This is a genomic window from Bacillus sp. FSL W7-1085 (assembly GCF_038595035.1).
Lineage (GTDB): Bacteria > Bacillota > Bacilli > Bacillales > Bacillaceae > Bacillus > Bacillus altitudinis.
In genome coordinates this window covers 1-57,671 of record NZ_CP152000.1, presented here as the reverse complement: position 1 = coordinate 57,671, position 57,671 = coordinate 1, and the positions used below count along the sequence as shown (strand labels likewise).

Genomic DNA, 57,671 nt, shown 5'->3' with positions numbered 1-57,671 from the left:
CAAATACATGTTTGATCAAAGCTTAAGCTTTCGAATGAAAAAACTCGTGGAAATTACCTTCATTAATCTCAATGATTTTCTGCTTCATATCAATGGTTGAAAGCTTTAAAAGTGATACATATTCATCGACAAGACGTTCATCTACGCCTTCATCTTCTAATAAAACACCGATCCCTGCAACATTTGCATTAAATTCCTCTAGAAGATTCATCATGCCATTAATGGTTCCGCCTGCTTTCATAAAGTCATCAATAATCAACACATTGGATCCTTTATCTAAGCTCCGCTTTGCAAGTGACATGGTTTGAATTCGGTTAGAAGAACCTGATGCATAATTAATACTCACAGTTGATCCTTCAGTTACCTTATTATCTTTTCTAACGATCACAACAGGCACATTTAAATAACCTGCAACAGAATAGGCAATCGGAATACCTTTCGTCGCAACAGTCATGACAACATCAATCGGTCGATCCGAAAAAATGGTCGCAAAAAGCTTACCGATTTTCGCAAGAATCGATGGATTGCCTAAAACATCAGTTAAATATAAATAACCGCCAGGAAGCACACGTTCAGGAGTTGATAATGCCTCTCCGATATCGTTGACGACTTCGTCTGCTTCTTTTAGATGAATCTTTGGAATATATTTCACTCCGCCAGCAGCACCAGGTACAGTAAGTAAAGTCCCTATTCCCTGCTGTTCGAAGGTTTGTTTAATAATCGTTAAGTCTTCACTAATAGAGGACTTCGCAGATTGATATCGCTCTGCAAAAAAAGTTAAAGGTACTAGTACGTGCGGGTGGGTTAACAAATAATTTGTTAAGTCCACCAATCTGCCGCTTCGACGAAACTTCATGAACTTACCCCCAGAACCCGAATAATTTATGAATAATATAACTTAATATACGGATTTAATCAAGGGTATTTTGTTCGCCGATCATGCGGACAGCGTAAACCTGATCACAAAATCCTCTCAGTCCGTTATATATTCTTTGTACCTTCGATTCATATTGAATCAAGCCAAATACAGTTGGCCCGCTGCCGCTCATTAATACAGCATCTGCTCCGAAACGCTTCATCTGTCTCTTAATCATATCGACTTCTGGATACATCTTTAATGTCACAGATTCCAACACGTTACCGAGTGAGCCGCACATCTCTTTATAATCTTTCGCTTCAATTGCTTCAATCATACGCTGTACATTTGGGTGTTCTACTTTGCTTGCGTCATATTGTCTGTAGACCTCAGCTGTAGATACCCCAATCACCGGCTTCGCTAAAATCACCCAGCAATGCGGCGGTGTCGCAATATGCTTTAGTTTCTCTCCACGTCCTGTCGCTAGCGCTGTCCCTCCGTGTACACAAAAAGAGACATCTGAGCCGATCTCCGCTCCAAGCTCAGCTAGTTCATCTAACGTGAGATTTAACTTCCACAAACGGTTTAAGCCGCGAAGCGCTGCTGCGGCATCACTGCTGCCTCCAGCTAAACCTGCTGCGACGGGAATTGCTTTTGTGATGACAATCGATACGCCTTTTTGAATACCGAATCTTGTTTTTAATAATTTAGCTGCCTGATAAGCCAAATTCCGTTGATCATCTGGCACAAAACGGTTATGAGATGATACACGGATTTCGTCTTTGTCCAGCTCCGTCAGCTCTAGTCGATCTGCAAGATCTATTGTTGTCATCACCATCTCCACTTCGTGATATCCATCCGGTCTTTTTCCATGAACATCAAGTGAGAGATTAATTTTTGCCGGTGCTTTTTCTAAAATACGCAAACATTTCACCTACTTCTCCATCTAAACATAAGTATCAATATTGTATCACATTTGATGGATCTGATGAATATTGGCTTTTGCCCCCAGCACACTCACTTTTTCAAGCAAAAAAGACCAGAGACACCCGAGGTATCCCTGATCATTTCTTTATCGTTGATTCTCTTCTTGAGCCATGTGCTGTTGAGCTAATTCAATGGCACGTTTGACCATATTTCCTGCGTCACGCGCACGAATCTCTCCCCAGCCTCCATTTTTGACGGTATCATAAAATCCAAGATCCTTCGCCAGCTCGTATTTGAACTCATCTGACATAATGCCTCGGCGTCTACCCAAACGAAACAGCCCCTTTGGTCGAGAATTCGAATCATCGCCACTCATTTGTGGCTTTCTTATTTTGCATCGATTCCTGCCTTTTACCCCTTTCAAATAATGGACAGCCTCCCATACAGAAAAAAGGCAAAACAAAAAGCAGTAAACAAAAAGTTCACTGCCCATTAATAGGCGACTGAGCTAGCGGTATCATCGAACGTTAATTCGACCGTCTCAGTCAGTATATCTGCATAACTGTAAGAAACTCTTTCAAACGAATTCTCATCTTGATCTAATTGAATCACAAAAACAGAAGGGTACGTTTCAGCTAAAATGCCCGAACGCTCAATTGTTTTTCGGCGGCCTCCGTTAGCCTTTAACGTCAAACGTTTACCTAAGTTACCATCAAGCGATCTTTTGATGTCGGACAAAGTCTTCGCCATTGCATCCACCTCACTGAGATAATTATACAACAACGGCCCATTTTTGTCAAATAAAAATTAAATTATATCAACCAACACGAGCCATTGTCAACAAAATAATTTTGACAAACTTCTACCTTTTCTCCTCCCTATTTTTCTCAAATTCCGGTGAATTATGTATTCATATGAAATTTCTTTTTGAGCATAAAAAAAACCAGACTGAAATCAGTCGGGTTATGTCGATTCATGGTCTCTTTTATATGGCATACCTACCCTTAAAACACCCCTTGTTTCAATCCCTCCGAGACCTTTTTCTCTCGTCAGCGTATTTCGGAGCACATCCCACACGTTGATTCGATCTACAAATGGAGTGAAGCTGATCTTGGCAACAATATAGACGGGGTCAAGTGCATGAATGTTGACACGTGAGGGTGAGCTTGCAAAATTAGCACCTGCTTGAATTAATGATTCAAAATGAGATTGGCAGGCACCTGCAAAGATCACGAGCTGATCTAAATGCGGAACCTTCCTTCTTGCCTTTTGAACCGTTTCAACGAAATGACGAGAATGACGATATGCACCGATATCGTGTACACCGCCCTTTTGTTTAGAATACGCATCATGTCCTGTGATGACCAAAATATCAGGCCGGTATTGATCAATTAATGAATCAATCATGCTTGGCATTTTCTTCTCGTGGCAATGCACACCATACACAGGTACACCGATTCTTTCATATACATCTAAGCATTTCTTTAAGTATGAAGCATCTCCATCTAAATGCAGAACCTTTCCGGGCATATGAAAATACTGCTCCTGATGCTGATATTGTCCAGACGTATAATACTCTTGTTTTTCACGAAGCAGCTGATAATCTTGCCTGAGTAAGTCGAGCGATTCGTTAATTTTCCGTTCATCGTCCTTCTCTCTTGTCAGCTGCTCCTCTTTTTGAATCAAGACCAAATCTGACATCTTCGCATCGGCAATCAGCCTCACTTCATTCCCATGCAAAATGGCGGTGGCTTCGTGCTGGTCTGTCTCATCAATTCGAATGATACGAAACATAATATCCATCTGATAGGATGCCCTCGTCACCATATCTCCTATTTGAAATTGCATGCTTTTCACTCCACAATCAGGCTCTTATCCTGTTGGTATCGTCTTACGCTACACTTGTTCTTCTTTCAGGTGTGTTGTTCTTTCTAGCCTATGCCTGAACAGGTGAAGTGGTGAAAACCAAAAGAAAAAAGCCCTTATGAAAGGGCTTTGTCTTCTTTTCAGCGTGATAGAAAACCTTTGCAGCTCTAGGAAGGACGAGTACTGGCGCGGAGCGAATTTGACATTCGTGAGCACCAGCGCGCAGGACTGACACCGAATGCGAGGGTTTGTCTACACGCTGAAAAGCCCTTATGAAAGGGCTTTGTGTAAAACATTGGACAAACGGGCAAATTCATCGATTGACAATGATTCACCGCGACGTTTCCCATCAACCTCAGCTGTTACAAGGGCTTCTTCAATGATGGCTTTATGTTTCTTGCCATCTGGCAGATTGTTCATCAAGTTATTCATCAATGTCTTCCGGCGCTGGCCAAAACTCGCACGAATCAGTTGAAAGAAAAACGTATCATTGTCTACTGAGACCGCAGGTGTTTCACGAACAGTTAGTTTGATCACCGCTGAATCCACATTTGGTTGTGGGACGAAAACCGTTTTCGGCACAACCATGACCGTCTTCGCTTCTGTATAAAATTGCACTGCAATCGACAAAGAGTTGTATTCTTTTGATGAAGGAACAGCAGCCATGCGATCTGCTACTTCTTTTTGCAGCATGACAACGATTCCTTTCAATGGAAGGTTTTCTTCAAGCAATTTCATAATAATTGGTGTCGTCACATAATAAGGAAGGTTTGCTACGACCATTACTTCTTTACAGTCAGCAAACTGTTCTTCAATCACCTTTCTTACATCTGCCTTCAATACGTCTTGATGAATAATGGTGACATTATCATATGGAGAAAGCGTATCGTTTAAAATCGGCAATAGGCGCTGGTCGATTTCAAAAGCCGTGACTTTCTTTGCCCGTTTGGCGAGCTGTTCAGTCAACGCACCGATACCAGGGCCAATTTCAATCACACCGGTCTCATCCGTAATCTCTGCATGATCGACAATGCGATCTAAAATATTCGTATCAATTAAAAAGTTTTGCCCTAAGCTCTTTTTAAAAGAGAAACCGTACTTCTTCAGTATTTCCTTCGTTCTGATGGGCGTCGCAATATCTTTATTCATCGGCTTCCTCCTGCATGACGGTCTTTAAGGCCGCAATAAAATCCTCTTTCGTTATTTGGAACATGTGAAGACGCTTTTGCAGCTGCTTCGCATTTGTATATCCTATATTTAAAAGCATACCTAATCGTTCGCGACGGCGTTTTGATGCTTCGCCTCCGATAAGGCCTGCGTCAAATAAATCGTCTAACGTAATCTCGCTTTCTGATTCTTCCATTTCCTCATGGACATGTGCAAGGCATTCTCGAATACTATCCAAGGAAGCATGCTCGACACCAATTCCTTTGTCCCGCTTCGCTTTCGCAAGGTGTTTTGGTAAAAAGGCGTGCTTACAGCCAGGGACAGCCTCTGCGATGGTTTTACGGATCTTTTCCCCAGGGAAATCAGGATCAGTTAAAATGATAACCCCCCTCGTCTCCTGAGCAAGACGCACTTGTTGAATGACTGTATCGCCAATGGCAGATCCATTCGTTTCAATCGTATCTGCATCAACTGCCATCTTTACTCTAGCAGTGTCGTCACGACCCTCCACCACAATGATTTCTTTGATTTTCATGTATTCCTCCGCTTGCAAAAACAATCTACATTTTTTTGTCAAAAAATGAAACCTTCCATGCTGTTTTTGCGTCTAATTAATTAGAAAACAGTGCTTCTATTATAACCAAAAAAACAGAGGGTGCGCAAAGCCCTCTGTTCATATAAATGATTTGATGTGTTTATTTGAGCACTCTAATTTTCACTCGTTTATTTCCCCATTGATAAGCTGCCGACTTACTTGGGACGAACACATCAATTTTATTCCCTTTTATAGCAGATCCAGTGTCTGATGCAACGGCATACCCATAGCCTTCCACATACACTTTAGAGCCCAGCGGAATGACACTCGGATCTACTGCTATGACCTTTGCACCCGGATTTGCTTTTAAATTAAAGCCTGTAGACGTTCTACCCGTACATCCAGCACAGCCCGCTGTATAGGCTGTGGACGTCACATAGAACTCTTTTCCTGACGATTCATTACTTCTTGAAACCGCAGGGGACGCTTTAGGTTCTTTCTTGGACACTTGTGTACCAACGGCCACTAAACGATCCTTACTGTCTTTTGCAGTAACCTCTTTAATTAATTCTTTAGACACCACTTTGCCGTTTTCTTTCACAATGGCATAGTGCTTCTTCAATTTACCTTCTTCACCTTTTTCAAGCACCTTCTCTTTTCCTTTTTCAAGAGATCGATCCTTTTTATGTTTGGTATCAAAAGCAATTTTCTCTTCCACTACATCGGTGACTTTTTCCACCCGAGTGATCTTCACATCTGCGCTTTTTTTAGAAAGGTGACTATGTAACGCAGGTTTGATCTTATCGTGCTTCTTGAGCTTCAGCTCTTGTTGCTTTAAAAAGTCAGCGACCGTAGTCGAAGTGGTCCACACTTTCTTATCCTTTCCTCCATCGTTTAAGCTGACCTGAAAGGCCTGCTGAACCACAAGATCCATATTCTTTTCAATCTTGTCATTCTTTCCTGGAGTTACTTGATCGTGCTTCCCAATATCTATCTTCTCATTCTTCAATAATGCTCCAACCGTCTGATCTGTTGTCCATATCGTTTTCTCTTTCCCATCTAGGGTGAGATGAACCGGTATAGCCGCATCATACACAATGTTCATGTTGTCTTGAATCTTTGTATTTAGACTTGGAGAGATATGATCCTCCGCCCTGGTCCTTATTCCAAGGTCTGAAAGCAGCTGTGCTACTGTCTCTTCATGTGTACGAATTGTCTTCTCTTTGCCATTGATTGAAATGGTAATAGACTGCTTAGTGAGCTCATGCGCACCGTAAGCCGTCCCAGTTCCAGCTAAAAGCAAGCAAGCGACTAGAAATAAAACCTTGCCTTTTCCTAGCTTGACAGAAAACAGATTTTTCATTTTTTGTACGATGAAAAACGCCTCCTTCTCCTCGGAGAGATTATATAGAGTATCTCAAAACCTGTCAACCCTTCCACCCACTGTACAAAAATGCTCGATTGTAAACCTATTATGGGAGATTTTTGGAAGGAAGGGAAGAAAGACTTATCGACAACTTATCCTATGAGGAGGCGCAAACGTGTAGAACTTTTTCGTTATGTTTCACAATTGGACAAGCTTAAACAAGGATTGACATCATATACTGTCAGTTTATACGGAAAACTTTTTTCGCATTTTCTGTTGTCAATGCAGCAAGCTCTTCAAAGCTTATTTCTCGCAATTCAGCAATTTGTTCTGCGATATATTTCACATAGCTCGGCTCATTTCGTTTCCCTCTAAATGGCGCTGGAGTTAAATACGGGCAGTCTGTCTCAATCAGAAGACGATCACTTGGAATATCCTTGACAACTTCTTTCGGTTTTTTCGCATTTTTAAATGTCACAGGTCCACCGAATGAGATATAAAAGTTCATTTCCATACACGCTTTTGCAATTTCGAGGCTGCCAGTAAAGCAGTGCATAATTCCTCCGACTTCTGCCGCTCCTTCTTCTTTTAAGATCGTCACTACATCTTCCGTAGCGTCACGGTTATGAATGATAATTGGCAGATTCACTTCTTTTGCAAGAGCAATTTGACGTCTAAAGACTTCTTTTTGCACATCTTTTGGCGACTTGTCCCAATAGTAATCTAGACCCATTTCTCCAATGGCAACAACCTTTTCATGTTGAGATAATTCTTTGATCCAAGCCAAATCTTCATCTGTCATATCAATGGCATCAACAGGATGCCAGCCGATGGCTGCATACATAAAATCATATGCTTCAATTAGCTCCATCGCTCTCGTAATGGTTGGACGATCAAACCCGACCACCACAATCTTCTCTACCTTTTCACTTTTGGCTCTTTCAATCACCTGCTCTAAGTCTTCATTATATTGTTCAGCATTTAAGTGGGCATGTGTGTCAAATAACATGGTTGATTGCTCCTTTCGACAATTCTTCTGAAAAACAAAAGGTGTTCGACGAAATGTTACACGTGGAACACCTTTGTTAAATTATAAAATTTTCGTTCCATTTGCTAGAGATTGATCTACTTCAAGAACCTGCAATTTACCAGTAGTTTCTCCAGTTAAAATCATTCCCTGGGAAATTTCCCCTCTTAGTTTAACTGGTGTGAGATTCGCTACGCAGACGAGCTTCTTCCCTACCAATTCTTCTGGTTGATAATGCTTGGCAATCCCTGAGACAATTTGTCTCTTTTCAAATCCAAAATCAAGCTGAAGCTTTAAGAGACGGTCAGCTTTTTTCACTGGTGCTGCTTCCAATACTTGTGCTACACGAAGGTCAACTTTCGAAAAATCATCGAAGGCAATTTCGGCACCCAGTTCAGGCAATTCAGTTTCTTCTATTTCAACTGACTCTTCTTCTACCTTAGGCGCACTTCCTTGCATCTTCTCTTTAATGTATGCCACTTCTTCTTCAACCTCTAAACGAGGGAACAACGGCTCACCTTTTTGTACCGTCGCTTTTTGAATCGCACCGAAAGAAAGAATGCTTTCCCAGCTTTTGAGTTTCTCTTCTTCAATTCCAAGCTGGAAGAAGATTTTCTCAGGTGTTTTTGTTAAGAATGGTGTTAACAATACAGCTGTGATTCGAAGTGATTCTGCTAAATGGTACATCACAGAATGCAGTTCTTTTCGTTTTGTTTCATCCTTCGCTAATACCCAAGGAGCTGTTTGATCAATATATTTATTCGTTCTGCTGATTAATGTCCAAACATTTGAAAGAGCCACCGAGAATTCGAGGTTCTCCATCGCTTCTTCATAAGCTTTCACCGTTTGTTCAGCTACAGCTTTTAGTTCCTCATCAAACTCATTGACTGGTCCCTTATAGCTGCTTAATGTACCGTCGAAGTATTTTTGCACCATCGCCACTGTACGGTTAAGTAAGTTCCCTAAATCATTGGCAAGGTCATAGTTTACACGTTCCACGAATCCTTCTGGTGTAAACACACCGTCTGCACCAAATGGTACTTCGCGTAGCAGGTAATAACGAAGAGCATCAAGACCATAGCGATCAATTAACGTAACAGGATCTACTACGTTCCCTTTTGATTTAGACATTTTGCCATCTTTCATGAGCAGCCAGCCATGTGCGAAAATTTGTTTTGGCAGCGGCAGATCAAGTGCCATCAGCATAATTGGCCAGTAAATTGTATGGAATCGTACAATTTCTTTCCCGACTAGGTGTACGTTGGCAGGCCAATATTTTTTATATTTTTCATCTTGATCGGTTCCGTAGCCAATCGCTGTTAAGTAGTTGAATAACGCATCAATCCATACATAGATGACGTGCTTCGGATTATTAGGTACTTTAATGCCCCAATCAAAGGTTGTTCTTGATACAGCTAAATCCTCTAACCCCGGTTTAATGAAGTTATTAATCATTTCATTCTTTCTTGATTCAGGCTGAATGAACGACGGGTTCTTTTCGTAATAGTCTAGTAAGCGATCTGCATACTTACTCATACGGAAGAAATATGATTCCTCTTTAATCAATTCAACAGGATGTCCACTGTCTGGGCTTTTCCCTCCAATGACTTCCCCTTTCTCATTTCGCTCAACATCAACAAGCTGTGTTTCCGTATAGAATGTTTCATCAGGAATACTGTACCAGCCCTCATATTGATCTAAATAAATATCTCCTTGATCAAGCAACTTTTGGAAGACTTGCTCAATGATTTTCGTATGTCTTTTTTCCGTTGTACGAATGAAATCATCGTTTGAAATGTCGAGTTTCTTCCATAATGATTTAATGTCAGCAACGACCGGATCTAAATACTCAATCGGTGTAATATTTTGTTCTTCAGCTTTTTGCTGAATTTTTTGTCCGTGCTCATCTGTACCCGTTAAATACATCACATCATAGCCTTGCAGACGTTTATATCGAGCCATGGCATCCCCTGCCACTGTCGTATAAGCATGTCCAATATGTAATTTTCCGCTCGGATAGTAAATTGGTGTAGTCAGATAAAACGTTTTTTTCTTTTCCGGCATGTCGGAACCTCCTGCTTGTGTGTAAATGTCAAAAACTCCCGCCCAATGGACGAGAGCGGTCATCATACTTCATTAAAATGTGTCAGATCATTTCATTATGTTTTGCACTTGTGCTTTCTCTATGATACCATCTTAGCCTTTAAGATCAAGCATATATACATAGAACAGATTGAAATGAACGAAAAAGATGAGTTTTTCGAAAAAAACGACAAACCGCTCGACATTTTGTCGAATATTGTCGTATGAAATCTATTTCCAGATTTACAATTGGCTAAATTAGGGCAAAAGTCTTGTTAATCTGTTATCGTCATTTTTCATATTTTTATAGATAAATTCTGAAAAATCCTTATACACCGGTAGTTTCAAGGTCCTTTGACTTTAAGAGTCATATTTTACAAACAATAGTAAACAAAATGATTGACGATTTATGGAAACCTTGTTATGCTAGGAATGTAAGGAATTTGTCGAATAATGACGAAGATAATATTATATTAAGAATAAGAACTTTTTGGGAGGAGAATGAAGATGAAATCTACAGGTATTGTACGTAAAGTTGACGAATTAGGACGCGTGGTGATTCCAATCGAGCTTCGCCGTACGTTAGGAATCGCAGAAAAAGACGCTTTGGAAATTTATGTTGATGATGAAAAAATTATCCTAAAAAAATATAAACCAAACATGACTTGCCAAGTAACAGGTGAAGTATCAGACGATAACCTTAAACTTGCTAATGGTAAATTAGTTCTTAGCCGTGAAGGTGCAGAGCAAATCATTAACGAAATCCAAAACCAACTTCAATCACAAAAATAAGTTTTATATAAAAAGGTTCTTGCACCGTTTGCAAGAACCTTTCTTTATTGTTCAATATGATACGCATCATAGATCGTTCGCTTTGGCACACCACGTTCGACCGCAGTACGTTTAATAGCCTCTTTTGACGTTAACCCTTCCTCTATGTAATGGATCACGTGCTCTTTTTCAGATAAAGAATTCCACCAAGCTTCTTCATTCAGTTCTTCTTCATCCTGATCATTTCCTTGTACGACGAGACAGAACTCACCACGGATTTGTTGTTCTGTCACCCAAGCCAGCGCGTATTCTAAATCTCCACGAATGAACTCTTCAAATTTCTTTGTCAGTTCTCTCGTAATGGCAATATTCCGGTTCCCCCACACTTCTTTCATCACAGTCAGCGTTTCTTTTAACCGATGGGGCGCTTCATAGAAAACAATTGTTTCTTGGCGTTTCTTCAATGCTTCCAGCTGTTTTTTCTTTTCCTTTTTTTGACGATCAAGAAAACCGTAAAAGAAAAATGGCTGAGGTGCGATTCCTGACGCAATGAGCGCCGTAAGTGCTGCATTTGCACCAGGTAACGGAATGACATAGCCTCCGATGTTCGTAAAGTCGCGAACCACTTCGGCTCCTGGATCAGAGATCGTCGGTAAACCGGCATCGCTCACGAGTGCAATGTTCTTTCCTTCTTTTAACCATTCGATTAACTTGTGACCACTGCTATCTTTGTTATGTTCATGATAACTCGTTAATGGGGTATCAATTTCATAGACATGACAAAGCTTTTTCGTTTGTCTCGTATCTTCTGCGGCAATATAGTCTACATCTTTTAACGTTTGTATCGCTCGAAACGTCATATCTTCTAAGTTTCCAATCGGGGTTGGTACGAGATAAAGAATCCCCATTTCTGATTGACCATCAAAGCTTTTCTGTGTCTTTTTCATGTGCCGCCTCCTTTTTGATTCGCTTTTCTTCTATATACATGTCCTTTTTTCGACGTGTCCACGTTTTGAAACGATATTCCTGTTGCATGGCTTCTCTTTTGGTTAAAAAGCATTCGTGGTAATAGAGTTCCACCGGCCGTCTAGCTCTCGTATACTTTGCACCCTTCCCACTATTATGGGCAGTCAGCCTTTTTTGTAAGTTATTTGTATACCCAGCGTACAAACTGCCATCTGCACATTTCAATACATAGAAATAATGACTATGCTTCTCCATACAGTATCGTCCTGATTTCTTTTGTATACTCTTGGTCTTCTCCATAAACAAAAAGCGGCGGGAGGATTTTCAAATCCGGTTTTCCATCTTTCATCCCTTCCACTAAAATGGTATTCGCTTCTTTTCCCTGTTTCGGATATACAAATTGAATTCGTTTTGGCTCAATTCGATATTTCTTCATCATTTCAACAATCTCAAGCAGCCGTCCAGGGCGATGAACCATTGCCAGTTTGCCTCCTTGCTTTAGCAAAGTGGAAGAAACACGAATGACATCTTCTAATGTACAATGAATCTCATGACGTGCAATCGCCAAATACTCATTTTCATTGATTTCATCCTTAGAAGGAGTCTTAAAATATGGCGGATTACAAGTAATCACGTCTACTTTGTGGTTTCCGTACCGTTTAGGCATATCATTTAAATCACCATGGATCAACTCAATCTGCTGCTCCAGTTGATTATGCACCACACTTCTCTTTGCCATATCAAACAGACGTTCTTGAATTTCAACCCCTGTAATAGAGGCTTTAGATCTCGTCGAAAGCAGCAATGGAACGATGCCATTTCCCGTACAAAGATCAATAATCTCCCCTTTTTGAATCGGCACATACGCAAATTTTGCTAATAACACTGCATCCAATGAAAAGGCGAACACCGTTTTACTTTGAATAATTTTCATATCTTCTGCAAGCAAGTAGTCTAAACGTTCATCTTCTCTTAACGAAACCATGATGTATCCTTTCTTTTCCTGTGAAAAAGGCTCCCGATTCAGCGGAAGCCTTTTCTCATTTTTTATTTAAAAATGACAGACAGAACAAACAGTCTCCCTCTTTCCGAATGCTCCCATAATGTACATTACAAATATGGAAGCCCTCCTGATATAAACGAGCTAGGTTATCATGACCTTCTCCTATATCAGAATGACTTGGCTTCTGGGCAGAATCATGCTCTGCCTCAGACGATTTATCTCGATCGGATTGATCCAGACGTTCACGCAAGTGCTGATTCTCCATCTGCAGCTGATGATTTTCTTCAATCACTTCACCGATATGATTTTTCAAATCACCTAGCTGGCGATAAAGAGAACCGATTTGTTCTTCTAAATTAATCACCGTATCAAATAGTTCCTTTTTATCCAAGGTGGCACACCTCGTTACTCAGTTGTTTGTGCAGATACAACGCCTTCTTGTATTAATTCTTCCCAAGTATATTCTATCACTTTTTCTTGCCCGGTTAATTCAACTTGCAAAATTCGTTCTAAAATATTAAGCCCTACTACCTTTGCAGAGCCATTAGACGTCTGAATCGTTTCACCGATGTCCGGTAATTGTTCTTTTGCTGTTTCGTACTCATCATTCTCATATTTCAAGCAGCACATCAAACGGCCGCAAAGCCCTGAAATTTTGGTAGGGTTTAACGAGAGGTTTTGATCTTTTGCCATTTTAATGGACACAGGTTCAAAATCTCCTAAGAAAGTTGAACAGCAAAGCATACGTCCACACGGACCAATGCCGCCTAGCATTTTCGCCTCGTCTCTTACACCGATTTGACGAAGTTCAATTCTCGTCTTGAAGATAGATGCAAGATCCTTGACCAGCTCACGGAAATCTACTCTGCCATCCGCTGTAAAATAGAAGATGACCTTGTTGCGGTCGAATGTAAATTCGACATCGACCAGTTTCATTTCCAGGCCGTGTTCACTTACTTTCTGAAGACATGTGTCAAAGGCTGCCATCGCTGCTTCTTTGTTCTCCTCAACGATGAGCCGGTCTCGTTCGTCTGCGACGCGAATCACCTTACGCAAAGGGAGAACCACATCGTGTTCATCTACTTTTTTATTGGCGATGACCACTTGCCCGTACTCAACACCTCTAACCGTTTCTACAATGACACAACTATCATTTTCTATATGAAATCCATTAGGATCGAAATAATAGATTTTGCCCGCTTTTTTAAAGCGAACACCAATTACGTTGTACAAGCTTATCCCTCCTGCAACATCAACACCAATTGCTCCATTAGCCCTTGGGCATTCACGTTGGATTGAAGTCTCTTTTTCGCTTCTAATACAGCAAGGATCTGATTCGTCACCATTTGCTGTGTGGAATGCAGCGCGTGCTGCTTCATTGTCTGGAATAAGTCTTGATAAATGACTTTATCTTCATTTCCTATTTGAATCGACAATACATCACGATATATAAATAAAAGCATATCAAGACCAGTTTCTTGAAGGTCTTTCTCTTTGAAAAAAGGCATCCATTGATCTTGTATATAAAAAAATGCATGTTCTTTTCGCTGGTGTAAGACTTCATACAATTTTATCACTTTCGCTCTAGACTCTGCAAACTGATCATTTCGACTTAATTCGAGTGCTTCTGCTAAATTATTGGTTAAATTCGACAAAAGCCTTGCGAGATCCTGAGACACGCCTTCTTGTAAAAGCTGCTGCTCCAAAGATTGCGGCTGCAGCGGCTGAAAGCTAAGCATCTGACATCTTGAAATAATCGTATCCAGCATTTTATGCGATTGTTCAGTGATTAAAACTGCCATCGTTTCCCGGTTGGGCTCCTCTAGGAACTTTAATAAACTGTTCGCAGCATTGACCGTCATTTTGTCCGCATGGAGAATGATATACATTTTCCGATGCGATTCTACGCCTGCTTTTGTAAATTCCTCCTGCAGAGCCTGCACTTGCGCCTTCTTAATTGATTGACCGTCAGGCTGCACTAGATGTAAATCTGGATGGTTGCCAGACTGAATTCTTTTGCAGTTTTGACAGGACTCGCATGGTTTCACTCCTGCTTCCAAACAAAAAAAGCTCTTCGCTAAAAGCATCGCAGCATCTAGCTTTCCTGTCCCTTTTTTTCCTTCAAATAAGTAAGCATGAGCCAGTCGGTCTTTATCAATACTATTAAAAATCAGCCGCATGACGCGCGGCTGTAGATCATTCATGTCATCCCAGCTAATTGCCATGTTATCACTCTCTATGTGTAAAGGTTAATCAATAAACCTTTTATTTCTCCAATACGTTCAAGCAAATCAATCGAGGGTTTCTCTTGATTCATCATATCCTCTGTTAACTCAATCAGCTTTTCATCTAATGCTTTGACTAAAGCGAGTGTTCGTGTGTTGCCATAAATGTCAAAGCTCCTTGATGTCTCTATATTTAATCCATTATCGACTGTTTCTTTTACAAAGCGTTTCACAAGTCCTTTAAACCTAGCCAAATCTTTAAGGTTTCGTGACTTTGTCAGTTTCTTGCCGAAGACTTCGATATCGCTCAGCATGACTGTCAGCTGCTCTAAACGCATTTTACCACTTTGTGTCTCCATCGATGATTTAAACGATGCTGAAGTTTGGCTTCCTTTCATCGCTTGAAGTTCACGCTTTTCTAAAAGCAGCCGCATATCTTGATTAATTTTCACAGCAACCCATCCTTAAAATTGATGAAATTGTTCAACTGGCAGAATAAAGACGGTAGCTCCACCAACTTCAACCTCAACAGGGTATGGTACATATGAATCTGCATTTCCACCCATTGGTGATACAGGCGCGATCATTTGATCTCGTTTACGGCAATTTTCCTTGATTAGCTGTAACGCTTTATCCACTCGGACATCATCGCAACCAATGATAAAAGTCGTGTTCCCAGACTTTAGAAATCCACCAGTCGAAGCTAATTTTGTCACGCCGAATTGATGTTCGGTCAATATTTTCAATAACTTGCTGCTATCTTGATCCTGTACAACGGCAACAATTAATTTCATTTGATTGGCCTCCTTCATTTTAGGCACAGGTGACATGCCGATGTCTTCCTCTATATTATAACAACGATTGGGAATGAGGTCATATTTGATTTTTCTTTAATGTGTCCTGAATCAGCTGAAACACTTCATTAAAGACATCCTGAACAGGCTGAGACGCATCTACTACACGGAATCGTTCTGGTGATTGCGCAATCAGCAGCTCATATCCTTCTCTGACCATTTGATGAAAATTCAGTGTTTCCATGTCTAATCGATTTTTTTCTCTTCCTTGATTGGCATCAATTCGCTTTAGACCTTCCTCTGGTGTAATGGAAAAGTAAATGGTCATTTGCGGCATCGTGCCATCAATGGCAAAATCATTAATGGATTTGACTTCTTCAATCCCAAGCCCTCTCGCATAGCCCTGATAAGCAAGGGAGCTGTCGACAAAACGATCACATAAAACAGTTTCCCCCCGCTTCAATGCCGGTTCTACTTTTTCAGCCAAATGCTGCCTTCTAGCTGCTGCATAAAGCAATGCCTCTGTTTTTGCGTCCATTTTTGTATTTTTTTCATTTAAAATGACTTCACGAATTTGCTCTGCAATGTCGATGCCTCCAGGCTCACGTGTCGCCATCACTGCATATCCTTGACGTTCCATTTCTTCGTACACTTTTCGAATCACTGTCGTTTTTCCAGCACCCTCAGGCCCTTCAAACGTAATAAACATACCGCTCATAGTGTCTCCTCTTCTATATAAACATATAATTTTCTCTGGTGAATCACCTGACTTGCTTGCACATGAACTTGATGCCCAAGCAAACGGCTTAACGTCGCAATTTGATCTGATTCAATCGGTTCTCCTTTAATCATCAAAGGAATGCCAGGCGGATAGGGAATGACCGATTCTGCACTAATCCGGCCAACTGCTTTTTCGAATGGAACAGCTTCTACATCTCGCTTTTGCTGATCGTCCTCTAAGAAGAGCGATCCCGTTTGAGGCTCTTTTTTTACAAGCAATGAATCACTTTGCTGAAGAGCCTGCTCTATAGCTGTAAAAGGAATGTCCTTTGTCTGCCTTAGACCAAAAACGAGTAAGACTTGATGTTCATCCGCAAGTTCTGGGTGAACCTCCACCGACTCAAGCACCTTTTTGAGTTCATAGCCTGTCAGCCCTTTTGTTGAACGAATGACACATTTTAATGGATCCATAGGTAAAGAGTCAGACTCAACCACTTCGAGATTGGAGATCATATTGAACTGTGCTTTCAGCTTTGCCAAGTCTCTCATGATTTCGTCCATTAACCCTTTTCCCTTCAACTCCTCCACATAAGCTCTCGCCACATCTAACGAAGCCATAATTGGATAGGAAGGTGAACTGCTTTGAAGCATCGTTAATAACGTCTTTATCCGCTTCACATCAATTCGGTCTCCTTGAAGATGGAGATAAGACCCCATCGTCATTGCCGGAAGGGTTTTATGTGCTGATTGTACCACCACGTCTGCTCCATAGGAAAGGGCAGATGGAGGAAAGGCACCACCTAATACAAAATGAGCACCATGTGCCTCATCAACTAATACAATGATGCCAGCTTCATGACACATTTGAATGAGCCCTGATAAATCAGCTGCATGTCCGTAGTAGTTCGGATATGTCAAAACGATTGCCCGGCAGTTAGGATGTGTCGCCATAGCTTGTTTAACTGTTTCCTCCGTCACATGAGTTGGGACGTGCAAGTGCGGATCACTCTCAGTTTCTAACATAATAGGCGTCGCTCCCGCAAGCTCAATCGCATGGAACACAGACTTATGACAATTTCGCTGAACGAAAATGCCCTCCCCAGCCTGACACGCAGACATCACCATCGCCAAATTGCCAACGGTTGTGCCATTCACAAGGAAAAAACTTTGTTTAGCTCCATATAGCTTTGCCAATAAATCCTCTGCCTCTTGAATCACCCCAGTCGGATGGTGAAGATCATCTAGACCTTCAAGTTCTGTCACATCCAGCTGAAGAATGGATGCATAATAGGACCGTGCCTCATCAAAAAAGACATCTCCATTGTGATGTCCCGGAACGTGAAAAGAATAGGGCTTCTTTTCCGCATGTTGTGATAATGCTGTATATAAAGGTGTTTTCAAACAAATCGACCCTTTTCACTTAAACGATATCTTATATCTATTATAACGTTCAAACAAGTGAACTGAAAGATGGATTCTCATTCCTTTATTGGTTTATGATTCACCAGCTTCTGCTCTGCCTCATACATGCTACTTTTTAATTGAGCTCGTTCTTGGCTCCCATGTTCTTTTACCTGCAACGTTTCCTGCAATGTTTCGGCCAATTGGCGCTGAACCTTTTTCAACGTATCTATAGGCGTTAAGGATGCATCTTCAAGCAACTGTCCTTGCTGCTTCGATACCTGTTCATATGTTTGCTGGATACGCTGCTCAAGCGCTGAATTGGCTCGCTGCTGAATATGATTGAACGCAATCGACATTTGGTTAATCCATAAAGGAATTGATGCGGAAACAGTTGATTGAATATGATTGGCTAATGTATGGTTTGTATGCTGAATCATTCGAATTTGGGCATTACATTGCAGTGCGATTTGACGGCTCAACAGCAAATCATACTTCCGTTCTTTTAATCTCTCCATATATTCTTCTTCATCGACTTCCCGACTCATCAATTGTTCCTCTAATGTCCGATCATGTGACTGTGATTCTGTTAGGGCATGTTGCTCTAACAGCGTCAATTTTACTTCAACTGCTGCAACCTGTAACGTCATCTCTTGAAAGTATGATTGATTTTCTTCAAATAAACGCTCCAATAACTTATGGTCCGAAATTAACACGCCTCTTGCGTAACGCAGCCTTGCTGACAATCTCTCTATCTGTGCTTCTGCTTGTTTAAAACGAGATATGATCTCCTGAGTAGAACGCTTTTCTCGCTGAAATAACCTTAAAAAAAAGCCTCGCTTCTTTGGCAATAAATCCTCTGGCTCCACTAAATGCAGTTGCTGTAAAAAAGCTTCTAGAACGTCTCCGATTTGGTCAATATCTTTTTTCTCCACATATTGCATCATTTGTTTTGATTGTTCTAACAATCGTTCCTGCACACGTGTGCCATAGAAAAGCAGTTTTTGTGGATGGTCAGGGATCTTCTCAGCTCGCTGTAGCGCCTCCTGCTTTTCCTCATCAGATAAGGTATCAAACACCCGAAACGGAAGATCTGTAGTAGATGGGGTTGGTGGTATGACTGGATCTTCTGGTTTCATCGAGTTTGACTCCTTTCATGTCTATTTTTTAATCATTTTATCGGCCACTTCAAGTTCAATATGAAGTGCTTCTATATCTCTTCCTAAAACTTGCTGTAAATCATTCGTTAATTGCTTTTGCAGTTCAGTCAGCGTGACTCGAGTTTGGCTTAATGTCATTTCAAGCTCATGGCTACGATTCGGCTGATTATACAGCAGTGCATATTTCTCAGTTAATTCAACAACAGAATCCAAACTCTCAAAATAAAACCGCTGTGCATCATAAAACCGGTTCGGTTCCTTTTTTGTTATCGTATAGATGCGTCGTGCAAGCCGAAGAATTTCAAAATTATGCTTGATCGTCTGTACGTTCTTCACAGCAAATAAAGCTTTCTTCAAACGAACCAGCTTTTGCCCAGCTTCTTTTAAGTGCTGTTTAATATATACATAATCACTGCGAGACAGTCCGTGTTTCTTCAAAAACAACTGGAAGGCAGCCCATCGGCTTCCTGCAAACATCACACCCCACCCAATCATCGCATACAGTATCGACAATCCAACATGATGATGGAAAACACCAATACTGACAGTTAAAATCACCAGCGAAAAAAGAGTAGAGAGAACGGCCCATGCAAATGTGTAAAAAATTGATTTCATGTTCATCGACTCCTATGAATAATCAGGCTCTCTGTTTATCTTATTATTTATTACGGTTGATGTCCAAACTAAGTTCCAAAAAACAGGCCCAATCCCCGATTGCCCATAAAAAAAGACCATCTAATGGTCTATGAATACAAAGGCGGCGTATGAAGATTTTTAAGCTTTCTTACATAATCAGCATAACTAGGATCCGAGGTTGATGTAGAAATTAACTTCCGTTCACAATCTCGGCATAAAAACTGATGATATAAATAAATTCCCTTTGTTTTTTTCTCTTCACAAATCAAACAAATTGCTTCTCGCTCTTTTTTGCTCATTGTGACACCTCCACTTATAGCTTCAGTATGCCCTAGCGCTTTCAATTGTATACAAAATTAAGAATGTTTTAGATGATAGTTTAGTATATGTATCCATGCCAGATCGAGTGTTTGTTCCTTTTTTAAAATACAAAAAAGACCAGTTCCGATTGGAACTGATCCTTTGAAAAGCTTGGCGGCGTCCTACTCTCACAGGGGGAAACCCCCAACTACCATCGGCGCTGAAGAGCTTAACTTCCGTGTTCGGTATGGGAACGGGTGTGACCTCTTCGCTATCGCCACCAAACCTGATGGAGAGAATGTTCTCTCAAAACTAGATAACAATGTTCATTTTTCACATTAGAATATAGGTTAAGTCCTCGATCTATTAGTATCTGTCAGCTCCACGTGTCACCACGCTTCCACCTCAGACCTATCAACCTGATCATCTTTCAGGGATCTTACTTCCTTGCGGAATGGGAAATCTCATCTTGAGGGGGGCTTCATGCTTAGATGCTTTCAGCACTTATCCCGTCCGCACATAGCTACCCAGCGATGCCCTTGGCAGAACAACTGGTACACCAGCGGTGCGTCCATCCCGGTCCTCTCGTACTAAGGACAGCTCCTCTCAAATTTCCTGCGCCCGCGACGGATAGGGACCGAACTGTCTCACGACGTTCTGAACCCAGCTCGCGTACCGCTTTAATGGGCGAACAGCCCAACCCTTGGGACCGACTACAGCCCCAGGATGCGATGAGCCGACATCGAGGTGCCAAACCTCCCCGTCGATGTGGACTCTTGGGGGAGATAAGCCTGTTATCCCCGGGGTAGCTTTTATCCGTTGAGCGATGGCCCTTCCATGCGGAACCACCGGATCACTAAGCCCGACTTTCGTCCCTGCTCGACTTGTAGGTCTCGCAGTCAAGCTCCCTTGTGCCTTTACACTCTGCGAATGATTTCCAACCATTCTGAGGGAACCTTTGGGCGCCTCCGTTACATTTTAGGAGGCGACCGCCCCAGTCAAACTGCCCACCTGACACTGTCTCCCTGCCCGATAAGGGCAGCGGGTTAGAAGGTCAATACAGCCAGGGTAGTATCCCACCGATGCCTCCACCGAAGCTAGCGCTCCGGTTTCCAAGGCTCCTACCTATCCTGTACAAGCTGTACCAACATTCAATATCAGGCTGCAGTAAAGCTCCACGGGGTCTTTCCGTCCTGTCGCGGGTAACCTGCATCTTCACAGGTACTATAATTTCACCGAGTCTCTCGTTGAGACAGTGCCCAGATCGTTGCGCCTTTCGTGCGGGTCGGAACTTACCCGACAAGGAATTTCGCTACCTTAGGACCGTTATAGTTACGGCCGCCGTTTACTGGGGCTTCAATTCGCACCTTCGCTTACGCTAAGCGCTCCTCTTAACCTTCCAGCACCGGGCAGGCGTCAGCCCCTATACTTCGCCTTACGGCTTCGCAGAGACCTGTGTTTTTGCTAAACAGTCGCCTGGGCCTATTCACTGCGGCTTCTCGGGGCTTTAACACCCTAAGAAGCACCCCTTCTCCCGAAGTTACGGGGTCATTTTGCCGAGTTCCTTAACGAGAGTTCTCTCGATCACCTTAGGATTCTCTCCTCGCCTACCTGTGTCGGTTTGCGGTACGGGCACCTCTCACCTCGCTAGAGGCTTTTCTTGGCAGTGTGGAATCAGGAACTTCGCTACTAAATTTCGCTCGCCATCACAGCTCAGCCTTCACGGGAAACGGATTTGCCTATTTCCCAGCCTAACTGCTTGGACGCGGATATCCAATACCGCGCTTACCCTATCCTCCTGCGTCCCCCCATTGCTCAAATGGTGAGGAGGTGGTACAGGAATATCAACCTGTTGTCCATCGCCTACGCCTTTCGGCCTCGGCTTAGGTCCCGACTAACCCTGAGCGGACGAGCCTTCCTCAGGAAACCTTAGGCATTCGGTGGACGGGATTCTCACCCGTCTTTCGCTACTCATACCGGCATTCTCACTTCTAAGCGCTCCACCAGTCCTTCCGGTCTGACTTCACTGCACTTAGAACGCTCTCCTACCACTGTTCGTAAGAACAGTCCGCAGCTTCGGTGATACGTTTAGCCCCGGTACATTTTCGGCGCAGAGTCACTCGACCAGTGAGCTATTACGCACTCTTTAAATGGTGGCTGCTTCTAAGCCAACATCCTGGTTGTCTAAGCAACTCCACATCCTTTTCCACTTAACGTATACTTTGGGACCTTAGCTGGCGGTCTGGGCTGTTTCCCTTTCGACTACGGATCTTATCACTCGCAGTCTGACTCCCAAGGATAAGTCATCGGCATTCGGAGTTTGACTGAATTCGGTAACCCGGTAGGGGCCCCTAGTCCAATCAGTGCTCTACCTCCGAGACTCTTACCTTGAGGCTAGCCCTAAAGCTATTTCGGAGAGAACCAGCTATCTCCAGGTTCGATTGGCATTTCACCCCTACCCACACCTCATCCCCGCACTTTTCAACGTGCGTGGGTTCGGGCCTCCATTCAGTGTTACCTGAACTTCACCCTGGACATGGGTAGATCACCTGGTTTCGGGTCTACGACCACGTACTCATGCGCCCTATTCAGACTCGCTTTCGCTGCGGCTCCGCATCTTCTGCTTAACCTTGCACGGGATCGTAACTCGCCGGTTCATTCTACAAAAGGCACGCCATCACCCGTTAACGGGCTCTGACTACTTGTAGGCACACGGTTTCAGGATCTATTTCACTCCCCTTCCGGGGTGCTTTTCACCTTTCCCTCACGGTACTGGTTCACTATCGGTCACTAGGGAGTATTTAGCCTTGGGAGATGGTCCTCCCGGATTCCGACGGAATTTCACGTGTTCCGCCGTACTCAGGATCCACTCTGGAGAGAACAACATTTCAGTTACAGGGCTGTTACCTTCTTTGGCGGGCCTTTCCAGACCTCTTCGCTTATATCGTTCCTTTGTAACTCCGTATAGAGTGTCCTACAACCCCAAGAGGCAAGCCTCTTGGTTTGGGCTGTTCCCGTTTCGCTCGCCGCTACTCAGGGAATCGCATTTGCTTTCTCTTCCTCCGGGTACTTAGATGTTTCAGTTCCCCGGGTATGCCTTCTCATACTCTATGTATTCAAGTATGGATACTACTCCATTACGAGCAGTGGGTTTCCCCATTCGGAAATCTCCGGATCAAAGCTTGCTTACAGCTCCCCGAAGCATATCGGTGTTCGTCCCGTCCTTCATCGGCTCCTAGTGCCAAGGCATCCACCGTGCGCCCTTTCTAACTTAACCATTTCTTACTTTAGAAAGAATCACTATGTGTGATGAACTTTGCATTGCATTCAATGTGAATGTATTACTTATTGTTATCTAGTTTTCAAAGAACACGTTGGTGGAGCCTAGCGGGATCGAACCGCTGACCTCCTGCGTGCAAGGCAGGCGCTCTCCCAGCTGAGCTAAGGCCCCGATTTAATAGAAGATGGTGGGCCTGAGTGGACTCGAACCACCGACCTCACGCTTATCAGGCGTGCGCTCTAACCAGCTGAGCTACAGGCCCATCTTTCATATCGAAGATATGATGTTGTAGGATCTTTTGCAAGTTCCTTCAAAACTAAACAAGACGAAAAACGTACGCTGCTCCATATATCCTTAGAAAGGAGGTGATCCAGCCGCACCTTCCGATACGGCTACCTTGTTACGACTTCACCCCAATCATCTGCCCCACCTTCGGCGGCTGGCTCCATAAAGGTTACCTCACCGACTTCGGGTGTTGCAAACTCTCGTGGTGTGACGGGCGGTGTGTACAAGGCCCGGGAACGTATTCACCGCGGCATGCTGATCCGCGATTACTAGCGATTCCAGCTTCACGCAGTCGAGTTGCAGACTGCGATCCGAACTGAGAACAGATTTGTGGGATTGGCTAAACCTTGCGGTCTCGCAGCCCTTTGTTCTGTCCATTGTAGCACGTGTGTAGCCCAGGTCATAAGGGGCATGATGATTTGACGTCATCCCCACCTTCCTCCGGTTTGTCACCGGCAGTCACCTTAGAGTGCCCAACTAAATGCTGGCAACTAAGATCAAGGGTTGCGCTCGTTGCGGGACTTAACCCAACATCTCACGACACGAGCTGACGACAACCATGCACCACCTGTCACTCTGTCCCCGAAGGGAAAGCCCTATCTCTAGGGTTGTCAGAGGATGTCAAGACCTGGTAAGGTTCTTCGCGTTGCTTCGAATTAAACCACATGCTCCACCGCTTGTGCGGGCCCCCGTCAATTCCTTTGAGTTTCAGTCTTGCGACCGTACTCCCCAGGCGGAGTGCTTAATGCGTTAGCTGCAGCACTAAGGGGCGGAAACCCCCTAACACTTAGCACTCATCGTTTACGGCGTGGACTACCAGGGTATCTAATCCTGTTCGCTCCCCACGCTTTCGCTCCTCAGCGTCAGTTACAGACCAGAGAGTCGCCTTCGCCACTGGTGTTCCTCCACATCTCTACGCATTTCACCGCTACACGTGGAATTCCACTCTCCTCTTCTGCACTCAAGTTTCCCAGTTTCCAATGACCCTCCCCGGTTGAGCCGGGGGCTTTCACATCAGACTTAAGAAACCGCCTGCGAGCCCTTTACGCCCAATAATTCCGGACAACGCTTGCCACCTACGTATTACCGCGGCTGCTGGCACGTAGTTAGCCGTGGCTTTCTGGTTAGGTACCGTCAAGGTGCAAGCAGTTACTCTTGCACTTGTTCTTCCCTAACAACAGAGCTTTACGATCCGAAAACCTTCATCACTCACGCGGCGTTGCTCCGTCAGACTTTCGTCCATTGCGGAAGATTCCCTACTGCTGCCTCCCGTAGGAGTCTGGGCCGTGTCTCAGTCCCAGTGTGGCCGATCACCCTCTCAGGTCGGCTACGCATCGTCGCCTTGGTGAGCCGTTACCTCACCAACTAGCTAATGCGCCGCGGGTCCATCTGTAAGTGACAGCCGAAACCGTCTTTCATCCTTGAACCATGCGGTTCAAGGAACTATCCGGTATTAGCTCCGGTTTCCCGGAGTTATCCCAGTCTTACAGGCAGGTTACCCACGTGTTACTCACCCGTCCGCCGCTAACATCCGGGAGCAAGCTCCCTTCTGTCCGCTCGACTTGCATGTATTAGGCACGCCGCCAGCGTTCGTCCTGAGCCAGGATCAAACTCTCCGAAAAAGTACAAAACCGAAGTTTTGCTTTTCGCCAGTTTGACTGACTACCTATGATGTATCACAGGATTTTTTTATAAAAACTCGAATTAACAGGTACGTTTTGTCTTGTTTAGTTTTCAAAGAACTTGTTTACCGCTTCAGAAGCGACTAGAACATCTTATCACATCCAAGTTGTTAGTGTCAACAACTTTTTTGTTATTATGTTTTTTCGTTTCTTCGTCATCAGCGACGTATATTAATTTACCACCATATATAATCAAAGTCAACAATATTTTGCATTAAATAATAAACTTTTCAATTACGACTAAAGCTGCTACACCTGGAATGCCCAACAAACCACTAATTCCGCTCGTTACAGGGTTAATGGAAACATGAAGCCCTAAACTCTCGCCGAATAAATTGAGACAAAATAAAAAAAGAGCGCCTGCGACAAATTTTATTCCGATAAGCCCTAACCATTTGAATGGATTCGCTTGAACACCCGACATAAACAACAATAAAACAGCTAACAAAATTGAACCAATCACAATAACAGGTTCCATAATCCTCTCATCTCCTCTTCATATGAATAGTACAAGCATATGAGAGGATTATGGAAAATAGACCTGCTATCTCCAGTTGTTTAAACGTAAATTTCTCTTTTTCGCTTCTCTCAGATAGAAAAAGTACTTCGCTTGAGCAAGCTTTAATTCGAATAGAATGTCCGGTGAAGGCTCAACGCTATTTGCGACAAGCTTTTTTTGTCTGTTCCATTCTTCCTTTTGCTTAAAAAGCTGTTGAATTAATATCTCATCGAATTCTTTTCGAATTGATTTTCTGCGAAGAAAACCCATGTACCGTACTTCTCCTTCCTACATCTCACGTCTGCCTTCTAGAGCCTTAGAAAGTGTGACTTCATCCGCATACTCTAAATCTCCACCTACTGGGAGTCCGTGAGCAATGCGAGAGAGTTTAATTCCTGATGGTTTCAACAATCTAGAGATATACATAGCTGTCGCTTCACCCTCAATGTTTGGGTTGGTTGCAAGAATGACCTCTGTGACTTGATCGTCTTGCAATCTTTTTAATAGGTCAGGAATTTTAATATCCTCTGGTCCAATTCCGTCCATTGGTGAAATAGCACCATGAAGCACATGATATAAGCCGTTGTATTCTTTCATTTTTTCCATTGCGATCACATCTTTTGGATCCTGCACGACACAGATCACAGATTGATCTCTTCTTGTATCTTCACAAATATAGCAAGGATCCTGATCGGTGATATGTCCGCAAACAGAACAATAAGTTAAATTACGCTTTGCATTAACAAGTGCCTTCGCAAAATCCAGCACGACATCTTCTTGCATACTAAGAACAAAAAAAGCCAGACGGACCGCAGTTTTAGGTCCGATTCCTGGCAATTTCATAAAGCTATCAATCAGCTTTGATATTGGTTCAGGATATTGCATCTTCAGTTATTCCTCCTAGAATAAACCTGGCATGTTCATTCCTTTTGTGAATTGACCCATTGTTTCATTCGTTAGTTCATCAACTTTTTTCAATGCATCATTTGTTGCTGCAAGTACAAGGTCTTGAAGCATATCGATGTCTTCAGGATCAACAACTTCTTCATTAATCGCCACATCAACGACTTCTTTTTGTCCATTTACTTTTACAGTGACCATGCCGCCACCTGCCGTACCTTCAAGGACTTTTTCTGCAAGCTCTTCTTGAGCCTTAGCCATATCCTTCTGCATTTTTTGCATTTGTTTCATCATTTTTTGCATATTTCCCATTCCACCGCGCATATGAACACCACTCTCTTTCTAATTATTAATCTTTAATTTCAATTAAATCGGTTCCTACTAACTTCTTCGCTTCTGCAATTAATGGATCTTCTTCAGCAGAAGCTGCCTGACCATCTGCTTGTTCTTCAGGCTGATGATCTCTTAAAAATTCTTCTCTTATTTTACCCCATTGAGCGTCAGGAACGCCAACTAATTCCACTCTTTTTCCTAGCATAGATTCTAGCAGTTGCTCAAGATTGGTTCGAACACCACTTTTATCTTCGGCCACCATCTTACAATGTATTTCAAATTTGAATTTTAAAACAAAGGCATGAGTTGCCGCTGCAACTGGTTCACTATCTGTTAATAGCGCAGCGTGAGATACCTTATTTTGCTGTTTTAATTGGGCAAGAAGCTCTCCCCATTTGCCTTTTATTTTTTCTAGCTCCGGCCGCTTCGCTTCTTTTAAAATCTCATGAATTCGACCGACAGGTGCACGATAACCATTTTTATTACTCGTTTGAGGTCGAGGTGCTTCCGTTTTTGCTTGAGGACTCTGAGACTGAGTCATTGGAACACCCTCAGCTTTTAGCCTAGATAGCTCCTGTTCCAGCCTGTCTATTTTATTCGTTAACGCTGTTAGGTCGGAATCAGCCGGAGATGATACAGCACCAGCCGTTGACTGACAGAGCTTAACCACAGCTACTTCAAAGAAAATTCTAGGATGGTTTGTCCATTTCATTTCCTGATGGCTTTTATTCAGCACTTCAATCGTTTCATAAAGAAACTGAGGTGCCACACGTTCAGAAAGAGCCACAAACTTATCGTCGACTTTGACTTTTTCAAGGACACCTTCAAGATCCGGTGCTGTTTTGTAAAGAAGCATATCTCTAAAGTAGAAGATCATATCCTCTATTAATTTCGCGGCATCTTTCCCCTGTTGAAGCAATTCATTTAACGTATCCAGCGCTATCGCAATATTTTGCTCAAAAATGGCTTCAGCAAGCTGACTAATGAAATGCTGAGATACAGCACCTGTAATGAGCAGTGCATCATCGATTGTGAGCTGTTCACCACTGAATGAGATCGCTTGGTCAAGAAGACTGAGTGCGTCACGCATGCCTCCATCTGCCGCACTAGCAATAATCTCGAGTGAACCCTCTTGTATATTTAGGCTTTCTGCATCTACAATTTTCTCCATTCGTCCAACAATATCTTTTGTCGTGATCCGTTTAAAATCAAATCTCTGACATCTTGATATGATGGTAAGAGGAATCTTATGAGGCTCTGTGGTAGCCAAAATAAAGATACAATGAGCAGGTGGTTCCTCTAGCGTTTTAAGAAGTGCATTAAATGCCCCGATAGAGAGCATATGTACCTCATCTATAATATAAACCTTATATGTAACCGCTGAAGGAGCAAATTTCACTTTATCACGTATATCCCGAATTTCATCTACCCCGTTATTTGAGGCAGCATCTATTTCAATCACGTCTGAAATCGAACCGGTCGTAATCCCTCTACAGGCATCACACTCATTACACGGCTCACTAACAGGTGACTTTTCACAGTTCACTGCTTTCGCAAAAATCTTGGCAGCACTTGTTTTACCTGTTCCTCTAGGACCTGAAAATAAGTAAGCATGAGAAAACTTTTTCTGCAAAAGGGCATTTTGCAACGTTTTTGTGATGTGTTCTTGTCCAACAACATCCTCAAAAACTTGAGGTCTGAACACTCGGTATAAAGCTTGATAACTCACAAATACGCCCTCCTCCATTTATCATCATGTTCATTATACATGATGCAACGATCAATTCAAAAGTACACCTTTATTTTCTAATAAACGAAAAAGAGCATTTCCTTTAAAGACTTATTACTTTTCTTGATTAAAAAACGTGTTTTCCTGCTTTCTGAAAATGTCTGTCAGATCAACAAGAACATTTGTTCCCTTTATGGATTGCTTCAAAAATACCTCACCCGAAAATGGCTTTTTTACTATTTGTATAAACAAAACAACTGATATATTCTTTCAATAGCAACAAAAAACTCACCTAGATAAACTAGATGAGTTACATTTAATATTGATTTACCGTGCACCTTCTGTCGATTCGCTACCCCAAGCGTTACTTAAACAGTTAGCTCGGCCCAGGCAACCCTGCGGCACATGAGAGGTTTCACTTAATGCTGCTTCCTTCCGGACCTGACATGGTTCATGAATTCCCATTGCGCAGGACCCAGACGTCAACACCACTTATTTAAGGCAGACCTTGAAGTAAACGAACCTTGAGAAGGGATTCGGCCTCGCTAGAGCGGATTGCGAGTACAGGGCACCGCTACCTCCCCGCTTAGCACGGCAAAATGAATATTAAATTGTTGGTGACGCAGACATAAGTATACCTTCTAAGTGATAAAATTGCAAACGACATCCATTCATTTACTTTTCGCCTGCTTCTTCCGCTGACGGAGGTCTCGAAAGAACTGACTTAACAGCTCACCACACTCATTTTCAAGCACACCGCCAATGACTTCAGACTGATGATTGAACCGCTCATCGTCCAATAAATTCATTAAAGTACCAGCACATCCACCTTTAGGATCATAGGCACCAAAAACGACCTTTTTCACTCTTGAAAGTACAATAGCGCCTGCACACATTGGGCACGGTTCGAGTGTAACATAAAGTACAGCATCTTCTAAACGCCAGCTACCAGTCATTTTACACGCTTCATCAATAGCAAGTAATTCCGCATGAGCAATTGATCGCTGTTCACTTTCCCTTAAATTGTGAGCACGGCTTACAATTTGATCATCAACAACGATGACGGCACCGATTGGAACTTCTCCTATTTGTTTTGCTTTCAAAGCTTCAGAAATAGCTTCTTGCATAAACTGTTCATCTTTCGTCATAGCACGGCTCTCTTTTCATGTTTTTTTAAAGGATATTGAGGTTAACATATTATCACAATCTTTTAAAGGGGGTCTTGATTTGCCAAAACAACAAAAGGCACTGCTTATTATTGACATGATCAATAATTTTGATTTCGAAATGGGACATGTGCTCGCTGAAAAAACAGAGCAAATGACCAATAAAATTTTAGCCCTTAAACAACACGCTTTCAAGAAAAATTGGCCAATTATCTATATCAACGACCACTATGGACTCTGGAAGGCTGATATCAAAGCTGTTATGGAAACATGTAAAAACGAAAGAAGTGCCCCTATTTTAGAGCAAATGGCACCATCTAAAGATGATTATTTCTTAATTAAACCTAAGCACTCTGCTTTTTACGGAACAGCACTAGAGACACTCCTAAATGAATTAGGTGTGCAAGAACTTATTTTAACTGGAATTGCCGGAAACATCTGTGTCCTGTTCACTGCAAATGACGCTTACATGCGAGAGTACAACCTCACTGTACCTAGAGATTGTATTGCTTCAAATGATGATAGGGACAACGAGTACGCTTTAACGATGATGGAGAACGTTCTTCTCGCCAAAATCACAACCACTAAAGAGATCACGGATGAAAATCAAACATGATTTATCCATCACCCTCATAAATTGTTAGCAATAACAAAGGGGGCGTTGACCATTCAAATTTATGTTGTCAAAAGAGGAGATACGTTAAATGAGATTGCCATGCGTTTTAAAACAACGGTAAATGAAATCATTCGGACCAACGACATCGAAACACCAAATCAACTAGTCGTTGGACAAACAATTGTCATCCCTATTAGAGGTCAATTTTATGAGGTCAAACAAAATGATACACTTTATCAAATTGGAAGAAGATTTCAAATTTCGGTAGAAGAATTGGCACGTGTGAATCGGATTCGTCCTGAAGCTATATTGCCTATTCGCTTCTTGCTTTATATTCCACAAAGACCGAAAAGAAATATTAATTCTAATGCTTATATAGAACCACGCGGAAACCAAGTCAGCGAAAATTTAAAGCAAGCAGCCAGAGAGGCATCTCCATACTTAACACATCTCGGCGCTTTTAGTTTTCAAGCGCAAAGAGACGGAACACTTCGCGAGCCACCATTAGATCAATTGCCTCAGATTGCCGCTCAAAGCAGAACGGTTTTATCCATGGTAGTCACAAATCTAGAGAATGATAAATTTAGTGATGAACTCGGGCGAATCCTTTTAACAAACCAATCTGTCAAAACGACATTATTAAATGAAATCGTCCGCGTTGCTCAAAAGTATCAATTAAAAGAAATCCATTTTGACTTTGAATATTTACGCCCAGTTGATAAAGAAGCCTACCTTCAATTTTTAAGAGAAGCAACAACTCGTTTTCATCAACAGGGTTGGACTATTTCTGTGGCACTCGCTCCTAAAACAAGCAGTGAACAGAAAGGAAAATGGTATGAGGCACATGACTATGAAGCAATTGGAAAGATTGTTGATCATGTTGTGCTAATGACTTATGAGTGGGGCTACAGCGGCGGGCCTGCTCAAGCCGTCTCTCCGATCGGTCCTGTCCGCCAAGTCATTGAATATGCACTGACTGTCATACCTGCCAATAAAATTGTGATGGGGCAGAATTTATATGGATATGATTGGACACTCCCTTATGTTCAAGGAGGCCCTATCGCCAAAGCCGTCAGCCCTCAACAAGCGATCGCCATTGCTAGAGAGAATAATGTATCCATTTTATATGACGAAACAGCACAAGCACCTTATTTCCGTTATACAGATGCTAACAACAAAGAACACGAGGTTTGGTTTGAAGATGCAAGATCCATTCAAGCCAAATTTAATCTCATTAAAGAGTTAAACCTAAATGGAATTGCTTACTGGAAATTAGGTCTATCCTTCCCACAAAACTGGTTGTTGTTATCAGATCAATTTAATATTGAAAAAAGAACGACATCGTAATTCATACGCTCTATCTCTCAGAAGGGGTATGGTACAATATACATTGGTTTGACAACTTTATAGATAGAGGAGAACGCCTATGTATCCTGCCCCTTTTATTGCAGTGGAAGGCCCAATTGGAGCCGGAAAAACAACCTTGGCTACAATGCTTTCAAAGGAATTTCAATTTCCTTTAGTAAAAGAAATTGTAGAAGAAAATCCATTCTTAGATAAATTTTATGCAGATATGGAACAATGGAGCTTTCAGCTTGAGATGTTCTTTCTATGCAATCGGTTTAAACAGTTAGAATCTATTGAAGAGAACTATGTCAAAAAACAGCAGCCGATTGTCACTGATTATCATGTCTATAAAAATATGATCTTTGCAGAAAGAACCTTATCTAAAAAGCACATGGATAAATACAGAAAGATCTATCACTTGCTGACAGATGATCTTCCTAAACCAAATGCCATGATCTATATAAAAGCCAGCCTTCCCACCTTACTTGATAGAATAAAGATGAGAGGCCGATCTTTTGAAGAAGACATTGATCCAGCTTATTTAAAAACCCTGATTGAAGATTATGAGTTGGCCATCGAGCATTTAAAACAAACTGACCCAGGTCTTCCTATCATTACAATTGAAGGCGATCATACAGACTTCGTTTCCTCACAGCAAGATTACCAGCAAATTGTACAGAACATAAAGGAGCAAGTACTATGAAAAATATTGAAATACCAAAGGATGCTGTCATTACAATTGCAGGGACAGTTGGTGTCGGAAAATCGACCATGACGAAAACAATAGCGGACAAGCTAGGGTTTCAAACTTCTCTCGAAAAAGTAGATGATAATCCATACTTAGAGCCTTTTTATTCAGATTTCCAAAGATGGAGCTTTCATTTACAGGTCTATTTTCTAGCTGAACGTTTTAAGGAGCAGAAACGAATCTTCGAGTCTGGTGGAGGTTATGTACAAGATCGGTCCATTTATGAGGACACTGGTATTTTTGCTAAAATGCACGCAGACAAAGGTACCATGTCAGAGGTAGACTATGAAACGTATACGAGTCTATTTGAGGCGATGGTGATGACACCTTACTTCCCTCACCCAGATGTCCTTATCTACTTACATGGGGATTTAGATCATATATTACATCGTATTGAAGAGCGCGGGAGAGAGATGGAAACTCAAACCGATCGAGCATATTGGGAAGAAATGTACACTCGATATACAGAATGGATCGAACAATTTGATCTGTGCCCTGTGATTAAAATTAATATTGAAGATTATGACTTACTTCATGATGAAAGCTCACTTGATCCAATTCTTCATGAAATTGCTTCTGTTATTCAAAAAAATCGCTCTAACACAAAATAAAAAAAACCGCTGCATTTCTCGAATGCAGCGGTTTGACAATTTCCAATTTTTATGCGTTTCAATTCAACTAAGGTAAAATCAATATGGCGGAGGAAGAGGGATTCGAACCCCCGCGGGCTTTGACACCCCTGTCGGTTTTCAAGACCGATCCCTTCAGCCGGACTTGGGTATTCCTCCGTATCGACAAGAATTAATATATCATATCATCTTATTTTAAGTCAACATCTTTTCGAAAAAATTTTCAACATTTGATTTTGGTATGATGTTTAGCCTATAAAAAGCAGCCGATTATCGGCTGCTCTTCATCTCTTACGTATCCTGTCTAATTTCTTCTATAAAAAGATTCATCTCTTCTTTAAAATCATTTAATGACTCAATAATCTTTGTAAAGTCTGTCACTTGTTTAGCTTGTTCGTTTGTTGAACTGCTGATTTGTGAGATATTTTCAGATAAAGTGCCAATGCTGTCTTGGATTTCTTTTAAAAATGCATTAATGGTTTCAGCTGCTTCCTTTGATCCATCTGATAACTTACGTACCTCGTCTGCAACAACAGCAAAGCCTTTTCCATTTTCACCCGCTCTTGCCGCTTCAATTGCAGCATTGAGTCCTAACAGGTTTGTTTGTCTCGCAATACCGCCAATAGTTTTGACGACTTCTTCAATATTTGCGGATTTCTCTTCTGCTCTTCCGGCCTGCTCACTAATTTCTAAGCTTGTCGCAGCCAGTTCTTGAGAATGAGCAGCAATTTGCTCAATTCCACCTTGTAACTCTTTCGCTACTTTATTGATATGTTCCATATAGCCGCTTAATTTCTTCTCACGATGATGTGAAAAAGCCACTAAAAAAGAGCCAATCACTTTTCTATCTTCATCAAAAATCGGATAACCTTTTACAGCAATTTCATAACCATATAAAGACTCTGGCAAATGCCCATCATATTCTTGTCCTCTTAATGTCGTCGCCACGTTTTGGTCCTCTGGGTTTAAAGCGTCCCCTACTTTAATGCCAAAATCTACTGTGGTCGATGGATAATAGCAAAGTACCTTTTCTGTATCAGTGATGCCGAAAAGAACACTTTCATCTAGAACTTTTCTGAGTAATTGAGCCATTTCAACATAATAGTCAAGCCTATTCAAGGTTATTCCTTCTTTCCTAGATGCTTTTAGTTCTTTTATCGGCTTATTTTAGAAAAGCTGTAGAAGTTTAGGTAAAAAGAATAAGATGCCATGACGGCATCTTATTTTATCACTTCTTTATTTCCCATATAAGGACGTAACACCTCAGGAATGATCACTGTTCCATCCTCTTGTTGATAGTTTTCTAAAATGGCTGCAACAGTTCTTCCTACTGCTAAACCAGATCCATTTAATGTGTGGACGTGTTCTGGCTTTGCTTTAGGCTCAGGGCGGAAACGAATGTTTGCTCGTCTCGCTTGGAACGCTTCAAAGTTACTGCAAGAAGAAATTTCACGATACGTATTTTGGCTTGGAATCCATACTTCGATATCGTATTTCTTCGCAGCCGTAAAGCCTAAATCTCCTGTACACATGCTCATGACACGGTATGGCAGGTTCAATAATTGAAGAACTTTTTCTGCTTGGTTTGTTAGTTTTTCTAATTCTTCATAAGAATCTTCTGGTCTGACAAATTTCACAAGCTCTACTTTGTTAAATTGGTGCTGACGGATGAGTCCGCGCGTATCTCTGCCAGCAGAACCAGCTTCTGATCTAAAGCAAGCACTAAATGCTGCATAATTGATTGGCAGCTGCTCTCCTTCAAGAATTTCGTCACGGTGCATGTTCGTAATTGGCACTTCAGCCGTTGGAATGAGGAAATAATCTTCTTCTCGAATCTTAAAAGCATCCTCTTCAAACTTTGGAAGCTGTCCAGTTCCTGTCATACTTGCTCTGTTGACCATATAAGGTGGTAGTACTTCAGTAAAACCAAATTCATCTACGTGTAAATCCAGCATAAAGTTATAAAGTGCACGCTCTAACCGTGCGCCTAGCCCTTTATAAAAAACGAAACGGCTTCCTGTCACTTTTCCTGCACGTTCAAAATCCAAAATTTTCAGTTCATCCGCTACATCCCAATGCGGCTTTGGTTCAAATGAGAAGGCTGGCTGTTCGCCCCATTTTCTCACTTCAATGTTGTCATCTTCTGTTTCACCGACTGGTACAGAGTCATGAGGGATGTTTGGAATTGAGAATAGGATGGTTTGCAGGCTTTCCTCTACTGTTCTTAATTCATCATCTAACTTCTTAATCTCATCGCCTACCTCACGCATTTCTTGAATAATGTGATCGGCGTCTTTCTTTTCTCTTTTTAGAACAGCCACTTGCTGTGATACTTCATTTCTTCGGCTCTTTAATACTTCTGTTTTGCCGATTAACTCTCTTCTTTTTTCATCCAGCTCACCAAACTTATCAAAATCCGCTAAATCTTCGCCTCGATGGGCTAATTTTTCTTTGATTTGATCAAAATCCGTGCGCAGTTGTTTAATATCCAGCATGTGTAACACTCCTTTTTTATCGAAAAATAAAAAGAGCCCTCATCCCATGAAAGGGACGAGAGCTCTCGCGTTGCCACCCTGATTGAAAACACGCCAAAAGCATGCTTTCCTCTTTCCTCTGTAACGGCATCACCGTAAATGCTTACTTCGTGTTTCAGCATTTCGCTCAAGGATGGATTCAGAATGCATCTTTCACCGATTCTCACCAACCATCGGCTCTCTGAGAAAGAGGGGCTTCTTACTATTTCCCGTCAACGCTTTTTCGATCTTTGATTGTGATTTTAATGTACTATAAGTTTTATCTCTTTTCAACCGTTTTATACAGCAAGCTTCGTTTTATAGGACTCCACCATCTCAACAAACAGCTGTGTTAACCGATGGTCGTCTGTCAGCTCTGGATGAAAAGAACAACCTAAGATATTGTTTTCTTTCGCCATCACAATCCTGCCGTCATACTCAGCCATGACCTCTACGCTCTCATCTGCGCTGATGATATGAGGCGCACGGATGAACACTCCTGTAAACGGCGCATCCAGTCCTTTCACTTCTACATCTGCTTCAAAGCTGTCTACCTGTCTGCCAAACGAATTACGTGCAACAGATACATTTAACAGTCCAAGATGAGCATCTTCTCGATCTTCTATATGCTTTGCCAGCATAATCAAACCGGCACAAGTCCCAAATATCGGTTTACCTTGAGCAGCGAACGCTTTAATCGGTTCAATGAATTGGTACGTATCCATGAGTCTTCTCATCGTCGTACTTTCACCACCAGGGATAATGAGACCGTCAACAATTTCTAACTCCTCTACCTGCTTGATGATCTTTCCCGCTGCGCCACAAGCTTCAATCGATTGAATATGCTCTCTCACCGCTCCTTGAAGCCCTAGTACACCAATTGTTAGCATGTTCGTTTGCGCTCCCTTAATTACCAGCCACGCTCTTGCATACGCTCTTCTGGCAATAGATTTGAAATTTCAATTCCTTTCATCGCTGTTCCAAGCTCTTTAGAAAGCTCTGCAATTAGACGGTAATCTGTGAAATGAGTCGTTGCTTCTACAATCGCTTTTGCAAATTTAGCTGGATTGTCTGATTTGAAGATACCAGAGCCGACAAATACACCATCTGCTCCAAGCTGCATCATTAATGCTGCATCTGCTGGTGTTGCAACACCTCCTGCTGCAAAGTTTACAACCGGCAATTTGCCGTCTTTTTTAATTTGAACCAATAATTCATAAGGTGCGCCTAAATTCTTGGCTTCTGTCATCAATTCATCTTCACTCATTGCCGCCACTTTACGAATTTGAGCATTGACCTTTCTCATATGACGAACAGCTTCTACAATATTTCCTGTACCAGGCTCACCTTTTGTACGCAACATAGATGCACCTTCTGCAATACGACGAGTCGCCTCACCTAAATCACGGCAGCCACATACGAAAGGAACCGTATATTCATTTTTATTTAAATGGAATTCCTCATCTGCGGGCGTCAGCACTTCACTCTCATCAATATAATCAACACCAAGTGCTTCAAGAACACGAGCTTCCACGATGTGGCCGATACGTGCTTTTGCCATGACTGGAATCGTTACTGCATTTTGTACTTCTTCCACGATTCTTGGGTCTGCCATACGGGCAACACCGCCTGCTGCACGGATATCAGCTGGTACCCGTTCTAGTGCCATCACTGCCACTGCGCCTGCTTCTTCTGCGATTTTTGCCTGCTCAGCATTGACGACATCCATAATGACGCCACCTTTTTGCATTTCTGCCATTCCACGTTTTACTCGTTCAGTTCCCTTATTGCTCACAATTGTTTCCTCCCATTTGTCTATTCGATTGATTCAACACCTTTATCATACAAGCGATAGAGTATAACAATAAAGAGAATAGTATAACAATTCAATTAGCTCATAAAAAAGAAGAAACCCTTATATATCAAGGTTTCATAGTTAAAAAGGCATCATTCCCTCTTTTAAGTGTTATTAACATGTTATAATGCATCTATAACAATTCGAAACCATCTATAACAATTCCACACCCATTGGAGGATTTTCATGCATATTGATATCCATCGACATTCAGATACATCTCTTTCGAATCAGATTTACTTTTCCATCGTTGATCACATTCAATCAGGTCTGCTTCAGCAAGGCGATAAGCTGCCGACTGTACGTGATCTAGCGAAACAGCTGAATGTGAGTCTTGTCACAGCAGCAAAAGCATATACACGGCTTAAGGACGACGGATTTTTAACGACTGTACAAGGGAAAGGTACGTTTGTGAATGAGCAGCATGAGCAAACTGACATCCCGGTTCAGTCATCTACTTCTTTCGATTGGCAGTTATCGATCCCTGATTATTTACCAAGGTCTCAATTCGCTCAGTATCACTATGTCGAAGAAGCCATTAATCTTTCTTCCTCTATGATTGATCCTGGTCTTTTACCTAACCGGTATTTAGAAAAAGAAATGCAGCATGTCCTAGCCCGGCATCCTCAAATCATGTCAAAATACGGAGAAATACAAGGTGACCTTCAGCTTCGTCAGGTCATTCAATCATTTCTAGAAAAATTAGATGTCCCTTCTACTCCTGAAAATATCCTTGTCACTAGCGGTTCTCAGCAAGGGCTTGATTTAGTAGCACGTACATTTATCGGGCCGGATGATGTAGTTGTCATGGAGGCGCCCACCTATCCAGGCGCAATTGATGTCTTTATGGGGAGAGGGGCACGAATTATTACGGTTCCTGTCGATCATGAAGGGATGAACATGAAACAGCTTCAAAGCATTTGTGATAAATATAAACCAAAGCTCATCTATACCATTCCTACTTTTCACAGTCCTACAGGTGCTAGTATGTCGATGAAACGAAGAAAACAGCTACTTTTACTGGCACAAAGCATTGATTGTCTCATTGTAGAGGATGATCCTTATCGTGAGCTTTATTTTGAAAAGAAACCGCCGGCACCCATTAAAAGCCTAGATCACGATGGACACGTCATTTATTTACGAGGATTAAGCAAGACACTGGCTCCAGGATGCAGAATTGGAATTATTACAGCGTCAGGCTCTATATTTAACCGTTTATTAGCTGCAAAAGCCAATAATGATTTAGGGAGCCCGCTTCTCACCCAAAAGGCGATCTTACCGTTTCTCACTTCCAAGAAAATGATCGATCATACGAAAAAATTAAGAACTGCCTTGAAGGTGAGACGCGATTTGATGATGGATGTGTTGACAAAGCATGCGCCAAAGGACGTCACGTGGCAAATCCCACAGGGCGGGCTCAATTTGTGGCTTAGTTTTCCTTCCTGGGTCGATACACGTGCCCTATTACATGAGGCACGGAAGCAGCAAATTACCTTCCTGCCTGGCTCTGTTTGCTATCCTGGGGAGCCGAAGCAGAATTATATACGTCTCAGTTTTTCTTATGTGAATGAAAAGGCACTGACGGAAGGTATGGAAAAGTTATGTGGTATTTTTCAGCAGGCCTTGTCTACACCTCAAAACCACAAACAATCTCTTTTCTTTTAACGATAAAAAAACTGCTCTCTATATGTGAGAGCAGTTTTTTTATTAGAACCAACCTTTTACTGTGTCGACGATTCCGCCCCAAATGCCAGCGAAGAATCCACCTACACCACGCATTGCAAGGATGAACCAGTTTGCTTTTTCATCACCTGTTTTCGTCACAAGCTCAACACCTGATTGGTCTTTACTCAAATAGCCGTAGTCCTTCTCATCACCAGAATAAGAAGTCGTCAGCATGCCAACCTTCGTTCCTTTTTTAATAGGAGCTTCTAGGTTCTTTTTATCAATATTTACTTTCGCTTTATAGCTCTTCTCGTCACCATTTTTAACCGGTACAGAGAAAGCTTCTTTCGTCACGACGGGTACTTCTTTATCTTTCCCTTTATCGACTTCGATGTTTTCATGTCCCTTGATTTGTTGGCCTTTTTTGTACATTTCTTTCATCGTGAAGTTTTTAAAGGCATAATCGAACAATTTTTTCGCCACATCAAAACGAGCTGTATGAAGATTCCCTTTAGCATTCAGGACAACTGCGATCACACGCATGTCACCACGTTTTGCTGTACCTGTGAAGCTAGAACCAGCTGAATCAGTAGATCCCGTTTTCAGACCGTCTACGCCTTCATATTCTTTCACAAGTCCTTTAAGCATAAAGTTCCAGTTTGGCATGTCCATTTCGTCATCTGTGCCTTCTCTGAACTTTGTTTTCGCGATGCTTGCTGTTTCAAGAAGTTCTGGATGATCTTTGATGAGATGCTGTGCAAGCAAAGCCATATCCTTTGCGGAAACTTCGCTTTCTTCATCAGGTCCCGTACCTTTAGGCTGTTTGCCATGTAAGTCTTTATTTTCTAATCCAGTTGCATTCACGAATTTGTAATTGGTTAAGCCAAGTTCTTTTGCTTTTGCATTCATTTTTTCAACAAACTTTGATTCTGATCCAGCGATTACCTCTGCTAGACCAATTGCTGCTGCATTTGCTGAATAAATAGCCGTTGCTTGATAAAGTTCTTTGACAGTATACGAACCATCTTTTCTCAATGGAACATTGGATAAACTGCGGTCCTGAGAAATTTCGTACACGTAATCATCTGGCGTATATGTTTGATCCCATTTCACTTTGCCTTCAGCAATCGCCTCTAGTAATAGATACTCTGTCATCATCTTTGCCATACTTGCAATAGGCAGTCTTTGTTCTGCGTTTTTACTATAAAGAATTTTACCTGTAGAAGCTTCAATAAGGATGGCTGCTTTCGCATTCACATTGAATGGATCTTCAGCCGCTTTTGCTTTGGACATTGGGGTAAATGCAGTAACAATCAATGCCAATGCAAGGATAGAGACCATAAGCTGTTTCAACATCTTGCTGTTCAATCGTCATACCTCCGTATTCATCTTTTTTCGACGTTTTTCATATATATTTAATCCACAAGGGCTTATTTCGACACAACAGTATAAATTTTATCACAATAAAGACAAAAAAAATAGACAGAGTCATAGACCCTGTCAAATGTAATTTGATTGTCACAATTTATCAAGAAATTGTGTAGTTTGGTGATTCTTTTGTAATTTGTACATCATGTGGATGGCTCTCACGAAGACCTGCACCTGTCATGCGAATGAATTGTGCTTCTTCTCTAAGAGTACGTAAGTCCTGTGTTCCACAGTAGCCCATACCAGAGCGAATACCGCCAACAAGTTGGTAAACAGTGTCAACAACTGGTCCTTTATACGGTGTACGTCCTTCGATACCTTCTGGAACGAATTTTTTATTATCTTCTTGGAAGTAACGATCTTTACTTCCTTTTTCCATTGCAGCAACAGAACCCATACCACGATATACTTTGAAACGTCTACCTTGGAAAATTTCTGTTTCTCCTGGGCTTTCAGATGTACCAGCAAGAAGGCTTCCCAGCATAACAGCATGTCCACCAGAAGCTAATGCTTTCACGATATCACCTGAATATTTAATTCCACCATCTGCAATAATAGATTTACCATGCTTTCTTGCTTCTGTTGCACAGTCATAAATCGCTGTGATTTGTGGTACACCGACCCCTGCAACAACACGTGTTGTACAAATCGATCCTGGTCCAATACCCACTTTTACAATATCTGCTCCAGCTTCAAACAATGCTTTTGTTGCTTCAGCTGTTGCAACGTTACCAGCAATGATGTTAAGAGAAGGATACGTTTCACGGATTTTCGATACAGTGTCTAGAACACCTTGAGAATGACCGTGTGCTGTATCAATGACGATCACATCAACATTGGCTTCTACTAATTTTTTCACACGAGTCATTGTATCGCCAGTGACACCTACAGCGGCACCAACAATTAAACGGCCATGTGCATCTTTAGAGGAGTTAGGGAATTCAATCACTTTTTCAATATCTTTGATGGTGATGAGACCTTTTAATGTTCCTTCGTCATCTAAAAGAGGTAATTTTTCAATTTTATATTGCTGAAGGATTTTTTCAGCTTCTTCTAATGTTGTCCCAACAGAAGCTGTCACAAGTTCCTCTTTTGTCATCACGTCGCTAATCTTCATTGAATAATCCGAAATAAAACGAAGGTCACGGTTCGTAATAATCCCAACAAGCTTTTGATCTTGTTCGTTATTAACAATCGGTACACCAGAAATACGATATTTACCCATTAAATGTTCTGCATCGAATACTTGATGATCCGGTGTTAAGAAAAATGGATTTGTAATAACACCACGCTCTGAACGTTTTACTTTGTCCACTTGTTCAGCTTGCTGCTCAATAGACATGTTCTTATGGATGATTCCAAGACCACCTTGACGTGCCATTGCAATCGCCATTTGTGATTCCGTCACAGTATCCATTCCTGCACTAATAATTGGAATGTTCAGCTTTAAAGTGCTTGTTAACTCAACTGATAAATTGACATCACGCGGAAGCACCTCAGACTTTGCTGGAACAAGCAACACATCGTCAAACGTCAAACCTTCTTTTGAAAATTTACTTTCCCACATTAGTAAATCCCCCTCTTTTCGGCAAAATATTATATGTAGATTATCAACTAGGAAACAGCATGTCAAGGAAGCAACAAACAGTTGCAATTTTTAGAAAATATAAAGAGAGTTGAGGAAGAAGATGAAAAGTTCAGGATGGAAGGATTTAAAACGTTTTTACTCACTTGAAACTTCCCAAAAGTTTCTATTTCAACAGTACGAGAAACGGAACATTCAGGAGGCAAACCAGCAGGCCTATAAAAACTGTGAACGATTTATTTACTTTTTAAAGCACGGTCATACATTTTATGACCAAGCCGCATCAGCTCCACTTGAACTAAAACCGATTTTATTGTTTTATGGAATGGCACAGCTGTTAAAGGCATGTTTGCTGACAGTGGATCCCGACTATCCTTCTCAAACCTCTGTCTTAGCTCATGGTGTCACCTCAAGAAAAAGAAAGAAGCAACATTATCGTTTTAGTGAGGATGAAGTCAAGATTCAGCGAAACGGATTATGTATGCATGTATTAAAGCACTTATTTCATTTAAATGGTCTTGAAGATGAACGATTTACGATGATCAATCTCCTTTCAAAAATACCTGAAATGGGTCATATTCTTGAGTTTCAAAAACAGCCCGCGACTTTAGTGAAAGTAGAGCAAGCAAATGGCATATTGATTCAAGATCATATTCCCTTGCTCTATAATATGTCTGCCGAACGTTTTATTGAATATTTTGAGTTCCATACAACTTGGAAGCTTAAGCAACGAGAAGCTAAAAAACTAACATTTGATGTATTTTCAGAAGAAAACCCTGCTCTTGCTACTCATCTTCATTATGATTTAGAAATGAATCAATGGTTCATTCCATCAACGCGAGATGCCTTTTTAGGGATTCCTGAGATCATCAGCCATTACTTGTTAATGTATAATCTCAGTATGATTGCCCGCTACGAAACAGAATGGTGGTACGAGCTTTTATCTCAATACATTAGTGATGATTATGTCATGATTGAACGTTATATGGAGATTGCCGAGGACAAGTTTCCGGCTTATATCATGATGCTGCTAGAAGAAAACACAAAAAAGACCAGTTCCGATTGGAACTGATCCTTTGAAAAGCTTGGCGGCGTCCTACTCTCACAGGGGGAAACCCCCAACTACCATCGGCGCTGAAGAGCTTAACTTCCGTGTTCGGTATGGGAACGGGTGTGACCTCTTCGCTATCGCCACCAAACCTGATGGAGAGAATGTTCTCTCAAAACTAGATAACAATGTTCATTTTTCACATTAGAATATAGGTTAAGTCCTCGATCTATTAGTATCTGTCAGCTCCACGTGTCACCACGCTTCCACCTCAGACCTATCAACCTGATCATCTTTCAGGGATCTTACTTCCTTGCGGAATGGGAAATCTCATCTTGAGGGGGGCTTCATGCTTAGATGCTTTCAGCACTTATCCCGTCCGCACATAGCTACCCAGCGATGCCCTTGGCAGAACAACTGGTACACCAGCGGTGCGTCCATCCCGGTCCTCTCGTACTAAGGACAGCTCCTCTCAAATTTCCTGCGCCCGCGACGGATAGGGACCGAACTGTCTCACGACGTTCTGAACCCAGCTCGCGTACCGCTTTAATGGGCGAACAGCCCAACCCTTGGGACCGACTACAGCCCCAGGATGCGATGAGCCGACATCGAGGTGCCAAACCTCCCCGTCGATGTGGACTCTTGGGGGAGATAAGCCTGTTATCCCCGGGGTAGCTTTTATCCGTTGAGCGATGGCCCTTCCATGCGGAACCACCGGATCACTAAGCCCGACTTTCGTCCCTGCTCGACTTGTAGGTCTCGCAGTCAAGCTCCCTTGTGCCTTTACACTCTGCGAATGATTTCCAACCATTCTGAGGGAACCTTTGGGCGCCTCCGTTACATTTTAGGAGGCGACCGCCCCAGTCAAACTGCCCACCTGACACTGTCTCCCTGCCCGATAAGGGCAGCGGGTTAGAAGGTCAATACAGCCAGGGTAGTATCCCACCGATGCCTCCACCGAAGCTAGCGCTCCGGTTTCCAAGGCTCCTACCTATCCTGTACAAGCTGTACCAACATTCAATATCAGGCTGCAGTAAAGCTCCACGGGGTCTTTCCGTCCTGTCGCGGGTAACCTGCATCTTCACAGGTACTATAATTTCACCGAGTCTCTCGTTGAGACAGTGCCCAGATCGTTGCGCCTTTCGTGCGGGTCGGAACTTACCCGACAAGGAATTTCGCTACCTTAGGACCGTTATAGTTACGGCCGCCGTTTACTGGGGCTTCAATTCGCACCTTCGCTTACGCTAAGCGCTCCTCTTAACCTTCCAGCACCGGGCAGGCGTCAGCCCCTATACTTCGCCTTACGGCTTCGCAGAGACCTGTGTTTTTGCTAAACAGTCGCCTGGGCCTATTCACTGCGGCTTCTCGGGGCTTTAACACCCTAAGAAGCACCCCTTCTCCCGAAGTTACGGGGTCATTTTGCCGAGTTCCTTAACGAGAGTTCTCTCGATCACCTTAGGATTCTCTCCTCGCCTACCTGTGTCGGTTTGCGGTACGGGCACCTCTCACCTCGCTAGAGGCTTTTCTTGGCAGTGTGGAATCAGGAACTTCGCTACTAAATTTCGCTCGCCATCACAGCTCAGCCTTCACGGGAAACGGATTTGCCTATTTCCCAGCCTAACTGCTTGGACGCGGATATCCAATACCGCGCTTACCCTATCCTCCTGCGTCCCCCCATTGCTCAAATGGTGAGGAGGTGGTACAGGAATATCAACCTGTTGTCCATCGCCTACGCCTTTCGGCCTCGGCTTAGGTCCCGACTAACCCTGAGCGGACGAGCCTTCCTCAGGAAACCTTAGGCATTCGGTGGACGGGATTCTCACCCGTCTTTCGCTACTCATACCGGCATTCTCACTTCTAAGCGCTCCACCAGTCCTTCCGGTCTGACTTCACTGCACTTAGAACGCTCTCCTACCACTGTTCGTAAGAACAGTCCGCAGCTTCGGTGATACGTTTAGCCCCGGTACATTTTCGGCGCAGAGTCACTCGACCAGTGAGCTATTACGCACTCTTTAAATGGTGGCTGCTTCTAAGCCAACATCCTGGTTGTCTAAGCAACTCCACATCCTTTTCCACTTAACGTATACTTTGGGACCTTAGCTGGCGGTCTGGGCTGTTTCCCTTTCGACTACGGATCTTATCACTCGCAGTCTGACTCCCAAGGATAAGTCATCGGCATTCGGAGTTTGACTGAATTCGGTAACCCGGTAGGGGCCCCTAGTCCAATCAGTGCTCTACCTCCGAGACTCTTACCTTGAGGCTAGCCCTAAAGCTATTTCGGAGAGAACCAGCTATCTCCAGGTTCGATTGGCATTTCACCCCTACCCACACCTCATCCCCGCACTTTTCAACGTGCGTGGGTTCGGGCCTCCATTCAGTGTTACCTGAACTTCACCCTGGACATGGGTAGATCACCTGGTTTCGGGTCTACGACCACGTACTCATGCGCCCTATTCAGACTCGCTTTCGCTGCGGCTCCGCATCTTCTGCTTAACCTTGCACGGGATCGTAACTCGCCGGTTCATTCTACAAAAGGCACGCCATCACCCGTTAACGGGCTCTGACTACTTGTAGGCACACGGTTTCAGGATCTATTTCACTCCCCTTCCGGGGTGCTTTTCACCTTTCCCTCACGGTACTGGTTCACTATCGGTCACTAGGGAGTATTTAGCCTTGGGAGATGGTCCTCCCGGATTCCGACGGAATTTCACGTGTTCCGCCGTACTCAGGATCCACTCTGGAGAGAACAACATTTCAGTTACAGGGCTGTTACCTTCTTTGGCGGGCCTTTCCAGACCTCTTCGCTTATATCGTTCCTTTGTAACTCCGTATAGAGTGTCCTACAACCCCAAGAGGCAAGCCTCTTGGTTTGGGCTGTTCCCGTTTCGCTCGCCGCTACTCAGGGAATCGCATTTGCTTTCTCTTCCTCCGGGTACTTAGATGTTTCAGTTCCCCGGGTATGCCTTCTCATACTCTATGTATTCAAGTATGGATACTACTCCATTACGAGCAGTGGGTTTCCCCATTCGGAAATCTCCGGATCAAAGCTTGCTTACAGCTCCCCGAAGCATATCGGTGTTCGTCCCGTCCTTCATCGGCTCCTAGTGCCAAGGCATCCACCGTGCGCCCTTTCTAACTTAACCATTTCTTACTTTAGAAAGAATCACTATGTGTGATGAACTTTGCATTGCATTCAATGTGAATGTATTACTTATTGTTATCTAGTTTTCAAAGAACACGTTGGTGGAGCCTAGCGGGATCGAACCGCTGACCTCCTGCGTGCAAGGCAGGCGCTCTCCCAGCTGAGCTAAGGCCCCGATTTAATAGAAGATGGTGGGCCTGAGTGGACTCGAACCACCGACCTCACGCTTATCAGGCGTGCGCTCTAACCAGCTGAGCTACAGGCCCATCTTTCATATCGAAGATATGATGTTGTAGGATCTTTTGCAAGTTCCTTCAAAACTAAACAAGACGAAAAACGTACGCTGCTCCATATATCCTTAGAAAGGAGGTGATCCAGCCGCACCTTCCGATACGGCTACCTTGTTACGACTTCACCCCAATCATCTGCCCCACCTTCGGCGGCTGGCTCCATAAAGGTTACCTCACCGACTTCGGGTGTTGCAAACTCTCGTGGTGTGACGGGCGGTGTGTACAAGGCCCGGGAACGTATTCACCGCGGCATGCTGATCCGCGATTACTAGCGATTCCAGCTTCACGCAGTCGAGTTGCAGACTGCGATCCGAACTGAGAACAGATTTGTGGGATTGGCTAAACCTTGCGGTCTCGCAGCCCTTTGTTCTGTCCATTGTAGCACGTGTGTAGCCCAGGTCATAAGGGGCATGATGATTTGACGTCATCCCCACCTTCCTCCGGTTTGTCACCGGCAGTCACCTTAGAGTGCCCAACTGAATGCTGGCAACTAAGATCAAGGGTTGCGCTCGTTGCGGGACTTAACCCAACATCTCACGACACGAGCTGACGACAACCATGCACCACCTGTCACTCTGTCCCCGAAGGGAAAGCCCTATCTCTAGGGTTGTCAGAGGATGTCAAGACCTGGTAAGGTTCTTCGCGTTGCTTCGAATTAAACCACATGCTCCACCGCTTGTGCGGGCCCCCGTCAATTCCTTTGAGTTTCAGTCTTGCGACCGTACTCCCCAGGCGGAGTGCTTAATGCGTTAGCTGCAGCACTAAGGGGCGGAAACCCCCTAACACTTAGCACTCATCGTTTACGGCGTGGACTACCAGGGTATCTAATCCTGTTCGCTCCCCACGCTTTCGCTCCTCAGCGTCAGTTACAGACCAGAGAGTCGCCTTCGCCACTGGTGTTCCTCCACATCTCTACGCATTTCACCGCTACACGTGGAATTCCACTCTCCTCTTCTGCACTCAAGTTTCCCAGTTTCCAATGACCCTCCCCGGTTGAGCCGGGGGCTTTCACATCAGACTTAAGAAACCGCCTGCGAGCCCTTTACGCCCAATAATTCCGGACAACGCTTGCCACCTACGTATTACCGCGGCTGCTGGCACGTAGTTAGCCGTGGCTTTCTGGTTAGGTACCGTCAAGGTGCAAGCAGTTACTCTTGCACTTGTTCTTCCCTAACAACAGAGCTTTACGATCCGAAAACCTTCATCACTCACGCGGCGTTGCTCCGTCAGACTTTCGTCCATTGCGGAAGATTCCCTACTGCTGCCTCCCGTAGGAGTCTGGGCCGTGTCTCAGTCCCAGTGTGGCCGATCACCCTCTCAGGTCGGCTACGCATCGTCGCCTTGGTGAGCCGTTACCTCACCAACTAGCTAATGCGCCGCGGGTCCATCTGTAAGTGACAGCCGAAACCGTCTTTCATCCTTGAACCATGCGGTTCAAGGAACTATCCGGTATTAGCTCCGGTTTCCCGGAGTTATCCCAGTCTTACAGGCAGGTTACCCACGTGTTACTCACCCGTCCGCCGCTAACATCCGGGAGCAAGCTCCCTTCTGTCCGCTCGACTTGCATGTATTAGGCACGCCGCCAGCGTTCGTCCTGAGCCAGGATCAAACTCTCCGAAAAAGTACAAAACCGAAGTTTTGCTTTTCGCCAGTTTGACTGACTACCTATGATGTATCATAGGATTTTTTTATAAAAACTCGAATTAACAGGTACGTTTTGTCTTGTTTAGTTTTCAAAGAACTTGTTTGTCACTCTCTCAAAGCGACCACTTAAATATATCATATATCTCTATCAATAGTCAACATTTTTCTTGAAAAACATTTTATTTTTTTAAGAAGTTTTTGTTATGAAAGAGATAAAAAATAGAGCCTCTTTTTGCTCCTTTGAAAGATTAACACATATCTATGAAAAAAGCATTATAAACTTCAAAAAAAATCATGTTTTTTCAAAAAAAAATAAAGCCGGTGAAAAACCGGCTTTATCTTTACTCAGATTGCTCTTGATCTGACTCTACATTTTCTACGTTTTCTTCACTATTCTCTTCATCGTCTTCTGGTGATTGTTCTACTAATGCCACTGTAGCGACATGTTCATCATCACCTAGACGGATCAGACGGACACCTTGAGTGACTCGGCCTGTTGTGGAGATATCTGAAACAGCCATACGGATGATGACACCACTACCTGTAATAATCATCAAGTCTTCTTCAGCTTCAGCGTTAGTCGCCTTCACTGCAACAAGCGGACCGTTGTTGTCAGTGATCTTGCACGTTTTCAGACCTTTACCACCACGGCTTTGGACACGATATTCTTTTTCAGGCGTTAATTTACCATAACCTTTTTCAGTTACGATCAATACATTTGCATCTGGCTCAAGGATTTCCATTCCAACGACGATGTCATCCTCAGAAAGTGTGATCCCTTTAACTCCAGCTGCTGTACGTCCCATTTCACGAACATCTGTCTCGTCGAAACGAATGAGCATTCCTTTTTTCGTTCCGATGATGATTTGTTTTTCACCATTGGTTAAACGAACAGCCATCAATTCATCTTCATCACGCAGGCTGAGTGCAATCAAACCGTTGTTACGGATGTTTGCAAATTGAGACAATGACGTTCGTTTCGATACACCGTGTCTTGTTGTAAAGAAGAGATACGAATCTTCATCAAATTCGCTGACTGGAATAATGGCGTTTATCCACTCTCCCTTTTCTACTTCAAGAAGGTTAATAATCGGAATCCCTTTCGCTGTTCGTCCGAATTCAGGGATCTCATAGCCCTTCGCTCGATAGACCTTCCCTTTATTAGAGAAGAAGAGAATCGTATCGTGCGTAGATGTTGAGATCAGCTGTTCAACGAAATCATCTTCGTTGGTTCCCATTCCTTGTACACCTTTACCGCCTCTTTTTTGACTGCGGTATGTTGATGCAGGCAGGCGCTTAATATAACCATTATGAGTCAGTGTGATCACAATATTTTCAACAGGAATCAAATCTTCGTCTTCGATTGTTTCTATACCCGCTGTCACAATTTCTGTGCGGCGCGTATCATTGAAGCGTTCTTTGATTTCTGTTAATTCTTCTCTAATGATTTCTAGAACTTTCTCATTGTCTGCTAGAATGGCTTTCAATTCAGCAATCAATTCAACAAGCCCTTTGTATTCATCTTCTATTTTCTCTCTTTCTAAACCAGTCAAACGCTGGAGTCGCATATCGAGAATGGCCTGTGCTTGTTTTTCAGACAAGCTATAGTTTTCCATCAAACCATTTCTTGCAATTTCAGCAGTTTGAGAGCCTCTAATTAAGGCAATGACCTCATCTAAGTGATCAAGCGCAATTCTTAAGCCTTCTAAAATATGAGCTCTTGCTTCCGCTTTACGCAATTCATACGCCGTTCTTCGACGAATGATCACTTTCTGATGCTCAAGGTAATATTCAAGACATTGTTTGAGAGACAACACTTTCGGCTGTCCATCAACAAGTGCAAGCAAGTTAATACCGAAGGACGTTTGAAGTGTCGTTTGTTTATAAAGATTGTTTAATAGAACATGGACGTTTGCGTCTCTTCGTAGTTCAATGACAATTCTCATTCCATTACGGTCAGATTCATCACGAAGATCTGTAATGCCATCAATCTTTTTATCACGGACAAGGTCAGCGATTTTTTCGATCAAACGAGCTTTGTTAACCTGGTAAGGAATCTCATTGATGATAATGCGCTGCTTACCACTAGATGTTTCTTCGATATTTGACTTTGCACGTAATGTAATAGAGCCGCGTCCTGTTTCATACGCTTTACGAATACCGCTTCGGCCAATGATTTGTCCCGCAGTTGGGAAGTCTGGACCTGGAATGATGTCCATTAGTTCCTGTGTCGTCATTTCAGGATTTTGACTAATTGCCAATACCCCATCAATCACTTCACCTAGTTGGTGAGGCGGGATATTCGTTGCCATCCCTACAGCAATTCCAGTTGCCCCGTTCACTAATAAGTTCGGGAACCTAGCAGGCATAACGACTGGCTCTCTTTCACTGCCATCGTAGTTATCTTGATAATCAATGGTGTCCTTTGTGATATCACGCAGGATCTCCATCGAAATTTTAGAAAGACGTGCCTCGGTATAACGCATGGCTGCTGCACCGTCTCCATCGACAGAACCAAAGTTCCCGTGCCCTTCAACCAGCATATTACGATAGTTGAAATCTTGCGCCATCCGAACCATCGCTTCATATACAGCGCTATCACCGTGAGGGTGGTACTTACCGATAACTTCCCCAACGATACGTGCAGATTTCTTAAATGGTTTATCACTTGTCATACCTAGGTCATTCATCGCATACAAAATTCTTCGATGCACGGGCTTCAATCCGTCTCGCACATCTGGTAATGCACGCGAAACAATAACACTCATTGCATAATCTAAAAAGGACGTACGCATTTCATGGCTAATATTCACTTCGCGTACATTTGGTGTATGTTGTTCACTCACTATAAGAACCTCCCTTTACGTATCACATGAAATAAATTATGTGGGAGTAAAATATGTATTTATCTTCACAAGACTATTCTCCATTATATCAATAATCTTGCCTTTATACACATTTATTTACTAGAAAATCAACGAAACGTAGAAAACCAGGACATTCGTTTCACGCCCCTGTTTCTTGAAAAACAACCTTATTCCAAACAAGAAATAAGGTTGCTCTCAAGGGGGATACCTATCTAAATATCAAGATTTTTTACGTATTGTGCATTTTCTTCGATAAAGTTACGTCTCGGCTCTACTTTATCTCCCATTAGCATTTCAAAAGTCTCATCAGCATCGATTGCATCCTCAAGTGTCACTTGAAGAAGTGTTCTCGCATCAGGATCCATTGTTGTTTCCCAAAGCTGAGTAGCATTCATCTCTCCAAGACCTTTATAACGCTGAAGTCCAGGTTTCGGTGTTTGAGGCAGTGTTTTTAACAGTTCATCTAGCTGTTTATCGTTATACACGTATTCAACACGCTTTCCTTGCTGCACTTTATATAAAGGCGGCTGTGCAATATACACATAACCGTTTTCAATGATTTCACGCATGTAGCGATAGAAGAATGTTAGGAGTAGCGTTCGAATATGCGCTCCATCAACATCAGCATCAGTCATGATCACAATTTTGTGATAACGTGCTTTCTCTAAAGTGAAGTCTTCTCCGATTCCAGTCCCTAGCGCTGTAATCATTGAACGAACCTCGTTGTTAGATAAAATTTTATCTAGTCGTGCTTTTTCAACGTTTAGGATCTTCCCTCTTAACGGTAAGATCGCTTGGAAATGTCGATCACGACCTTGCTTAGCAGATCCGCCCGCAGAATCTCCCTCTACGATATAAAGCTCAGAGATGGAAGGATCTTTAGAAGAACAGTCTGCCAGTTTCCCAGGCAAGCTAGAGACTTCCAGTGCACTTTTACGTCTTGTCAGCTCACGTGCCTTTTTGGCAGCCATTCTTGCACGAGCTGCCATCACACCTTTCTCCACAATTTTCTTTGCAGCATCAGGGTTCTCTAAGAGGAATTTCTCAAGTGCTTCGGAGAAGAGGGAGTCGGTAATGGTTCTTGCTTCTGAGTTACCGAGCTTTGTCTTTGTTTGTCCTTCGAATTGAGGGTCTGGATGTTTGATAGAGATAATGGCTGTTAAGCCTTCTCGTACATCTTCACCGCTCAAATTCGAGTCACCATCTTTGAATACGCCATTTTTACGAGCATAATCATTGATGACACGCGTCAGACCTGTTTTAAAGCCTGCTTCATGTGTTCCGCCTTCATACGTGTTGATATTGTTGGCGAAAGAATAAATATTGCTTGTATAGGAATCGTTGTATTGCAGTGCAACTTCAACGGTGATTCCGTCTTTTTCACCCTCGATGTAAACAGGTTCTTCATGAACGACTTCCTTCGAGCGATTCAAATGTTCTACATAGCTCTTAATACCGCCTTCATAGCAGTATTCGTTTCTTCGCTCTTTACCTTCACGTAAGTCTTCAATGATGATGTTGACGCCTTTTGTTAAGAAAGCTAACTCACGTACACGGTTAGCAAGTGTGTCGTAATCAAATTCAATGGTTTCAGTGAAAATTTCTGGATCTGGCACAAAATGAGTGGTTGTCCCTGTTACATCTGTTTCACCAATGATCTCTAAATCTCCAACTGGAACACCGCGTTTGAATTGTTGATAATGAATTTTCCCATCACGGTATACGGTCACGTCTAAGGTCGTAGATAACGCATTAACAACAGATGCCCCTACACCATGCAGACCGCCAGATACTTTATAACCGCTGCCGTCAAATTTACCACCAGCGTGAAGAACAGTCATAATAACCTCTACAGCAGGACGTCCCATTTTCTCATGAATCCCAACAGGAATTCCGCGACCGTTATCTTTCACTGTGATGCTATTATCTTTTTCAATTTGCACTGTAATGTCTGTACAATAACCAGCTAAAGCCTCATCAATACTGTTGTCGACAATTTCCCATACAAGATGGTGAAGTCCTTTTGCACTGGTTGACCCAATGTACATTCCTGGACGTTTTCTAACCGCTTCTAGTCCTTCGAGCACCTGTATCTGATTTTCATCATAACTATTATGTTGCTGTTCCATTGCCACGTACATTCACCTACACTTTTCTTAAACGATATATTTATATGAATTGAGCTTTTAGACTTCAATTTCAATCACAAATGAAGCACGTTTTTTGAGCGTGCTTGAGGAAAGAGGAGAGTAATAAACAGATTTAGTTGTGACGACGATGGATTTGGGTGTCCCCTGTGACAACGAAATGATTTGTTCTTCTTGTTTTTGAAGAAATTCCTCTACAACAGAAGATGACCTCATTTTGTAATCAACAATTGCGACAATCTCTCGTGTAGAAACAACACAATCATCACCTAAATGAATATACAAGACCCACACCTCATTTATCAGTCAATTACTTTTCCACTGGCTACTCTGAAAATTTCCGCTTCTTTCAAGGTGGCGTGATCGATGCCTTCAACACTTGTTGTGGTGACGAAGGTCTGTACACGTCCCTGAATGGTATGGAGCAAATGAGACTGTCTGTAATCATCAAGTTCAGATAAAACATCATCGAGTAGAAGAATTGGGTATTCACCGATTTCTTCATGAATCAGATCAATTTCTGCCAGCTTTAGTGAAAGAGCTGTTGTTCTTTGCTGCCCTTGAGAGCCATATGTCTGAACATCCCGACCATTCACAAAGAAAAGAAGATCATCTCTGTGAGGCCCCCATAGCGTCACCCCTCGGTCTATTTCTCTGTCTCTTAGTTTCTGAAACGATTCTTCATAGCTATTTTTTATTTTCGACAAGTCTGACGCTTCTGATACCTCTATGGCCGTCTGGTATTGGAGCGTGAGCGTTTCCAGCTCTCTTGAAATCCCAAAATGCAGCGGCTGCGCCCATTTTTCGAGCTGTTTCGTAAAAGTCAGTCGTCTTTTGACAACCTTCGCTGCCGCATCAATCAACTGCTCTGTTAAAATCTCCAGCATCGCTTGATCCGTTTGCTTTCTTGTTTGCAGTTGTTTCAAGTAATGATTCCGCTGAGAGAGAATTTTTTGATAGAGCGATAAATCATGCAAGTAGACAGCAGACACTTGTCCAATCTCCATGTCGAGGAATCTTCTGCGGATTTGCGGGCTACCTTTCACAAGGCTGAGATCCTCTGGTGCAAACATGATGGTGTTCAAGGCACCAACATAATGACTGAGTTTCTGTTGTTCAATGTGATTGACCTTGCCCTTTTTTCCTTTTTTTGAGATCACGAGCTGCATGGGGAGTGGACCATTTTTTTTGATGACTCTACCTTCTATTTTAGCATAGTCTTCGTCCCATCGGATAAGTTCTTTATCATTTGACGTACGATGAGACTTTGCCATCGACAATACATAGATCGCTTCCATCAGGTTCGTTTTACCTTGGGCGTTCTCACCAATCATCACATTCACCTTATTGTCGAATTGAAGCTCGGTGTGTTCATAGTTTCGGTATGAAGTTAACGCCAGACTTTGAATGTACATGTATTGTCACCCGTTTCTAATTCACAACTTGAAATGTGCCGTGACCTTCTATCTCGACAACATCACCTGGGTATAATTTGCGTCCCCGTCTATTATCTGGCTCTTGGTTGATGAACACCTCATGTTCACTTAAAAACCACTTCGCCATTCCACCAGATTGAATGACTTCCGCTAATTTCAAAAACTGCCCTAATGTAATCATTTCTGTTTCAATCGTTATCAGATTAGGCATTGTATCGACCTCTTTCAATATCACTAATATCTAATTGTACTAAAAAACAAGACAAGAAGGAAAGGGGGAAAGCGAACTGGGATGAAAGAAAGCTGAGGAAACGAGGAAAAAAGCTGCTGTGCGCTCACACAGCAGCCATTTTAGACCAAATTAATACGTTCTAACTGGAAGAATCAATTGCAAAATGGAATCATCATTTGGCGTGCGTAATAGGAATGGTCTCATTGCGCCAGTGAAACTGACATGAATCTCTGTTCCCTCTAATACTTTTAAAGCATCAAGCATATATTTCGGACTGAAAGAGATTTTGAGATCCTCCCCTTTAATGTCATCTGCTTGCACCGTTTCAACTACTTTACCGATTTCAGGCGAATTAGAAGAGATTTCAAGGCTTTGCGCAGGATCAGCAGAAAGCTTCACAACGTTGTTACGCCCTTCTCTTGCTAAAAGTGACGCGCGATCAATCGCTTGAAGGAATTCTTTCGTATTCACCACTACATCCGTTTTACTTTCTTGCGGAATGAGGCGAGCTGTATCTGGGTAATTACCATCCAGCAATCTTGAGAAGAATAGCACGTTCTGTGCTTTAAAGAGAACCTGTGTCTCCGTAATGACGATGCTCACAAGATCTTGTCCATCATCAAGAATTTTACTTAGCTCTGTTAAACTCTTTCCTGGAATGACAACATTGTACGAGCTTTCCTCGTTAATATCCAACTTCGCTTTTCTTAAAGCAAGACGATGGCTATCCGTTGCTGTGCATATTAATTCACCTTTTTCAACCTTCCAGTTTACACCTGTCAAGATAGGTCGTGTTTCTGAGGTGGACACTGCGAAAACCGTTTGACGGATAAGGTTTTTAAGCAAATCTGTTGGAATTTGAAAAGCATGATGTTCTTCAATTTGTGGCAGATGCGGATATTCTTCAGCATCTAAGCCGTTTAAATTAAATTCTGCTGAACCAGAGCGGATGATGGTCAGATGATTTTGTTCTACCTCAATTTCGACAGTAGACATAGGCAGTTTCTTAACGATTTCGCTAAAGAAGCGTGCTTGCAGCACAATACTTCCTGGTCGATCAATTGTAATGACTTCTAAATCTCCATCTCTTTGAGGAATAAAAGATTCGATTGAGATATCAGAATCGCTCCCTGTGAGAGAAACTCCTTCATCAGATGCAACAATTTTAATCCCTGTCAAAATAGGAATCGTTGTTCTAGAGGATACGGCCTTTAATACATCTTGGACACTTTCAACAAGACGATCTTTTTGAATCGTGAATTTCATAGTGGTCCTCCTAATTTTTCTTAATGACATGTATATATATTTATTTAATAAAAATCGTAGAAGTACTAGTAGGGCTTGTGAATATGTGGATAAGTCAGTAGAAAGAAAGGAAAGACAGCCTATCCACATGTGGACAGACTGTGTATGACTATGCTCTAGTTATTCACATTTTCCCGTACTTATCTTATCAGCTTGATTATTTTAGTTGTTCTTTGATCTCTTTGACATGCTGCTGAAGCTGTTCATCTTCAACGATTAATTTTGAAATTTTCTCATGAGCATGAATGACGGTCGTATGATCTCGTCCACCAAATTCTTCTCCGATTTTAGGTAGAGAGGAATCTGTCATTTCTCTAGAGAGATACATCGCAATTTGTCTTGGATAAGCAACTGATTTCGTACGTTTCTTCGCTTTGAAATCTTCTAATCGAATATTAAATTGCTGCCCTACAATTCTTTGAATATCTTTAATTGTAATCACCTTAGGTTTTGATGAAGGAATGATGTCCTTTAGGGCTTCAGCTGCTAGATCTGCATTGATGTCTTTATTAATTAAAGAAGAGTAAGCAACAACACGAATCAAAGCACCTTCCAGTTCCCGAATGTTGCTGTCGATTTGATTGGCAATATAAAGCATGACTTCATTCGGAATGTCTAAACCTTCTGCTTTTGCTTTTTTACGTAAGATCGCAATACGCGTTTCTAGATCTGGCGGGGTAATGTCTGTAATTAAGCCCCATTCGAATCGAGAGCGTAATCTGTCTTCAAGTGTCGGAATTTCCTTTGGCGGCCGGTCACTAGAAATGACGATTTGCTTACTTTCTTCGTGAAGTGTGTTGAATGTATGGAAAAACTCTTCTTGTGTTTGTTCTTTTCCTGCTAAAAATTGAATATCATCTATCAAAAGCACATCTACATTCCGATAGCGATTACGGAAATCGACTGCTTTGTTGTCCCGGATTGAGTTGATAAATTCATTTGTAAATTTTTCAGATGATAGATAGACCACTTTTGCTGATGGATTATGGTCGATGACGTAATGACCGATCGCATGCATTAAGTGAGTCTTTCCTAAACCAACGCCCCCATAAATAAAAAGCGGGTTATATGCTTTTGCTGGTGCTTCTGCGACTGCAAGTGAAGCTGCATGAGCAAAACGGTTGCCTGAACCAATAACAAAAGTATCAAATGTATATTTTGGATTCAGCATATTTTGTGGAATTTCAACGGGTTCTTCTTTCGACATTTTTTTGATTGGAGATTTTGGCATGGCTTCCTCTTCGTCCTGATTTTGAGGAATGATAAATTTGATGCTGAGCTCTTCGCCTGTCAGTTCATAGATGGTATCTGCAATTAAGTGAAGGTATCTTGACTCGAGCCAGTCCCTCGCAAATTCATTAGGTGCAGTAATAGTCAGCGTATCTCCTTGAAGAGAATGGGCTTTAGTGGACTTCATCCATGTTTCAAAACTAGGTTTGCTCAATTTTGTCTCTATTTTTTGAAGTGCTTTATTCCACAGATCCAAAATATTTTCCAT

General features: G+C 42.5%; 49 protein-coding genes, 5 tRNA genes, 6 rRNA genes, 1 other RNA gene and 1 other annotated feature. Of the genes, 7 read left to right on the top strand and 54 right to left on the bottom strand.

The window, feature by feature from the left end; all coding sequences use genetic code 11:
- Positions 1-22: 22 nt before the first annotated feature.
- The 10 genes from purR to metG all read right to left on the bottom strand — a co-directional run bounded on the left by purR (position 23) and on the right by metG (position 9,808).
- Positions 23-856 carry a pur operon repressor gene (gene purR / locus MKY11_RS00305; RefSeq protein ID WP_007496210.1) on the bottom strand — a complete coding sequence of 278 codons (834 nt, stop codon included), beginning with the start codon at positions 854-856 and terminating at the stop codon, positions 23-25.
- 55 nt (positions 857-911) lie between these two features.
- Positions 912-1,781, bottom strand: a complete 870-nt coding sequence (gene ispE / locus MKY11_RS00300; protein WP_017359321.1) for a 4-(cytidine 5'-diphospho)-2-C-methyl-D-erythritol kinase — start codon at positions 1,779-1,781, stop codon at positions 912-914.
- A 147-nt stretch (positions 1,782-1,928) separates the two neighbouring features.
- Complete coding sequence (locus tag MKY11_RS00295) at positions 1,929-2,114, bottom strand: small, acid-soluble spore protein, alpha/beta type (protein WP_017366434.1); 186 nt, start codon at positions 2,112-2,114, stop codon at positions 1,929-1,931.
- Positions 2,115-2,275: 161 nt separating this feature from the next.
- The gene (locus tag MKY11_RS00290; RefSeq protein ID WP_003217979.1) at positions 2,276-2,533 is read right to left on the bottom strand and encodes a Veg family protein; all 258 of its coding nucleotides are present in this window, start codon (positions 2,531-2,533) and stop codon (positions 2,276-2,278) included.
- A gap of 213 nt (positions 2,534-2,746) precedes the next feature.
- Entirely contained in the window at positions 2,747-3,631 is an 885-nt protein-coding gene (yabG, locus tag MKY11_RS00285; RefSeq protein ID WP_007496216.1) for a sporulation peptidase YabG, read from the bottom strand.
- Positions 3,632-3,919: 288 nt separating this feature from the next.
- Positions 3,920-4,798 carry a 16S rRNA (adenine(1518)-N(6)/adenine(1519)-N(6))-dimethyltransferase RsmA gene (rsmA, locus tag MKY11_RS00280; protein WP_008341873.1) on the bottom strand — a complete coding sequence of 293 codons (879 nt, stop codon included), beginning with the start codon at positions 4,796-4,798 and terminating at the stop codon, positions 3,920-3,922.
- Positions 4,791-5,351: a ribonuclease M5 gene (gene rnmV / locus MKY11_RS00275; protein WP_024719356.1), complete on the bottom strand. Its 561-nt coding sequence runs from the start codon at positions 5,349-5,351 to the stop codon at positions 4,791-4,793. Before rnmV ends, rsmA begins: the two co-directional genes overlap by 8 nt.
- Before the next feature lie 160 nt (positions 5,352-5,511).
- A complete protein-coding gene (locus MKY11_RS00270) occupies positions 5,512-6,714 on the bottom strand; it encodes a ubiquitin-like domain-containing protein (protein WP_335350726.1) in 1,203 nt (400 codons plus the stop codon).
- Positions 6,715-6,958: 244 nt separating this feature from the next.
- On the bottom strand, positions 6,959-7,726 hold the full coding sequence (locus MKY11_RS00265) for a TatD family hydrolase (protein WP_017359325.1): 768 nt from the start codon (positions 7,724-7,726) through the stop codon (positions 6,959-6,961).
- A gap of 81 nt (positions 7,727-7,807) precedes the next feature.
- Positions 7,808-9,808 carry a methionine--tRNA ligase gene (gene metG, locus MKY11_RS00260; protein ID WP_135009444.1) on the bottom strand — a complete coding sequence of 667 codons (2,001 nt, stop codon included), beginning with the start codon at positions 9,806-9,808 and terminating at the stop codon, positions 7,808-7,810.
- 519 nt (positions 9,809-10,327) lie between these two features.
- Between metG and MKY11_RS00255 the strand changes: the two genes are divergently transcribed.
- Positions 10,328-10,618: an AbrB/MazE/SpoVT family DNA-binding domain-containing protein gene (locus MKY11_RS00255; protein WP_087975202.1), complete on the top strand. Its 291-nt coding sequence runs from the start codon at positions 10,328-10,330 to the stop codon at positions 10,616-10,618.
- 44 nt (positions 10,619-10,662) lie between these two features.
- Here the strand turns inward: MKY11_RS00255 and rsmI are convergent, their stop codons facing one another.
- From rsmI to tadA, 25 genes are all read right to left on the bottom strand, one after another.
- Positions 10,663-11,544: a 16S rRNA (cytidine(1402)-2'-O)-methyltransferase gene (gene rsmI / locus MKY11_RS00250; RefSeq protein WP_284725962.1), complete on the bottom strand. Its 882-nt coding sequence runs from the start codon at positions 11,542-11,544 to the stop codon at positions 10,663-10,665.
- Entirely contained in the window at positions 11,519-11,818 is a 300-nt protein-coding gene (locus MKY11_RS00245; protein WP_024719353.1) for a GIY-YIG nuclease family protein, read from the bottom strand. Before MKY11_RS00245 ends, rsmI begins: the two co-directional genes overlap by 26 nt.
- On the bottom strand, positions 11,805-12,548 hold the full coding sequence (locus MKY11_RS00240) for a tRNA1(Val) (adenine(37)-N6)-methyltransferase (protein WP_268372949.1): 744 nt from the start codon (positions 12,546-12,548) through the stop codon (positions 11,805-11,807). The genes MKY11_RS00245 and MKY11_RS00240 overlap by 14 nt, the downstream gene beginning before the upstream one ends.
- Positions 12,549-12,603: 55 nt before the next feature.
- Positions 12,604-12,957, bottom strand: a complete 354-nt coding sequence (gene yabA / locus MKY11_RS00235; RefSeq protein ID WP_007496228.1) for a DNA replication initiation control protein YabA — start codon at positions 12,955-12,957, stop codon at positions 12,604-12,606.
- Positions 12,958-12,971: 14 nt separating this feature from the next.
- Positions 12,972-13,799 carry a stage 0 sporulation family protein gene (locus tag MKY11_RS00230; RefSeq protein WP_024719352.1) on the bottom strand — a complete coding sequence of 276 codons (828 nt, stop codon included), beginning with the start codon at positions 13,797-13,799 and terminating at the stop codon, positions 12,972-12,974.
- A 2-nt stretch (positions 13,800-13,801) separates the two neighbouring features.
- Complete coding sequence (gene holB / locus MKY11_RS00225) at positions 13,802-14,791, bottom strand: DNA polymerase III subunit delta' (RefSeq protein ID WP_024719351.1); 990 nt, start codon at positions 14,789-14,791, stop codon at positions 13,802-13,804.
- An 11-nt stretch (positions 14,792-14,802) separates the two neighbouring features.
- The gene (locus MKY11_RS00220) at positions 14,803-15,243 is read right to left on the bottom strand and encodes a YaaR family protein (RefSeq protein ID WP_008341898.1); all 441 of its coding nucleotides are present in this window, start codon (positions 15,241-15,243) and stop codon (positions 14,803-14,805) included.
- A gap of 12 nt (positions 15,244-15,255) precedes the next feature.
- Complete coding sequence (locus tag MKY11_RS00215) at positions 15,256-15,585, bottom strand: cyclic-di-AMP receptor (protein WP_012008640.1); 330 nt, start codon at positions 15,583-15,585, stop codon at positions 15,256-15,258.
- Positions 15,586-15,664: 79 nt separating this feature from the next.
- The gene (gene tmk, locus MKY11_RS00210; RefSeq protein ID WP_007496237.1) at positions 15,665-16,303 is read right to left on the bottom strand and encodes a dTMP kinase; all 639 of its coding nucleotides are present in this window, start codon (positions 16,301-16,303) and stop codon (positions 15,665-15,667) included.
- Positions 16,300-17,706 carry an aminotransferase class I/II-fold pyridoxal phosphate-dependent enzyme gene (locus MKY11_RS00205; protein ID WP_326378203.1) on the bottom strand — a complete coding sequence of 469 codons (1,407 nt, stop codon included), beginning with the start codon at positions 17,704-17,706 and terminating at the stop codon, positions 16,300-16,302. Before MKY11_RS00205 ends, tmk begins: the two co-directional genes overlap by 4 nt.
- 77 nt (positions 17,707-17,783) lie before the next feature.
- Complete coding sequence (locus tag MKY11_RS00200; RefSeq protein WP_342501731.1) at positions 17,784-18,845, bottom strand: toxic anion resistance protein; 1,062 nt, start codon at positions 18,843-18,845, stop codon at positions 17,784-17,786.
- A gap of 21 nt (positions 18,846-18,866) precedes the next feature.
- Complete coding sequence (locus MKY11_RS00195) at positions 18,867-19,481, bottom strand: 5-bromo-4-chloroindolyl phosphate hydrolysis family protein (RefSeq protein ID WP_327862460.1); 615 nt, start codon at positions 19,479-19,481, stop codon at positions 18,867-18,869.
- Positions 19,482-19,609: 128 nt separating this feature from the next.
- The gene (locus MKY11_RS00190) at positions 19,610-19,801 is read right to left on the bottom strand and encodes a sigma factor G inhibitor Gin (RefSeq protein ID WP_017359334.1); all 192 of its coding nucleotides are present in this window, start codon (positions 19,799-19,801) and stop codon (positions 19,610-19,612) included.
- Positions 19,802-19,971: 170 nt separating this feature from the next.
- Positions 19,972-20,087: ribosomal RNA gene (gene rrf / locus MKY11_RS00185) — 5S ribosomal RNA — on the bottom strand.
- A 61-nt stretch (positions 20,088-20,148) separates the two neighbouring features.
- Positions 20,149-23,079 (bottom strand): 23S ribosomal RNA (locus MKY11_RS00180).
- Between the two features lie 98 nt (positions 23,080-23,177).
- Positions 23,178-23,253: transfer RNA gene (locus MKY11_RS00175), tRNA-Ala, on the bottom strand.
- A 14-nt stretch (positions 23,254-23,267) separates the two neighbouring features.
- Positions 23,268-23,344, bottom strand: a tRNA-Ile gene (locus MKY11_RS00170).
- Positions 23,345-23,440: 96 nt separating this feature from the next.
- Positions 23,441-24,989: ribosomal RNA gene (locus tag MKY11_RS00165) — 16S ribosomal RNA — on the bottom strand.
- Together the 16S, 23S and 5S rRNA genes with 2 tRNA genes alongside form the textbook arrangement of a ribosomal RNA operon.
- A gap of 274 nt (positions 24,990-25,263) precedes the next feature.
- Complete coding sequence (locus MKY11_RS00160) at positions 25,264-25,527, bottom strand: pro-sigmaK processing inhibitor BofA family protein (protein WP_012009068.1); 264 nt, start codon at positions 25,525-25,527, stop codon at positions 25,264-25,266.
- Between the two features lie 66 nt (positions 25,528-25,593).
- On the bottom strand, positions 25,594-25,818 hold the full coding sequence (locus tag MKY11_RS00155) for a YaaL family protein (RefSeq protein ID WP_008342008.1): 225 nt from the start codon (positions 25,816-25,818) through the stop codon (positions 25,594-25,596).
- 18 nt (positions 25,819-25,836) lie between these two features.
- Entirely contained in the window at positions 25,837-26,433 is a 597-nt protein-coding gene (gene recR / locus MKY11_RS00150) for a recombination protein RecR (protein WP_003218094.1), read from the bottom strand.
- 15 nt (positions 26,434-26,448) lie between these two features.
- Positions 26,449-26,772 (bottom strand): YbaB/EbfC family nucleoid-associated protein, encoded by a 324-nt coding sequence (locus MKY11_RS00145; RefSeq protein WP_008342011.1) that lies wholly within the window; start codon positions 26,770-26,772, stop codon positions 26,449-26,451.
- A 25-nt stretch (positions 26,773-26,797) separates the two neighbouring features.
- Positions 26,798-28,510: a DNA polymerase III subunit gamma/tau gene (gene dnaX, locus MKY11_RS00140; protein WP_008342013.1), complete on the bottom strand. Its 1,713-nt coding sequence runs from the start codon at positions 28,508-28,510 to the stop codon at positions 26,798-26,800.
- Between the two features lie 330 nt (positions 28,511-28,840).
- Positions 28,841-29,105: signal recognition particle sRNA large type (gene ffs / locus MKY11_RS00135), an RNA gene on the bottom strand.
- A 76-nt stretch (positions 29,106-29,181) separates the two neighbouring features.
- On the bottom strand, positions 29,182-29,658 hold the full coding sequence (tadA, locus tag MKY11_RS00130; protein WP_008342015.1) for a tRNA adenosine(34) deaminase TadA: 477 nt from the start codon (positions 29,656-29,658) through the stop codon (positions 29,182-29,184).
- A 79-nt stretch (positions 29,659-29,737) separates the two neighbouring features.
- On the opposite strand from tadA, the gene MKY11_RS00125 reads away from it, so the two are divergent.
- The 4 genes from MKY11_RS00125 to MKY11_RS00110 all read left to right on the top strand — a co-directional run bounded on the left by MKY11_RS00125 (position 29,738) and on the right by MKY11_RS00110 (position 32,998).
- Complete coding sequence (locus MKY11_RS00125) at positions 29,738-30,292, top strand: isochorismatase family cysteine hydrolase (protein WP_082136101.1); 555 nt, start codon at positions 29,738-29,740, stop codon at positions 30,290-30,292.
- A gap of 45 nt (positions 30,293-30,337) precedes the next feature.
- The gene (locus tag MKY11_RS00120; protein WP_035391604.1) at positions 30,338-31,639 is read left to right on the top strand and encodes a glycoside hydrolase family 18 protein; all 1,302 of its coding nucleotides are present in this window, start codon (positions 30,338-30,340) and stop codon (positions 31,637-31,639) included.
- Positions 31,640-31,718: 79 nt separating this feature from the next.
- Positions 31,719-32,342, top strand: coding sequence for a deoxynucleoside kinase (locus MKY11_RS00115; protein ID WP_039170337.1), 624 nt, complete (start codon positions 31,719-31,721; stop codon positions 32,340-32,342).
- Positions 32,339-32,998 (top strand): deoxynucleoside kinase, encoded by a 660-nt coding sequence (locus MKY11_RS00110; RefSeq protein WP_024719578.1) that lies wholly within the window; start codon positions 32,339-32,341, stop codon positions 32,996-32,998. The genes MKY11_RS00115 and MKY11_RS00110 overlap by 4 nt, the downstream gene beginning before the upstream one ends.
- A gap of 84 nt (positions 32,999-33,082) precedes the next feature.
- Here the strand turns inward: MKY11_RS00110 and MKY11_RS00105 are convergent.
- The 5 genes from MKY11_RS00105 to pdxS all read right to left on the bottom strand — a co-directional run bounded on the left by MKY11_RS00105 (position 33,083) and on the right by pdxS (position 37,324).
- Positions 33,083-33,175: transfer RNA gene (locus tag MKY11_RS00105), tRNA-Ser, on the bottom strand.
- 132 nt (positions 33,176-33,307) lie between these two features.
- Positions 33,308-34,135: a methyl-accepting chemotaxis protein gene (locus MKY11_RS00100; RefSeq protein ID WP_008342025.1), complete on the bottom strand. Its 828-nt coding sequence runs from the start codon at positions 34,133-34,135 to the stop codon at positions 33,308-33,310.
- A 101-nt stretch (positions 34,136-34,236) separates the two neighbouring features.
- Entirely contained in the window at positions 34,237-35,511 is a 1,275-nt protein-coding gene (gene serS, locus MKY11_RS00095) for a serine--tRNA ligase (protein ID WP_056407808.1), read from the bottom strand.
- A 48-nt stretch (positions 35,512-35,559) separates the two neighbouring features.
- Positions 35,560-35,775: a binding site (T-box leader), on the bottom strand.
- Between the two features lie 53 nt (positions 35,776-35,828).
- A complete protein-coding gene (pdxT, locus tag MKY11_RS00090) occupies positions 35,829-36,419 on the bottom strand; it encodes a pyridoxal 5'-phosphate synthase glutaminase subunit PdxT (RefSeq protein WP_274661071.1) in 591 nt (196 codons plus the stop codon).
- Between the two features lie 20 nt (positions 36,420-36,439).
- A complete protein-coding gene (pdxS, locus tag MKY11_RS00085; RefSeq protein ID WP_138277935.1) occupies positions 36,440-37,324 on the bottom strand; it encodes a pyridoxal 5'-phosphate synthase lyase subunit PdxS in 885 nt (294 codons plus the stop codon).
- 246 nt (positions 37,325-37,570) lie between these two features.
- Here pdxS and MKY11_RS00080 point away from each other — a divergent pair, with 246 nt between their 5' ends.
- Entirely contained in the window at positions 37,571-39,049 is a 1,479-nt protein-coding gene (locus MKY11_RS00080; RefSeq protein WP_008342034.1) for a PLP-dependent aminotransferase family protein, read from the top strand.
- Between the two features lie 42 nt (positions 39,050-39,091).
- On the opposite strand, the gene MKY11_RS00075 is transcribed toward MKY11_RS00080, so the two are convergent.
- Together MKY11_RS00075 and guaB are read right to left on the bottom strand one after the other, a co-directional pair.
- Positions 39,092-40,417: a D-alanyl-D-alanine carboxypeptidase family protein gene (locus MKY11_RS00075; protein WP_342501730.1), complete on the bottom strand. Its 1,326-nt coding sequence runs from the start codon at positions 40,415-40,417 to the stop codon at positions 39,092-39,094.
- A 160-nt stretch (positions 40,418-40,577) separates the two neighbouring features.
- On the bottom strand, positions 40,578-42,044 hold the full coding sequence (guaB, locus tag MKY11_RS00070) for an IMP dehydrogenase (RefSeq protein WP_008342039.1): 1,467 nt from the start codon (positions 42,042-42,044) through the stop codon (positions 40,578-40,580).
- Between the two features lie 121 nt (positions 42,045-42,165).
- On the opposite strand from guaB, the gene MKY11_RS00065 reads away from it, so the two are divergent.
- On the top strand, positions 42,166-43,134 hold the full coding sequence (locus MKY11_RS00065) for a YaaC family protein (RefSeq protein ID WP_113767306.1): 969 nt from the start codon (positions 42,166-42,168) through the stop codon (positions 43,132-43,134).
- An 11-nt stretch (positions 43,135-43,145) separates the two neighbouring features.
- On the opposite strand, the gene rrf (MKY11_RS00060) is transcribed toward MKY11_RS00065, so the two are convergent.
- From rrf (MKY11_RS00060) to dnaA, 12 genes are all read right to left on the bottom strand, one after another.
- Positions 43,146-43,261 (bottom strand): 5S ribosomal RNA (gene rrf / locus MKY11_RS00060).
- Between the two features lie 61 nt (positions 43,262-43,322).
- Positions 43,323-46,253 (bottom strand): 23S ribosomal RNA (locus tag MKY11_RS00055).
- 98 nt (positions 46,254-46,351) lie between these two features.
- Positions 46,352-46,427: transfer RNA gene (locus MKY11_RS00050), tRNA-Ala, on the bottom strand.
- 14 nt (positions 46,428-46,441) lie between these two features.
- A tRNA-Ile gene (locus MKY11_RS00045) sits at positions 46,442-46,518 on the bottom strand.
- 96 nt (positions 46,519-46,614) lie between these two features.
- Positions 46,615-48,163: ribosomal RNA gene (locus MKY11_RS00040) — 16S ribosomal RNA — on the bottom strand.
- Positions 48,164-48,527: 364 nt separating this feature from the next.
- Entirely contained in the window at positions 48,528-51,032 is a 2,505-nt protein-coding gene (gene gyrA / locus MKY11_RS00035; protein WP_017359864.1) for a DNA gyrase subunit A, read from the bottom strand.
- A 233-nt stretch (positions 51,033-51,265) separates the two neighbouring features.
- Positions 51,266-53,182 carry a DNA topoisomerase (ATP-hydrolyzing) subunit B gene (gyrB, locus tag MKY11_RS00030; protein ID WP_024718422.1) on the bottom strand — a complete coding sequence of 639 codons (1,917 nt, stop codon included), beginning with the start codon at positions 53,180-53,182 and terminating at the stop codon, positions 51,266-51,268.
- A 57-nt stretch (positions 53,183-53,239) separates the two neighbouring features.
- A complete protein-coding gene (locus MKY11_RS00025; RefSeq protein ID WP_024718423.1) occupies positions 53,240-53,485 on the bottom strand; it encodes an extracellular matrix/biofilm biosynthesis regulator RemA family protein in 246 nt (81 codons plus the stop codon).
- Between the two features lie 17 nt (positions 53,486-53,502).
- Complete coding sequence (gene recF, locus MKY11_RS00020; protein WP_274661068.1) at positions 53,503-54,615, bottom strand: DNA replication/repair protein RecF; 1,113 nt, start codon at positions 54,613-54,615, stop codon at positions 53,503-53,505.
- A gap of 16 nt (positions 54,616-54,631) precedes the next feature.
- Positions 54,632-54,847: a S4 domain-containing protein YaaA gene (gene yaaA, locus MKY11_RS00015; protein WP_008347598.1), complete on the bottom strand. Its 216-nt coding sequence runs from the start codon at positions 54,845-54,847 to the stop codon at positions 54,632-54,634.
- Between the two features lie 150 nt (positions 54,848-54,997).
- Complete coding sequence (dnaN, locus tag MKY11_RS00010) at positions 54,998-56,134, bottom strand: DNA polymerase III subunit beta (protein WP_008347596.1); 1,137 nt, start codon at positions 56,132-56,134, stop codon at positions 54,998-55,000.
- 196 nt (positions 56,135-56,330) lie between these two features.
- The gene (gene dnaA / locus MKY11_RS00005) at positions 56,331-57,671 is read right to left on the bottom strand and encodes a chromosomal replication initiator protein DnaA (RefSeq protein WP_008347594.1); all 1,341 of its coding nucleotides are present in this window, start codon (positions 57,669-57,671) and stop codon (positions 56,331-56,333) included.

Excerpts from the sequence above, each read along its gene's own strand:
- purR (WP_007496210.1), bottom strand. The coding sequence starts at position 856 with ATGAAGTTTCGTCGAAGCGGCAGATTGGTGGACTTAACAAATTATTTG.
- MKY11_RS00290 (WP_003217979.1), bottom strand. The coding sequence starts at position 2,533 with ATGGCGAAGACTTTGTCCGACATCAAAAGATCGCTTGATGGTAACTTA.
- yabG (WP_007496216.1), bottom strand. The coding sequence starts at position 3,631 with ATGCAATTTCAAATAGGAGATATGGTGACGAGGGCATCCTATCAGATG.
- rsmA (WP_008341873.1), bottom strand. The coding sequence starts at position 4,798 with ATGAATAAAGATATTGCGACGCCCATCAGAACGAAGGAAATACTGAAG.
- rnmV (WP_024719356.1), bottom strand. The coding sequence starts at position 5,351 with ATGAAAATCAAAGAAATCATTGTGGTGGAGGGTCGTGACGACACTGCT.
- MKY11_RS00270 (WP_335350726.1), bottom strand. The coding sequence starts at position 6,714 with ATGAAAAATCTGTTTTCTGTCAAGCTAGGAAAAGGCAAGGTTTTATTT.
- MKY11_RS00265 (WP_017359325.1), bottom strand. The coding sequence starts at position 7,726 with ATGTTATTTGACACACATGCCCACTTAAATGCTGAACAATATAATGAA.
- metG (WP_135009444.1), bottom strand. The coding sequence starts at position 9,808 with ATGCCGGAAAAGAAAAAAACGTTTTATCTGACTACACCAATTTACTAT.
- MKY11_RS00255 (WP_087975202.1), top strand. The coding sequence starts at position 10,328 with ATGAAGATGAAATCTACAGGTATTGTACGTAAAGTTGACGAATTAGGA.
- rsmI (WP_284725962.1), bottom strand. The coding sequence starts at position 11,544 with ATGAAAAAGACACAGAAAAGCTTTGATGGTCAATCAGAAATGGGGATT.
- MKY11_RS00245 (WP_024719353.1), bottom strand. The coding sequence starts at position 11,818 with ATGGAGAAGCATAGTCATTATTTCTATGTATTGAAATGTGCAGATGGC.
- MKY11_RS00240 (WP_268372949.1), bottom strand. The coding sequence starts at position 12,548 with ATGGTTTCGTTAAGAGAAGATGAACGTTTAGACTACTTGCTTGCAGAA.
- holB (WP_024719351.1), bottom strand. The coding sequence starts at position 14,791 with ATGGCAATTAGCTGGGATGACATGAATGATCTACAGCCGCGCGTCATG.
- MKY11_RS00215 (WP_012008640.1), bottom strand. The coding sequence starts at position 15,585 with ATGAAATTAATTGTTGCCGTTGTACAGGATCAAGATAGCAGCAAGTTA.
- tmk (WP_007496237.1), bottom strand. The coding sequence starts at position 16,303 with ATGAGCGGTATGTTTATTACGTTTGAAGGGCCTGAGGGTGCTGGAAAA.
- MKY11_RS00200 (WP_342501731.1), bottom strand. The coding sequence starts at position 18,845 with ATGAAACCAGAAGATCCAGTCATACCACCAACCCCATCTACTACAGAT.
- MKY11_RS00195 (WP_327862460.1), bottom strand. The coding sequence starts at position 19,481 with ATGAAATCAATTTTTTACACATTTGCATGGGCCGTTCTCTCTACTCTT.
- MKY11_RS00190 (WP_017359334.1), bottom strand. The coding sequence starts at position 19,801 with ATGAGCAAAAAAGAGCGAGAAGCAATTTGTTTGATTTGTGAAGAGAAA.
- MKY11_RS00160 (WP_012009068.1), bottom strand. The coding sequence starts at position 25,527 with ATGGAACCTGTTATTGTGATTGGTTCAATTTTGTTAGCTGTTTTATTG.
- MKY11_RS00155 (WP_008342008.1), bottom strand. The coding sequence starts at position 25,818 with ATGGGTTTTCTTCGCAGAAAATCAATTCGAAAAGAATTCGATGAGATA.
- recR (WP_003218094.1), bottom strand. The coding sequence starts at position 26,433 with ATGCAATATCCTGAACCAATATCAAAGCTGATTGATAGCTTTATGAAA.
- MKY11_RS00145 (WP_008342011.1), bottom strand. The coding sequence starts at position 26,772 with ATGCGCGGTGGAATGGGAAATATGCAAAAAATGATGAAACAAATGCAA.
- tadA (WP_008342015.1), bottom strand. The coding sequence starts at position 29,658 with ATGACGAAAGATGAACAGTTTATGCAAGAAGCTATTTCTGAAGCTTTG.
- MKY11_RS00115 (WP_039170337.1), top strand. The coding sequence starts at position 31,719 with ATGTATCCTGCCCCTTTTATTGCAGTGGAAGGCCCAATTGGAGCCGGA.
- MKY11_RS00110 (WP_024719578.1), top strand. The coding sequence starts at position 32,339 with ATGAAAAATATTGAAATACCAAAGGATGCTGTCATTACAATTGCAGGG.
- serS (WP_056407808.1), bottom strand. The coding sequence starts at position 35,511 with ATGCTGGATATTAAACAACTGCGCACGGATTTTGATCAAATCAAAGAA.
- pdxT (WP_274661071.1), bottom strand. The coding sequence starts at position 36,419 with ATGCTAACAATTGGTGTACTAGGGCTTCAAGGAGCGGTGAGAGAGCAT.
- MKY11_RS00080 (WP_008342034.1), top strand. The coding sequence starts at position 37,571 with ATGCATATTGATATCCATCGACATTCAGATACATCTCTTTCGAATCAG.
- guaB (WP_008342039.1), bottom strand. The coding sequence starts at position 42,044 with ATGTGGGAAAGTAAATTTTCAAAAGAAGGTTTGACGTTTGACGATGTG.
- MKY11_RS00065 (WP_113767306.1), top strand. The coding sequence starts at position 42,166 with ATGAAAAGTTCAGGATGGAAGGATTTAAAACGTTTTTACTCACTTGAA.
- gyrB (WP_024718422.1), bottom strand. The coding sequence starts at position 53,182 with ATGGAACAGCAACATAATAGTTATGATGAAAATCAGATACAGGTGCTC.
- recF (WP_274661068.1), bottom strand. The coding sequence starts at position 54,615 with ATGTACATTCAAAGTCTGGCGTTAACTTCATACCGAAACTATGAACAC.
- yaaA (WP_008347598.1), bottom strand. The coding sequence starts at position 54,847 with ATGCCTAATCTGATAACGATTGAAACAGAAATGATTACATTAGGGCAG.
- dnaN (WP_008347596.1), bottom strand. The coding sequence starts at position 56,134 with ATGAAATTCACGATTCAAAAAGATCGTCTTGTTGAAAGTGTCCAAGAT.
- dnaA (WP_008347594.1), bottom strand. The coding sequence starts at position 57,671 with ATGGAAAATATTTTGGATCTGTGGAATAAAGCACTTCAAAAAATAGAG.